General features: G+C 70.3%; 48 protein-coding genes (1 of these 48 running past the window's edge). 22 read left to right on the top strand and 26 right to left on the bottom strand.

Going from position 1 to position 57,002, the window contains the following annotated elements:
• The 4 genes from ACFWP5_RS05305 to ACFWP5_RS05290 form a co-directional block, all read left to right on the top strand.
• Positions 1 to 2,445: the 3' portion of a nitrate- and nitrite sensing domain-containing protein gene (locus tag ACFWP5_RS05305; protein WP_384150488.1), read on the top strand. The gene continues 81 nt to the left of window position 1, outside the view; only the last 2,445 of its 2,526 coding nucleotides appear in the window; the start codon falls outside the window, past its left edge; it ends in the stop codon at positions 2,443 to 2,445.
• Positions 2,442 to 2,879: a roadblock/LC7 domain-containing protein gene (locus ACFWP5_RS05300; RefSeq protein WP_384150486.1), complete on the top strand. Its 438-nt coding sequence runs from the start codon at positions 2,442 to 2,444 to the stop codon at positions 2,877 to 2,879. Before ACFWP5_RS05305 ends, ACFWP5_RS05300 begins: the two co-directional genes overlap by 4 nt.
• Before the next feature lie 22 nt (positions 2,880 to 2,901).
• On the top strand, positions 2,902 to 3,315 hold the full coding sequence (locus ACFWP5_RS05295) for a DUF742 domain-containing protein (protein ID WP_384150484.1): 414 nt from the start codon (positions 2,902 to 2,904) through the stop codon (positions 3,313 to 3,315).
• 182 nt (positions 3,316 to 3,497) lie between these two features.
• The gene (locus tag ACFWP5_RS05290) at positions 3,498 to 4,103 is read left to right on the top strand and encodes an ATP/GTP-binding protein (RefSeq protein ID WP_384150481.1); all 606 of its coding nucleotides are present in this window, start codon (positions 3,498 to 3,500) and stop codon (positions 4,101 to 4,103) included.
• Positions 4,104 to 4,112: 9 nt separating this feature from the next.
• On the opposite strand, the gene ACFWP5_RS05285 is transcribed toward ACFWP5_RS05290, so the two are convergent.
• The gene (locus tag ACFWP5_RS05285; RefSeq protein WP_384150478.1) at positions 4,113 to 4,541 is read right to left on the bottom strand and encodes a PPOX class F420-dependent oxidoreductase; all 429 of its coding nucleotides are present in this window, start codon (positions 4,539 to 4,541) and stop codon (positions 4,113 to 4,115) included.
• A 92-nt stretch (positions 4,542 to 4,633) separates the two neighbouring features.
• Here ACFWP5_RS05285 and ACFWP5_RS05280 point away from each other — a divergent pair, with 92 nt between their 5' ends.
• Together ACFWP5_RS05280 and ACFWP5_RS05275 are read left to right on the top strand one after the other, a co-directional pair.
• Positions 4,634 to 5,047 carry a roadblock/LC7 domain-containing protein gene (locus ACFWP5_RS05280; RefSeq protein ID WP_019062680.1) on the top strand — a complete coding sequence of 138 codons (414 nt, stop codon included), beginning with the start codon at positions 4,634 to 4,636 and terminating at the stop codon, positions 5,045 to 5,047.
• A 126-nt stretch (positions 5,048 to 5,173) separates the two neighbouring features.
• Entirely contained in the window at positions 5,174 to 6,157 is a 984-nt protein-coding gene (locus ACFWP5_RS05275; RefSeq protein ID WP_384150474.1) for a DUF6397 family protein, read from the top strand.
• Positions 6,158 to 6,178: 21 nt separating this feature from the next.
• Here ACFWP5_RS05275 and ACFWP5_RS05270 read toward each other — a convergent pair whose 3' ends face one another.
• Positions 6,179 to 7,042, bottom strand: coding sequence for an acyl-CoA thioesterase (locus ACFWP5_RS05270; protein ID WP_384150471.1), 864 nt, complete (start codon positions 7,040 to 7,042; stop codon positions 6,179 to 6,181).
• A 19-nt stretch (positions 7,043 to 7,061) separates the two neighbouring features.
• The gene (locus tag ACFWP5_RS05265) at positions 7,062 to 9,575 is read right to left on the bottom strand and encodes a DUF3516 domain-containing protein (RefSeq protein WP_384150468.1); all 2,514 of its coding nucleotides are present in this window, start codon (positions 9,573 to 9,575) and stop codon (positions 7,062 to 7,064) included.
• Positions 9,576 to 9,720: 145 nt separating this feature from the next.
• Here ACFWP5_RS05265 and ACFWP5_RS05260 point away from each other — a divergent pair, with 145 nt between their 5' ends.
• Positions 9,721 to 10,515, top strand: coding sequence for a metal-dependent hydrolase (locus ACFWP5_RS05260; protein ID WP_384150465.1), 795 nt, complete (start codon positions 9,721 to 9,723; stop codon positions 10,513 to 10,515).
• A gap of 44 nt (positions 10,516 to 10,559) precedes the next feature.
• On the opposite strand, the gene ACFWP5_RS05255 is transcribed toward ACFWP5_RS05260, so the two are convergent.
• The 4 genes from ACFWP5_RS05255 to ACFWP5_RS05240 form a co-directional block, all read right to left on the bottom strand.
• Complete coding sequence (locus ACFWP5_RS05255) at positions 10,560 to 10,832, bottom strand: type B 50S ribosomal protein L31 (protein ID WP_384150462.1); 273 nt, start codon at positions 10,830 to 10,832, stop codon at positions 10,560 to 10,562.
• 51 nt (positions 10,833 to 10,883) lie between these two features.
• Positions 10,884 to 11,360, bottom strand: coding sequence for a DUF5709 domain-containing protein (locus ACFWP5_RS05250; RefSeq protein WP_384150459.1), 477 nt, complete (start codon positions 11,358 to 11,360; stop codon positions 10,884 to 10,886).
• 438 nt (positions 11,361 to 11,798) lie between these two features.
• Positions 11,799 to 13,580: an ABC transporter ATP-binding protein gene (locus ACFWP5_RS05245; protein WP_384150455.1), complete on the bottom strand. Its 1,782-nt coding sequence runs from the start codon at positions 13,578 to 13,580 to the stop codon at positions 11,799 to 11,801.
• Entirely contained in the window at positions 13,577 to 15,490 is a 1,914-nt protein-coding gene (locus tag ACFWP5_RS05240) for an ABC transporter ATP-binding protein (protein ID WP_384150452.1), read from the bottom strand. The genes ACFWP5_RS05245 and ACFWP5_RS05240 overlap by 4 nt, the downstream gene beginning before the upstream one ends.
• Positions 15,491 to 15,717: 227 nt before the next feature.
• Between ACFWP5_RS05240 and ACFWP5_RS05235 the strand changes: the two genes are divergently transcribed.
• From ACFWP5_RS05235 to ACFWP5_RS05225, 3 genes are all read left to right on the top strand, one after another.
• A complete protein-coding gene (locus ACFWP5_RS05235; RefSeq protein ID WP_384150449.1) occupies positions 15,718 to 16,479 on the top strand; it encodes a L,D-transpeptidase family protein in 762 nt (253 codons plus the stop codon).
• Positions 16,480 to 16,489: 10 nt separating this feature from the next.
• Positions 16,490 to 18,109, top strand: a complete 1,620-nt coding sequence (locus ACFWP5_RS05230; protein ID WP_384150446.1) for a peptide-N4-asparagine amidase — start codon at positions 16,490 to 16,492, stop codon at positions 18,107 to 18,109.
• A gap of 174 nt (positions 18,110 to 18,283) precedes the next feature.
• Positions 18,284 to 19,657, top strand: a complete 1,374-nt coding sequence (locus ACFWP5_RS05225) for a cation:dicarboxylate symporter family transporter (RefSeq protein ID WP_384150443.1) — start codon at positions 18,284 to 18,286, stop codon at positions 19,655 to 19,657.
• A 64-nt stretch (positions 19,658 to 19,721) separates the two neighbouring features.
• Here the strand turns inward: ACFWP5_RS05225 and ACFWP5_RS05220 are convergent, their stop codons facing one another.
• Complete coding sequence (locus tag ACFWP5_RS05220) at positions 19,722 to 20,582, bottom strand: SDR family NAD(P)-dependent oxidoreductase (RefSeq protein WP_384150440.1); 861 nt, start codon at positions 20,580 to 20,582, stop codon at positions 19,722 to 19,724.
• A gap of 59 nt (positions 20,583 to 20,641) precedes the next feature.
• On the opposite strand from ACFWP5_RS05220, the gene ACFWP5_RS05215 reads away from it, so the two are divergent.
• The gene (locus ACFWP5_RS05215) at positions 20,642 to 21,325 is read left to right on the top strand and encodes a TetR family transcriptional regulator (RefSeq protein ID WP_384150437.1); all 684 of its coding nucleotides are present in this window, start codon (positions 20,642 to 20,644) and stop codon (positions 21,323 to 21,325) included.
• 43 nt (positions 21,326 to 21,368) lie between these two features.
• Here ACFWP5_RS05215 and ACFWP5_RS05210 read toward each other — a convergent pair whose 3' ends face one another.
• Positions 21,369 to 22,337, bottom strand: coding sequence for a GlxA family transcriptional regulator (locus tag ACFWP5_RS05210; RefSeq protein WP_384150434.1), 969 nt, complete (start codon positions 22,335 to 22,337; stop codon positions 21,369 to 21,371).
• Positions 22,338 to 22,499: 162 nt separating this feature from the next.
• Between ACFWP5_RS05210 and ACFWP5_RS05205 the strand changes: the two genes are divergently transcribed.
• Positions 22,500 to 23,138, top strand: coding sequence for an HD domain-containing protein (locus ACFWP5_RS05205; protein ID WP_384150431.1), 639 nt, complete (start codon positions 22,500 to 22,502; stop codon positions 23,136 to 23,138).
• Between the two features lie 84 nt (positions 23,139 to 23,222).
• Here ACFWP5_RS05205 and ACFWP5_RS05200 read toward each other — a convergent pair whose 3' ends face one another.
• Positions 23,223 to 23,741 carry a MarR family winged helix-turn-helix transcriptional regulator gene (locus ACFWP5_RS05200; protein ID WP_384150428.1) on the bottom strand — a complete coding sequence of 173 codons (519 nt, stop codon included), beginning with the start codon at positions 23,739 to 23,741 and terminating at the stop codon, positions 23,223 to 23,225.
• Between the two features lie 130 nt (positions 23,742 to 23,871).
• Here ACFWP5_RS05200 and ACFWP5_RS05195 point away from each other — a divergent pair, with 130 nt between their 5' ends.
• Together ACFWP5_RS05195 and mltG are read left to right on the top strand one after the other, a co-directional pair.
• Positions 23,872 to 25,674 (top strand): ABC transporter ATP-binding protein, encoded by a 1,803-nt coding sequence (locus ACFWP5_RS05195; protein ID WP_384150424.1) that lies wholly within the window; start codon positions 23,872 to 23,874, stop codon positions 25,672 to 25,674.
• A 43-nt stretch (positions 25,675 to 25,717) separates the two neighbouring features.
• On the top strand, positions 25,718 to 26,560 hold the full coding sequence (gene mltG / locus ACFWP5_RS05190) for an endolytic transglycosylase MltG (protein ID WP_384150421.1): 843 nt from the start codon (positions 25,718 to 25,720) through the stop codon (positions 26,558 to 26,560).
• Positions 26,561 to 26,575: 15 nt separating this feature from the next.
• Here the strand turns inward: mltG and ACFWP5_RS05185 are convergent, their stop codons facing one another.
• From ACFWP5_RS05185 to ACFWP5_RS05160, 6 genes are all read right to left on the bottom strand, one after another.
• Positions 26,576 to 27,655 carry an NAD(P)-binding domain-containing protein gene (locus tag ACFWP5_RS05185; protein WP_384150418.1) on the bottom strand — a complete coding sequence of 360 codons (1,080 nt, stop codon included), beginning with the start codon at positions 27,653 to 27,655 and terminating at the stop codon, positions 26,576 to 26,578.
• 42 nt (positions 27,656 to 27,697) lie between these two features.
• Positions 27,698 to 28,840 carry an LLM class flavin-dependent oxidoreductase gene (locus tag ACFWP5_RS05180; RefSeq protein ID WP_384150416.1) on the bottom strand — a complete coding sequence of 381 codons (1,143 nt, stop codon included), beginning with the start codon at positions 28,838 to 28,840 and terminating at the stop codon, positions 27,698 to 27,700.
• 1 nt (position 28,841) lies between these two features.
• Complete coding sequence (locus ACFWP5_RS05175) at positions 28,842 to 29,867, bottom strand: ABC transporter substrate-binding protein (RefSeq protein ID WP_384150413.1); 1,026 nt, start codon at positions 29,865 to 29,867, stop codon at positions 28,842 to 28,844.
• A 42-nt stretch (positions 29,868 to 29,909) separates the two neighbouring features.
• Positions 29,910 to 30,677 carry an ABC transporter ATP-binding protein gene (locus tag ACFWP5_RS05170; RefSeq protein WP_384150410.1) on the bottom strand — a complete coding sequence of 256 codons (768 nt, stop codon included), beginning with the start codon at positions 30,675 to 30,677 and terminating at the stop codon, positions 29,910 to 29,912.
• Entirely contained in the window at positions 30,650 to 31,546 is an 897-nt protein-coding gene (locus tag ACFWP5_RS05165) for an ABC transporter permease (RefSeq protein WP_384150407.1), read from the bottom strand. The genes ACFWP5_RS05170 and ACFWP5_RS05165 overlap by 28 nt, the downstream gene beginning before the upstream one ends.
• Positions 31,547 to 31,672: 126 nt before the next feature.
• On the bottom strand, positions 31,673 to 31,756 hold the full coding sequence (locus tag ACFWP5_RS05160; protein ID WP_350495123.1) for a putative leader peptide: 84 nt from the start codon (positions 31,754 to 31,756) through the stop codon (positions 31,673 to 31,675).
• A 123-nt stretch (positions 31,757 to 31,879) separates the two neighbouring features.
• Here ACFWP5_RS05160 and ACFWP5_RS05155 point away from each other — a divergent pair, with 123 nt between their 5' ends.
• On the top strand, positions 31,880 to 32,302 hold the full coding sequence (locus ACFWP5_RS05155; RefSeq protein WP_384150404.1) for a secondary thiamine-phosphate synthase enzyme YjbQ: 423 nt from the start codon (positions 31,880 to 31,882) through the stop codon (positions 32,300 to 32,302).
• A 78-nt stretch (positions 32,303 to 32,380) separates the two neighbouring features.
• On the opposite strand, the gene ACFWP5_RS05150 is transcribed toward ACFWP5_RS05155, so the two are convergent.
• Positions 32,381 to 33,097, bottom strand: a complete 717-nt coding sequence (locus ACFWP5_RS05150; RefSeq protein ID WP_384150401.1) for an alpha/beta fold hydrolase — start codon at positions 33,095 to 33,097, stop codon at positions 32,381 to 32,383.
• A gap of 127 nt (positions 33,098 to 33,224) precedes the next feature.
• Between ACFWP5_RS05150 and ACFWP5_RS05145 the strand changes: the two genes are divergently transcribed.
• Positions 33,225 to 33,836, top strand: a complete 612-nt coding sequence (locus ACFWP5_RS05145; protein ID WP_384150398.1) for a TetR/AcrR family transcriptional regulator — start codon at positions 33,225 to 33,227, stop codon at positions 33,834 to 33,836.
• Positions 33,837 to 33,979: 143 nt separating this feature from the next.
• Here the strand turns inward: ACFWP5_RS05145 and ACFWP5_RS05140 are convergent, their stop codons facing one another.
• Positions 33,980 to 34,246 (bottom strand): hypothetical protein, encoded by a 267-nt coding sequence (locus ACFWP5_RS05140; RefSeq protein ID WP_384150397.1) that lies wholly within the window; start codon positions 34,244 to 34,246, stop codon positions 33,980 to 33,982.
• 344 nt (positions 34,247 to 34,590) lie between these two features.
• On the opposite strand from ACFWP5_RS05140, the gene ACFWP5_RS05135 reads away from it, so the two are divergent.
• The 3 genes from ACFWP5_RS05135 to ACFWP5_RS05125 all read left to right on the top strand — a co-directional run bounded on the left by ACFWP5_RS05135 (position 34,591) and on the right by ACFWP5_RS05125 (position 38,910).
• The gene (locus ACFWP5_RS05135) at positions 34,591 to 36,504 is read left to right on the top strand and encodes an N-acetylmuramoyl-L-alanine amidase (RefSeq protein WP_384150394.1); all 1,914 of its coding nucleotides are present in this window, start codon (positions 34,591 to 34,593) and stop codon (positions 36,502 to 36,504) included.
• Between the two features lie 82 nt (positions 36,505 to 36,586).
• Positions 36,587 to 37,021: an OsmC family protein gene (locus ACFWP5_RS05130; protein ID WP_384150391.1), complete on the top strand. Its 435-nt coding sequence runs from the start codon at positions 36,587 to 36,589 to the stop codon at positions 37,019 to 37,021.
• A 206-nt stretch (positions 37,022 to 37,227) separates the two neighbouring features.
• Positions 37,228 to 38,910 (top strand): hypothetical protein, encoded by a 1,683-nt coding sequence (locus ACFWP5_RS05125; protein WP_384150563.1) that lies wholly within the window; start codon positions 37,228 to 37,230, stop codon positions 38,908 to 38,910.
• Between the two features lie 95 nt (positions 38,911 to 39,005).
• On the opposite strand, the gene ACFWP5_RS05120 is transcribed toward ACFWP5_RS05125, so the two are convergent.
• The 6 genes from ACFWP5_RS05120 to ACFWP5_RS05095 all read right to left on the bottom strand — a co-directional run bounded on the left by ACFWP5_RS05120 (position 39,006) and on the right by ACFWP5_RS05095 (position 49,467).
• Positions 39,006 to 39,647: a cutinase family protein gene (locus ACFWP5_RS05120; protein ID WP_384150388.1), complete on the bottom strand. Its 642-nt coding sequence runs from the start codon at positions 39,645 to 39,647 to the stop codon at positions 39,006 to 39,008.
• A 94-nt stretch (positions 39,648 to 39,741) separates the two neighbouring features.
• Positions 39,742 to 41,016, bottom strand: a complete 1,275-nt coding sequence (locus ACFWP5_RS05115) for a PucR family transcriptional regulator (RefSeq protein ID WP_384150385.1) — start codon at positions 41,014 to 41,016, stop codon at positions 39,742 to 39,744.
• 122 nt (positions 41,017 to 41,138) lie between these two features.
• On the bottom strand, positions 41,139 to 42,086 hold the full coding sequence (locus ACFWP5_RS05110; RefSeq protein WP_384150382.1) for an alpha/beta hydrolase: 948 nt from the start codon (positions 42,084 to 42,086) through the stop codon (positions 41,139 to 41,141).
• 9 nt (positions 42,087 to 42,095) lie between these two features.
• A complete protein-coding gene (locus ACFWP5_RS05105; protein ID WP_384150379.1) occupies positions 42,096 to 46,121 on the bottom strand; it encodes an acyltransferase domain-containing protein in 4,026 nt (1,341 codons plus the stop codon).
• Positions 46,118 to 47,860 (bottom strand): fatty acyl-AMP ligase, encoded by a 1,743-nt coding sequence (locus ACFWP5_RS05100; RefSeq protein WP_384150376.1) that lies wholly within the window; start codon positions 47,858 to 47,860, stop codon positions 46,118 to 46,120. Before ACFWP5_RS05100 ends, ACFWP5_RS05105 begins: the two co-directional genes overlap by 4 nt.
• Before the next feature lie 71 nt (positions 47,861 to 47,931).
• Positions 47,932 to 49,467 carry an acyl-CoA carboxylase subunit beta gene (locus ACFWP5_RS05095; RefSeq protein ID WP_384150373.1) on the bottom strand — a complete coding sequence of 512 codons (1,536 nt, stop codon included), beginning with the start codon at positions 49,465 to 49,467 and terminating at the stop codon, positions 47,932 to 47,934.
• 288 nt (positions 49,468 to 49,755) lie between these two features.
• Between ACFWP5_RS05095 and ACFWP5_RS05090 the strand changes: the two genes are divergently transcribed.
• On the top strand, positions 49,756 to 51,399 hold the full coding sequence (locus ACFWP5_RS05090) for a glycosyl hydrolase family 28 protein (protein WP_384150370.1): 1,644 nt from the start codon (positions 49,756 to 49,758) through the stop codon (positions 51,397 to 51,399).
• A 2-nt stretch (positions 51,400 to 51,401) separates the two neighbouring features.
• Here the strand turns inward: ACFWP5_RS05090 and ACFWP5_RS05085 are convergent, their stop codons facing one another.
• Both ACFWP5_RS05085 and ACFWP5_RS05080 read right to left on the bottom strand, forming a co-directional pair.
• Complete coding sequence (locus ACFWP5_RS05085) at positions 51,402 to 52,991, bottom strand: hypothetical protein (protein ID WP_384150367.1); 1,590 nt, start codon at positions 52,989 to 52,991, stop codon at positions 51,402 to 51,404.
• Between the two features lie 500 nt (positions 52,992 to 53,491).
• Positions 53,492 to 54,931, bottom strand: a complete 1,440-nt coding sequence (locus ACFWP5_RS05080) for a glycoside hydrolase family 125 protein (RefSeq protein ID WP_384150364.1) — start codon at positions 54,929 to 54,931, stop codon at positions 53,492 to 53,494.
• Positions 54,932 to 55,081: 150 nt separating this feature from the next.
• Here ACFWP5_RS05080 and ACFWP5_RS05075 point away from each other — a divergent pair, with 150 nt between their 5' ends.
• On the top strand, positions 55,082 to 56,089 hold the full coding sequence (locus tag ACFWP5_RS05075) for a carbohydrate ABC transporter permease (protein ID WP_384150361.1): 1,008 nt from the start codon (positions 55,082 to 55,084) through the stop codon (positions 56,087 to 56,089).
• Complete coding sequence (locus ACFWP5_RS05070; RefSeq protein WP_384150358.1) at positions 56,073 to 56,981, top strand: carbohydrate ABC transporter permease; 909 nt, start codon at positions 56,073 to 56,075, stop codon at positions 56,979 to 56,981. The genes ACFWP5_RS05075 and ACFWP5_RS05070 overlap by 17 nt, the downstream gene beginning before the upstream one ends.
• Positions 56,982 to 57,002: the final 21 nt, after the last annotated feature.

Here is a 57,002-nt window from a genome sequence, read left to right as displayed (position 1 = left end):
GCCGACGAACTCTTCGACGAGCCCCTGGATGCCCTGTCGGAGGACATACCCCCGCGCGCGGGACGATGGCGGATGCGTCCCCGCACCGTACGAGCCAAGATCGTCTGCCTCCTGATGGTGCCGGTCGTCTCCCTGCTCGCCCTGTGGGCGTACGCCACCGTCAGCACCGCCCAGGACGTCTCCCGGCTACGGCAGTTGCAGCGCGTGGACTCCGCGGTGCGCAGCCCCGTCGCGGCCGCCGTCGCGGCGCTGCAGGCCGAGCGGTCGGCCGCAGTGCGCTACGCGACCGACCCCGACGCAGAGCAGAGCGGGGATCTGAAGAAGCTGGCGGCGAGCACGGACCAGGCGGTCGCCCGGTTGCGGCTCGGCGACGCCAACACCGTCGCCGACAGCGAGGAACTGCCGGCCGGAGTCGCCCGCCGCCTGAAGACCTTCGTCACCGGAGCCGAGCAACTGCGCGCGCTGCGGGCCGACGTGCTCGGCCACCGCGCGGGATGGGACGAGACCTACGGGCAGTACACGAAGACCATCACGTCGGCCTTCGCCGTGGGCGGGGCGCTCACCGGAATCCAGGACGCCGACCTCGGATCCGACGCGCGCGTGCTCCTCGAGTTCTCCCGGGCCGGGGAATCGCTGTCCCAGGAGGACGTGATGCTCGCCGGTGCCCGTATCGACGGCAGGCTCGACGGGGAGCGGCTGAGGCTGTTCACCGGCGCCGTCGACACCCGACGCACTCTCACCGACTCCGCCGTCGAGGATCTGCGCGGCTCCGAACGCGCCGCCTGGCAGCACCTCGCCGACACCAGCGCCTACACCGCGGTCGGCACCGTCGAGGACAAGGTCCTCGCCACCAACTCGGGCACCCGGGCGATCGCAGCGGCTCCGGAGACCACCTGGGACAACGCGCACGCACGCGTGCGGGACGGCATGCGTGCCATCGAGTCGGACGCGGGCAGCGGGGTCGCCGACCGCGCCGATCCCTTCACCCGCGGCCTGCTCACCTCCGCCGGTGCCGCGGTCCTGCTCGGTCTCGCCGCCGTCGTCGCGTCGCTCGTCATCTCGGTGCGCATCGGACGCGGCCTCGTCGTCGAACTCGTGAGTCTGCGCAACGACGCCCTGGGGATCGCCCGCCACAAGCTCCCCGAGGCCATGCGGAGACTGCGCGCGGGGGAGGAGATCGACATCAGGGCGGAGGCCCCGCCCGGGTCGCCCGCGGAGGACGAGATCGGACAGGTCGTCGAGGCCCTGAGCACCGTGCACCGCGCGGCTCTGCGGGCCGCCGTCGAACGCGCCGAACTCGCCAGCGGCATCTCCGGAGTCTTCGTCAACCTCGCCCGCCGCAGCCAGGTCCTGGTGCACCGTCAACTCAGCCTTCTGGACAGCATGGAGCGTCGTTCCGAGGACCCGAACGAACTGAGCGACCTGTTCCGCCTCGACCACCTCACCACCCGTATGCGACGGCACGCCGAGAGCCTGATCATCCTCTCCGGAGCGGCACCCGGCCGGGCCTGGCGCATGCCGGTCTCCCTGACCAACGTCGTCCGCGCGGCCGTCTCCGAGGTCGAGGACTACGCGCGCGTGGAGGTACGACAACTCCCCGAGGCGTCCGTCGCCGGCTCCGCCGTCGCCGACCTCACGCACCTCCTCGCCGAGATCGTGGAGAACGCCGCCCAGTTCTCGCCCCCGCACACACGCGTGCGGGTCACCGGAGAACCCGTCGGCAACGGCTACGCCGTCGAGGTCGAGGACCGGGGCCTCGGCATGGGCAAGGAGTCGCTGGGCGACGCCAACCGCCGCATCGAGCAGTCCGAGGCCCTCGACCTCTTCGACAGCGACCGGCTCGGCCTCTTCGTGGTCAGCAGGCTCGCCGCCCGCCACGGCATCAAGGTCCACCTGCGGACCTCGCCCTACGGCGGAACGACGGCGGTCGTCCTGCTGCCGACGGCGCTGCTCCACGGCGGCGCGGCGGAACGTGCTCCACGCGCGGCGGTCGAGGACGGGGAGCGGGCCGCGGAACGCGAGTACGCGCGTGTGCCCGCCGCGCCCGAGCATCAGGAGTCCGTCCCGGCCTCGGCCGACCGGCCCGCTCTGGCGGCCTCCACGCGGGCCGCGGTGGAGTCGGCGCACGACACCCCGCCCCCCGGAGTCACCACCTTGCGACTGCACCGTCCCCCCGAGGACACCGAAGGGACCGACGAGAGCGACGACCTCCCACGCCGCGTACGCCAGGCGCACCTCGCCCCCCAACTCCGCGAACAGCCCACCGCGGAACGGGAACAGGCGTCGGCCGCCCCACGCGACGAGCACCGCACCCCAGAGGCCGTACGGGACCGGATGTCGGCCTACCGCGAAGGCTGGACACGCGGCGGTGGCAGACAACCGGGCCGGGGTGCCACCCCAGGCCCCGCAACGGGCAGCGACAGCAGCGAAGGAGACCCCGCGTGATCCAGGACCCGAGCATGAGGGCCGCCCAGCGGTCCGGCGAACTCGACTGGCTGCTGGACGACTTGGTGCTGCGCGTGAGCGAAGTACGGCATGTCGTGGTGCTGTCCAACGACGGCCTCGCCGTCGGCGCGTCGACCGACCTCAAGCGCGAGGACGCGGAACACCTCGCCGCGGTCGCCTCCGGATTCCACAGCCTGGCCAAGGGTGCCGGGCGGCACTTCGGAGCCGGCGGAGTACGGCAGACCATGGTGGAGATGGACGACGGTTTCCTGTTCGTGGCCGCGGCCGGAAACGGCTCCTGCCTCGCCGTCCTCACCGCCGTCACGGCCGACATAGGCCTGGTGGCGTACGAGATGGCACGGCTGGTCAAGCGCGTCGGCGAGCACCTCTACACGCCGCCGCGCGTCGGTGCGCGGCCGCCCGCCGTCGGATGAGGCGAGAGGGCGATCCGCTCCGATGACCGAGGACACGACCGGCGCCCAGCGCGAGCCGGGCAGCCAGTGGTACGACCAGGAAGCCGGGCCTCTCGTCCGCCCCTATGCCATGACGGGCGGACGTACCAAACCAGGCCCTACGGGGGTGCGCTTCGACCTGATCGCGCTCGTCACGCTGGACACGGGCGCGCCCGACTTCGACGACGACACCGGGCTCGGACCGGAACACCGGGCGCTCATCGACCTGTGCCGCACGGAAACGCAGTCCGTCGCCGAACTCGCCGCCGGAGCGGACCTCCCCCTGGGAGTGGTCCGGGTGCTCCTCGGCGACCTCCTGGAACTCGGCTGCGTCACCGTCAGCCGTCCGGTGCCGCCCGCGCAGCTGCCCGACGAACGGATTCTGCGCGAGGTGATCGAGGGACTACGGGCACTGTGATGACACTTCAGAACCACTCGAACGCGTACGACGCCGACTTGTGCACCCTTTCGCGCACCGAACGGGTGCGAGGCGGTCACATCGGGCAAATAGCGGTCCAACGGCCCAGAAGCAGCCCGCACTTGCCACGATGCACACCTACGGACGTCGAGCGTTGCCGGCACTCCCGAGAGAAGTGATCGATGGTCTCCGAGCACTCCGACGCCGAGGACGGCGAGACGACCGCCCTGGCGTTGAAGATCCTGGTCGCCGGCGGATTCGGCGTGGGCAAGACCACCATGGTGGGCGCGGTCAGCGAGATCAGGCCGCTGCGCACCGAGGAACTGCTCAGCGAGGCCGGTCAGTTGGTGGACGACACCGACGGCGTGGACCAGAAGGTCACGACGACCGTCGCCATGGACTTCGGCCGCATCACCATCAGGTCCGGCCTCTCCCTCTACCTGTTCGGCACACCGGGCCAGGACCGCTTCTGGTTCTTGTGGGACGAGCTGTCGCAGGGGGCCCTGGGGGCCGTGGTCCTCGCGGACACCCGGCGACTCGAGGACTGCTTCCCCGCGGTCGACTACTTCGAGCACCGCCACATCCCGTTCGTGGTGGCCGTCAACTGCTTCACCGGCTCCCGCAGTTACGGCGCCCGGGACGTCTCCCGCGCGCTGGACCTCGACCAGGGAACACCCGTGGTCCTCTGCGACGCCCGTGACCGCGACTCGGGAAAGGAGGTGCTGATCCGGCTCGTCGAGTACGCCGGGCGGGTGCACACCGCCCGGATGCTCGACTCGGTGGGCTGACACGGAGTTTCACTCCGAAATACCCTTCTGCGCCAGGACCTTCTCGACCGTGACGCGGACGAGGAGTTCGCCCGGCACCCCGTTGCGGGCGCCGAACTCCTCGGCGCGCTCCTCGCCCATGTACCGGGCCCCGATCCGGGCGGCCCAGTACCTGAGTTCGTCCGGTTCTTCCGACACTTCGGCGCGTCCTTGGATCACCACGAAGTCGAACGGTGGTCGATCGTCGTCCACGCATAGGGCGACTCGCCCGTCACGGGCCAGATTGCGCCCTTTTACCGTTTCCTTCGCCGTGTTGAACACCACATCGTCTCCGTCCAGCAGGAACCAGATCGGCGCCACATGTGGGCTCCCATCGGCCCGGACGGTCGACAACTTGCCGGTGCGCGTGCCGTGCGAGACGAACGCCCGCCACTCCTCGTCGGTCATCTTCTGTGCCATGCCCCTATCCTCCTTGCCCGGGCGACGGAGGTGGGGAAGGCTGACGAGAGATCCTCCGGCCAGGGGGAGAGGCGACGCGGGGAGGCCGGAACATGGCGCAGAACCAGGGACTGAGCTGGCTGCTGGACGATCTGACCGAGCGAGTCGAGCACGTACGCCACGCACTGGTCCTGTCCAACGACGGACTGGTGACGGGCGCGAGCACGGGACTGCGCCGCGAGGACGCCGAACACCTCGCCGCCGTCTCGTCAGGACTGCACAGCCTGGCCAAGGGATCGGGACGCCACTTCGGCGCGGGCGGGGTGCGGCAGACGATGATCGAGTTCGACGACGCCGTCCTGTTCGTCACCGCCGCGGGCAGCGGCAGCTGTCTGTGCGTCCTCAGCGGCGCGGACGCGGACATCGGCCAGATCGCCTACGAGATGACACTCCTCGTCAACCGCGTCGGCGAACACCTCGGCGTGGACGCTCGACAGCCCGAGCGGACCCCCGTCACAGACCTCTGACCTGCGAGTTCGGCCACCGCCGCAGAGTTATCCACAGGCCTGCCACGAGATCCGCCGGGCAGGTTACGGTTTGTTCATCGCGAGCGCACACAGCGTGAGCATTGGACTCCGCGGGGGAGATCGACCATGGCAGGAAACACCATCACCAAACCGTCCGACCTCTCGTGCACGCCCAGTCGCGCGGCACGAGAACTGGGGCTCAAGCGAGGTGAGTTCGATCTCGCCGTACATCTCGGACGGATCCGCACCGCGCCCGACGAAGGGGGCGGCGGCCGACGCGTCGCCCGCGCCGAGATCGACCGACTGCGCTCGGCGGACGGGTTCCCCGAAACGCTCCTGGAAAGCGTCAGGACCGTGGGCACCACGGACGGTGCGGCCCTCATGGAGGTCACCTCCGCCAGGTTCACCCGCCTCGCCCGGCTGGGACTGGTGGTGCCGGTGACGTTCTACCTCAACCGCTATCGGGCCGTGGTCTGGCTCTATCTCGCCGAAGAACTACGGCAGTTCGCGGCCGACAAGAACCACACCTCGCTGTTGAACGGCCGTACGCCCGAAGGATTGCGGGACCAACTGCAAGAGGGCCTGGATCTACGGCCCCGCAACTGGCGCGGGCGGCATCTCGGGTTCCTGCTCCGCCAGGCCGGCGACCCGTGGGAGCGCGCCGGCGCCCTGGCCGCGCTGCTGGATCCTGTCCAGGTCGCGGAAATCGTCCAGGACCCGTACGAGCGCGCCCACTTGAACCGGTTCCGGCCGGACCCGCCCGCCCACGGGGCTCCCGGCTCGCCCGCCGCCCGCCTCGCCGAGCGGATCATGAGGGCGCAGGACCCGGACGAGATCAGCTGGCTGCGGGCGGATCTGGCCCAGGTGCTTGAGGAGGCACGCAGCCACCGTCCCGCACCCCGGCCGACCGTTGAGCCGGCCGAACAGGCCGGACCACGGCCGTCCGTCGAACCGGCCGCACTGCGACCGACCGCAAAACCGGCTGGACCACCACCGACCGCCGAACTGCCCGGACCTCCGCCGTCCCTGAGCGAGCATCCGCCCGAGTCGGCGCCGGAACCCGAGAGGTCACGCGGCATGTTGGGCTGGCTGCGCCGCAGAAGCGCGTGAGCCGCAGCGCACATCCGTCGGCTACAGCGCTCTGAACAGCCCCTCCTGGACGACCGAGACGAGCAGGCGTCCCTCCAGGTCGTAGATGCGTCCGCGGGCCAGACCGAGGCCGCCCGTCGCGATCGGGGACTCCTGGTCGTACAGGAACCACTCGTCCGCGCGGAACGGCCGGTGGAACCACATGGCGTGGTCCAGTGACGCCATGTCGAAGTTCCGCGGTCCCCACAGGGGTTCGACGGGGATGCGGACGGCGTCCAGGAGCGTCATGTCGCTGGCGTACGTCAGCGCGCAGGTGTGCACCAGCGGATCGTCGCCGAGCGGCCCGACCGCGCGCATCCACACCGCGCTGCGCGGCTCGGCGTCCTTGATCTCCTCGGCGCTCCAGCGCAGCCCGTCCGCGTACCGGATGTCGAAGGGCTGACGGCGCGCCATCCGCTCCAACTGCTCGGGCAGCACGCCCAGATGGGCCCGGACCTCCTCCGACACCGTCGGCAGGGACTCCGGGTCCGGGACCTCGCGGGCCGGCAGCTGATGCTCGAAGGGACCTTGCTCAGGCTTGTGAAAGGAGGCGGTGAGATTGAAGATCGTGCGGCCCTGCTGCACGCCGGTGACCCGACGGGTGGTGAACGACCGCCCGTCCCGCACCCGCTCGACCTGGTACACGATCGGCACGCCCGGCCGGCCCGGACGCAGGAAGTACGCGTGCAGCGAGTGCACGGGCCGGTCGCCCTCCGTGGTGCGCCCCGCGGCGACCAGCGCCTGGCCCGCGACCTGGCCGCCGAAGACCCGCTGCAGTGACTCGTGCGGGCTGCGGCCACGGAAGATGTTGACCTCGATCTGCTCCAGGTCGAGCAGGTCGACGAGCCGCTCTGCCGGGTTCGTCATGGGTGGGATTCTCCTGTGCTCACAGCTGGCCGACGTCGGTGACACGGACGACCGCACGGCCCTCCGTGTCGGAGGCCGCGAGATCGATCTCCGCGCTGATGCCCCAGTCATGATCGCCGTTCGGGTCGGCGAAAATCTGCCGAACGCGCCACAGGTTGTGCTGGGGCTCCTCCTCGATGAGCAGGAGCTTGGGCCCGCGGGCGTCGGGGCCGGTGCCGAGGTCCTCGTACTCGTCCCAGTACTTGTCCATCGCCTCGCCCCAGGCGTCCGCGTCCCAGCCGTTCTCAGCGTCCAGCTCGCCCAGCTCGTTGACATGGTCGAGGGCGGCGAGTTCGACGCGGCGGAACATCGCGTTGCGCACCAGGACCCGGAAGGCGCGCGCGTTCGCGGTGACCGGCTTGACCTGGTCGGCCTTCTCCTGCGCCTCCTCGGCGGTCATCTCCGCCGGGTTGGCCAGCTGCTCCCACTCGTCCAGCAGGCTGGAGTCGACCTGGCGCACCATCTCGCCGAGCCAGGCGATCAGGTCTTGCAGGTCCTCGGACTTGAGGTCGTCCGGGACGGTGTGGTCGAGGGCCTTGAAGGCGCCGGCGAGGTAGCGCAGCACGATGCCCTCGGTGCGGGCCAGCTCGTAGTGGGAGGTCAACTCCGTGAAGGACATAGCCCGTTCGTACATGTCACGGATCACGGACTTCGGCGACAGCGGGTGGTCGCCGACCCACGGGTGGCTCGTGCGGTACGTGTTGTACGCGTGGAAGAGCAACTCCTCCAGCGGCTTGGGGTAACTGACGTCCTGGAGGCGCTCCATGCGGTCCTCGTACTCGACGCCGTCCGCCTTCATCGCCGCGACGGCCTCGCCGCGCGCCTTGTTCTGCTGGGCGGCGAGGATCTGCCGCGGGTCGTCCAGCGTGGACTCGACGACGGACACCATGTCCAGCGCGTACGACGGCGATTCGGGGTCCAGCAACTCGAACGCGGCGAGCGCGAAGGTCGACAGCGGCTGGTTGAGGGCGAAGTCCTGCTGCAGGTCGACGGTGAGGCGCACGATGCGGCCCTCGGCGTCCGGGGTGTCGAGTTTCTCGACGATGCCGCCGTCCAGGAGCGAGCGGTAGATGGCGATCGCGCGCCGGATGTGCCGCAACTGCTGCTTGCGCGGCTCGTGGTTGTCCTCCAGGAGATGCCGCATCGCGTCGAAGGCGTTGCCGGGGCGGGCGATCACCGACAGCAGCATCGTGTGCGTGACCCGGAAGCGGGACGTCAACGGCTCCGGCTCGGAGGTGATGAGCTTCTCGAAGGTGCCTTCCGACCAGCCGACGAAGCCCTCGGGCGCCTTCTTGCGGACGACCTTCCGGCGCTTCTTCGGGTCGTCGCCCGCCTTGGCGAGCGCCTTCTCGTTCTCGACGACGTGCTCGGGGGCCTGCGCGACCACGAGCCCCGCCGTGTCGAAGCCGGCGCGTCCGGCGCGGCCCGCGATCTGGTGGAACTCACGGGCGCGCAGCGTGCGTACCCGGATGCCGTCGTACTTGGCCAGTGCCGTGAACAGCACTGTGCGGATGGGCACGTTGACGCCCACCCCGAGCGTGTCCGTACCGCAGATCACCTTCAGCAGACCCGCCTGCGCGAGCTTCTCCACCAGACGCCGGTACTTGGGCAGCATGCCGGCGTGGTGCACACCGATGCCGTGCCGTACGTAACGGGACAGGTTGCGGCCGAACTTGGTGGTGAAGCGGAAGTTGCCGATCAGCTCGGCGATCTGGTCCTTCTCCTCGCGCGAGCACATGTTGATGCTCATCAGTGCCTGCGCCCGCTCCACGGCCTGCGCCTGGGTGAAGTGCACGATGTAGACCGGCGCCTGCTTGGTCTCCAGCAGCTCGGTCAGCGTCTCGGTGAGCGGGGTCAGCCTGTACTCGTAGGACAGCGGCACCGGCCGGATCGCAGAGCGGACCACCGAAGTGGGGCGCCCGGTGCGGCGGGTGAGGTCCTTCTCGAACATCGCGACGTCGCCGAGCGTGGCCGACATCAGGATGAACTGCGCCTGCGGCAGCTCCAGGATGGGGATCTGCCAGGCCCAGCCGCGGTCCGCCTCCGCGTAGAAGTGGAACTCGTCCATGACGACCTGGCCGACGTCCGCGTGCTTGCCGTCCCTCAGCGCGATCGACGCGAGGACCTCCGCGGTGCAGCAGATGATCGGGGCGTCGGAGTTGACGGACGCGTCGCCGGTCAGCATGCCGACGTTCTCGGTACCGAACATCTTGCACAGCTCGAAGAACTTCTCCGAGACCAGGGCCTTGATCGGGGCGCTGTAGAAGGTGACCTCGTCCCGAGCCAGCGCGGCGAAGTGCGCACCGGCGGCGATCATGCTCTTGCCGGAGCCCGTGGGCGTCGACACGATCACGTTCGCACCGGAGACCACCTCGATCAGCGCCTCCTCCTGATGGGGGTAGAGCGTGAGACCGCGCTCCTTGGCCCACGACTCGAAGGCTTCGTAGAGGGCGTCGGGATCTGCGGTCGGCGGCAACTGGTCGATGAGGGTCACGACCCCATCTTGCCTGGCGTCCCGGCCGATGGGGGAATCGGCTGCGGGGACGAAGATCGCTACCGCTACGCTGTGTCGCCGACAGAGTGTCAGGGCGCCCGAGCAACTGACCGGCGGCGTAAGAGGAATGGGGCGGGGAACGGCCATGATGGGACCAGCACACTCACTGTCGGGAGCGGCGGCCTGGCTCGGCGTAGGAGCCGCGGCCGCTGCCGCCGGGCACCCGATGCCCTGGCCGGTGATCTTGGTCGGCGCCCTGATCTGTGCCGGCGCCGCGCTCGCCCCGGACCTCGACCACAAGGCGGCCACGATCTCCCGGGCCTTCGGACCCGTCTCCAAGGCCTTGTGCGAGATCGTCGACAAGCTCTCGTACGCCGCGTACAAGGGGACCAGGAAGCAGGGCGACCCGCGCCGCTCCGGCGGGCACCGCACCCTCACTCACACCTGGCTGTGGGCGGTCCTGATCGGGGCGGGCAGTTCGGCCGTGGCGATCATGGGTGGCCGCTGGGGGGTGTTGGCGATCCTCTTCGTGCACATGGTGCTGGCCATCGAGGGTCTGCTGTGGCGGGCGGCCCGCGGTTCCAGCAGCGACATCCTGGTGTGGCTGCTGGCGGCGACCAGCGCGTGGATCCTCGCCGGAGTGCTGGACAAGCCTGGCAACGGCTCGAACTGGCTGTTCACGGACGCGCCCCAGCAGTACCTGTGGCTGGGGCTGCCGGTCGTGCTGGGTGCGCTGGTGCACGACATCGGGGACGCGCTGACCGTCTCCGGCTGCCCGATCCTGTGGCCGATCCCGTTGGGCCGCAAGCGCTGGTACCCGATCGGGCCGCCGAAGGTGATGCGGTTCCGCGCGGGCAGCTGGGTCGAGCTCAAGGTGCTGATGCCGGTGTTCATACTCCTCGGGGGAGTGGGCTGCGCGGCGGCGCTCAACGTGATCTGAGGCCCGGCGTCAGTGCCGGCGCCCGCGCCGACGTGGATGGTGGCTCACGCCCCGCCGGAACCCTGGCCCGCCCCGCCGCTGCCGTAGCGCCGCTCGAACTGGGCGATGCGGCCCTCCGAGTCCACCGTCCGCGCCTTACCGGTGTAGAAGGGGTGGCTCTCCGAGGAGATCTCCACGTCCACGACCGGGTAGGTCTCGCCGTCGTCCCACTCGATGGTCCGGTCGCTGGTCGCGGTGGACCGGGTCAGGAAGGCGTATCCGGCGGCGCGGTCCCGGAAGACCACGGGGTGGTAGTCGGGCTGCTTGTCCTGCTGCATGACTGCTCCTCCTGCGGCGGTGGTGCGGTTGACGGCGAAGGGGCGGCGAGGTCAGCCGTAGAGGGAGTCCTCGCCCTCGTCGACGATGTGCATCGCGGCCTCCTCGGCGGAGGCGGCGGCACCGTCGATGCCCACGTCCGTGGCGATCAGGCCGCTCTCCTCGTCCTCGTGTGCTCCTTCGTCGGGTGCCACGAGCCGGCCCGAGCGGGTGTCACCGACCTCGATGTCCAGGAGTTCGCCGTCGGTGTCCTCGGAGTCGCCGATGCCGTCGCCCTCGGACACGGCGAGATCCGGGATCTCCTCGGCGAGGCGCTGGTCGAGCGTCTCGCCGTGCTCGCGCCCAGCGGCCGTCACGTCGTCGCGTTCCACCGCCCAGGGGCGATCGGGTGGGGACCAGCCGCGGTCGAGGGGGTCCTCGACGCCGTCGGCCACCAGGGTGTCCTCCGCGTCGAGCAGACCCGCGTCGTCCTGCACCTCGGATCCGTCGGGCTGGTAGACGTCGTCTCCCCATCCGTCGGCGCTGTTCACGGGTACCTCCAGGTGGTGGGGACCGGCCCGTTCTCACCGCGGTCGGCGGCGGGTCACCGCTGTGCGGGGCACAGGCGGTGCCCGGCACGAACCACATGGTTCCCGGGCACTTCCCGAACCGGTGCCGCTCCCCAGCCTTCCACCCCTTTTCCCCACCGCGCAACGGCACGGACCCGGGCCGGGGAGGGCAAGGCCCTCGTCCACCCCCAGCCTCCTCCCCTCTCACCAGCCCCGGCAGCCTCACCGACGCGAGCTCGGACGGTCCTTCACACACCGATTCAGGGACGCGTCCGATTCCGGCGCGGCACGGCGCCCCTAGAGGGGCGCGGGGAACTGCGCGACCAGCCCCCACCGACCCGCAGGTTCCCGATCAGCCCGCCGACCCGTAGACCCCCACCGACCCGCAGCTCAGTCACCGCTCGACCGGCGGAGCCCCTGTCACCCATGCCAGGACCGCCAAAGCGCCGCGTACGCGCCCTCAGCCGCCACCAACTCGTCGTGGCTGCCGAGTTCACTGATGCGGCCGTTCTCGACGACGGCGATGATGTCCGCGTCGTGGGCGGTGTGCAGCCGGTGGGCGATCGCGACGACCGTGCGGCCGTCGAGGACGCGGGCCAGGGAGCGTTCGAGGTGGCGGGCCGCACGCGGGTCGAGGAGCGAGGTCGCCTCGTCCAGGACCAGCGTGTGCGGGTCGGCCAGCACCAGCCGGGCCAGTGCGATCTGCTGGGCCTGGGCCGGAGTGAGCGCGAGCCCGCCCGAGCCGACCTCGGTGTCCAGGCCGTCGTCCAGTGCCCGCGCCCACCCGTCCGCGTCGACCGCGCCCAGCGCCGCCCACAGCTCGGCGTCCGCCGCGTCGGTCCGGGCGAGCAGGAGGTTGTCGCGCAGGGAGCCCACGAAGACGTGGTGCTCCTGGTTGACGAGGGCCACATGGGAGCGGACGTGTTCCGCGGACATCCGGGAGAGTTCGGCGCCGCCGAGGGTGATCCGGCCGTCCCGGGGCGCGTAGATGCCGGCGAGCAGTCTGCCCAGGGTGGACTTGCCCGCGCCCGAGGGGCCGACCAGGGCCAGTCGGGTGCCGGGCGCGACCTTCAGGGACACCTCGCGGAGCACGTCGACGCCCTCGCGGTAGCCGAAGTGCACCCGGTCCGCGTGCACGTCCCGGCCCTCGGGGGACAGAGCGGCGTCCCCGGCGTCGGGCTCGATGTCGCGGACGCCGACCAGCCGGGCCAGCGAGACCTGGGCGACCTGGAGCTCGTCGTACCAGCGCAGGATCAGGTTCACCGGGTCGACGAGCATCTGCGCGATCAGGGCGCCCGTCGTCAGTTCGCCCACCCCGATCCAGCCCTGCAGGACGAACACCCCGCCGAGCATCAGGACCGAGCAGAGCACCGTGACGTGCGTGGCGTTGATGACCGGGAAGAGCACCGATCGCAGCCAGAGCGTGTAGTTCTCCCAGGCGGTCCACTCCTTGACGCGGCGCTCGGAGAGGGCGATGCGCCGGTCGCTGAGGCGGTGGGCCTCGACGGTGCGGCCGGCGTCCACGGTCTCGGCGAGGGCCGCGGCCACGGCGGCGTACCCGGCGGCCTCGGAGCGGTAGCCGGCCGGTGCGCGCTTGAAGTACCAGCGGCAGCCGATCACCAGCACCGGCACCGCGATCAGCACGGCCGGCGCCAGCGGCGGCACGGTGACGACGAGACCGCCGAGCAGCAGCACCGCCCACACCACGCCGATCGCCAGTTGTGGCACGGCTTCCCGCATCGCGTTGGCGAGCCGGTCGATGTCGGTGGTGATGCGGGACAGGAGGTCGCCGGTGCCCGCCCGTTCCAGGACGCCCGGGGGCAGTCCGACCGACCGTACGAGGAAGTCCTCGCGCAGGTCGGCCAGCATCCGCTCGCCGAGCATCGCGCCACGCAACCGCACCTGCCGGATGAACAGGGCCTGGACGGCGAGTGCGACCACGAACACCCCGATGGTCAGGCCCAGATGGAGTTCCCGCGCTCCGTCCGACACCCGCTCGACGAGATCGCCGAGCAGATAGGGACCCACCATCGAGGCGATCACGGCGACCGTGTTCACGGCGACGAGAAGGAGGAAGGCACGGCGATGCCGGTGGAACAGTTCGGACACGTACGCGCGTACGGTCGCGGGGGCGCCGACCGGCAGGGTGTTCGCCGTGGTCGGGGCCGCCGGGTTGTAGGCCGGGGGCGCCACGCCGATCATGCGCTCTCCTCGATTTCTTCCAGTGCGCTCCGCAGGGCGGCTTCGTCGTCCAGGGCATCGTCGTCGGCCAAGGCATCCCGGAGGGGAGCCTGGTCGTGTTCCGCGGCGCTCCGGAGTGGGGCATCGCGGGATTCCAACTCGCCCCGCAGTGCGGCCTGTTCATCACGCATCGCGGACTCGTCCTCGGTCTCGCGCGTCACCACGGCCCGGTACCGGGGCTCGCTGCGGAGCAGGTCGCGGTGGGCGCCGACCGCCACCACCTCGCCGTCGTGCACCAGCACGACCCGGTCCGCGTGGTCCAGGAGCAGGGGCGAGGAGGTGAACACCACCGTGGTCCGGCCGGTCCTCAACTCCCGTACACCGTCGGCGATCCGGGCCTCGGTGTGGGAGTCGACGGCGGAGGTCGGCTCGTCCAGGACGAGGACCTCCGGGTCCGTGATCAACGACCGCGCCAGGGCGAGCCGTTGGCGCTGGCCGCCGGAGAGGGAGCGTCCGCGTTCGGTGATGCGGGCGTCCATCGGGTCCTCGGTGTCGAGCGACCCCTGCGTGAGCGCCACCAGCACGTCCCCGCACTGCGCGGCGGCCAGGGCCTCCTCCGCGCCGACCGCACCCGAGGCGGGCACGTCGAGCAGCTCACGCAGCGAACCGGACAACAGCACCGGGTCCTTGTCCTGGACGAGGACGGCGGTGCGCGCCGAGTCGAGGGGGAGTTCGTCGAGCGGTACGCCGTCCAGGAGCACGGAGGTGCCCGCCTCGGCGGGGTGTCCGCCGAGGCGGTCCGCCAGCCGCCCGGCCGCGTCGGGGTCGCCGCACACCACGGCGGTGAGCCGGCCGGAGGGAGCGAGCAGACCGGTGTCCGGGTCGTACAGATCCCCGGCGGGCACCTCGGCCGCGCGCGTCCCCACGGTGTCGGTGACCCGCTCCAGGGACAGCACGCGTGCGGCGCGTTTGGCCGAGGGCCGGGAGAAGGAGTACGCCATGGCGATCTCCTCGAAGTGCCGCAGCGGGTAGGACATGATCATCACCGCGCTGTAGACGGTGACCAGTTCGCCCACGGTGATCCGGCCCTGGCGGGCCAGCTGCACGCCGTGCCAGACGATCGCGATCAGCAGCAGACCCGGCATCAGCACCTGGATCGCGGAGATGACCGCCCACATCCGGGCACTGCGCACGGCCGCGTGGCGGACCTCCTGGGAGGCACGGCGGTAGCGGTCGAGGAACAGTTCCTCGCCGCCGATGCCGCGCAGCACCCGCAGTCCGGCGACGGTGTCGGAGGCGAGTTCGGTGGCGCGGCCCGCCTTCTCTCGCTGCACGTCGGCGCGCCGGGTGGCGCGGGGCAGCAGCGGCAGCACGGAGACCGCCAGCACGGGCACGCCCACGGCGACGACGACACCGAGCGCGGGCTCGTACACGAACAGGCCGACGCACACGATGACGATCGTCAGCGCGGCGGCCAGGAAGCGGGACAGCGCCTCCACGAACCAGCCGATCTTCTCGACGTCACCTGTCGACACGGCCACGACCTCACCGGCCGCGACCCGCCGGGTCAGCGCCGAGCCGAGGTGGGCGGCCTGGCGGGCCAGCAGTTGCTGAACGCGGGCGGCGGCCGTGATCCAGTTGGTGACGGCGGCCCGGTGCAGGAAGGTGTCGCCCACGGCGATGCCCGCCCCGCACAGCGCCATCAGCCCGCCGGTCAGGGCCAGCCGACTCCCGGAGCGGTCGACCGCGGCCTGCACGGCGAACCCCACACAGAACGGCAGCGCGGAGACCGACACGAAGTGCAGCAGCCCCCAGGCCAGGGACTTGAACTGTCCACCGAGCTGATTCCGGCCGAGCCACCACAGGAATCGGGGCCCCGAGCGCGCGTCCGGCACACCCGGGTCGGGATACGGAAGGTCTTGAATCTGCATGACGTCCCAGTGGCTCTTGTTCGGGCGGGAAGGGGGAGGAGGGAACCGCGGAGCGCGGCGACGAACCGCGAGCGGAACGCGGCAACAAACCGTGAAAGGTTCGCGTCGCAGCGTGGTCGGAAGCAAGCGGTTTTCCCCGCCGGGGGTCAGAACCGGCGTTCACCCATCAGGGGCGAGATGTCCGTGACCTCACACAATGGCGCCGAATGCGATGTGACCATGGCCCGATGCAGAGTGGCGGCACACGACGTGCGACGGTCGCGATGGCGGCTCTCGGTTCCCTCCTGATGATGACGACCCTGTCCGCGTGCGGAAGCGCGCACAACGGACACCCCGGCGGGCGGGAAGGGAGACCCGGCGCCCAGGCGACCCACCCGAGACCGGCCAACCCCGCCGCCGTCCCGGACCCGACCCGCATCCCGGACGTCGGCGACCGGCTCCAGCGCGCCATCCCCACCGACACGAGCCAGGTCCTCACGGTCTACGGCGACGGCAAGGACTCCTCGGACTCCACCGCCGTCCTGTTCACCAAGAGCGGCTCCACCTGGGATCGGGCCGCCGGCTGGCCCGCGCACAACGGCAAGCTGGGCTGGACCACCGACCACCACCTCGGCGACAAGCGCAGCCCCGTCGGCGTGTTCACGCTGACCGCCGCGGGCGGTGTGCTCGACGACCCGGGCACGGCACTCCCGTACTCCCAGGACGAGTCCTACGAAGCGCCGCGTGACTGGGACGAATCGCACTGGCACGACTTCGACTACGTCATCGCCATCGACTACAACCGCGTCCCCGGCACCCCGCCCGACGACGCGGAGCAGCCCGAGGGCGAGGACAAGGGTGGCGGGATCTGGCTGCACCTGGACCACGGCAGCGGTACGTCGGCCTGCGTCAGCCTGTCCAAAGAGGCGATGGAGTACCTGCTGCGCACGCTCGACCCGGGCCGGCATCCCGTGGTGCTGATGGGGGACAGGGCGGACCTCAAGGGGTAGAACACCGCCCATGAGAAGCCGGATAGTCATGTCCATGCTCGCCGGAGCGACCCTCCTGGCGAGCACCCTCCTCGGGGCGAGCCCCGCCCGAGCGGCCGACGCGAAGGCCCAAGTCGCCGACGTCCCCGCCGAGTTCGGTACCGACTGGCACGACCCCCTCACCGCCGCCCCGCCCATCGCCAAGCCCGCGACGAAGTCCTGCCAAGTGACCCTCGCCGACACCGAGTTCCGCGACTTCACCCCGTACAAGGGCACGTACACACCACCACAGGGCTGCGGCGACCACTGGAGCAAGGTCGTGCTGCGCCTCGACGGCACGGTCAAGGGACGACAGTACGACCGACTCGGCTATCTGCACGTCGGCGGCGTCGAGATCCTCCGTACATCGACGCCGGAACCCTCGCCCGACGGCATCGCCTGGTCCGTCGAGAAGGACGTCACCCGCTACAGCGCCACCTTCCGCAGCGCGCAGGACGTCGAGATGCTCATCGGCAACGTCGTCGACGACACGTACACCGGTGTCATCGGCGTCAAGGCCACACTGACGTTCTACGAGGGCAGACCCGCGGCGGCGCAGACCCCCGACCGCGTCCTCACCCTCGCCGCCGACTCGACCCTCACCACCCCGCACAACACCGAACGCATCGTCGCCGAGGTGTACGCCACCGGATCCGGCGGCGGCTGCGAGGAGTTCTGGTATCTCGCGGTGCCCGGCTCGGCGCCGTACTCCTGCCAGGCGGACAAGGGCCCCTACCGCGAGGTGCAGATCAAGGTCGACGGCCAACTCGCGGGAATCGCAGCGCCGTTCCCGAACGTGTGGACCGGCGGCTGGTCCGACCCCTTTCTCTGGTACGTCGTTCCGGCCCCGCGTGCCTTCGACGTCAAGCCGATCGAATACGACCTCACACCCTTCGCCGGCCTTCTCAACGACGGTCGCCCGCACCACATCGACGTCTCCGTCGTGGGCGTGCCCGAGGGGCAGAGCGGCTGGAGCGCACCGGTGAACGTGCTCGTCTGGCAGGACGCGCAGCGCGCCCACGTCACCGGAAAACTCACCCTCGACCGGGCGGGCGAGCTCGCCAACTCCTCGACGTACACGCCCGGTTCGGAGGAACGCGTGGACACCGACGCGGGCCATCGGCTGACCACGGCCGGATACGTCGACACCTCGCACGGCCGGGTGCGGACCACCGTCGACCGGACGCTCGCGAACACCTCCGTGCACCGTTGGGTCGACGGCGAGAACATGGACGGGCTCGACGCGACCTGGACGGACGACGAGTCGGTGACCGTCGACGGGCGTGGACCGGCCCGGACGACGGCCACGCATCGGACGTACACGATGAACGGTGCGACGACGATCGGGACGGACGACAGGCTGCGTACCGTTCTCACGCTGGGCGACCGGGCGGCGGTCGTCGATACGCGGGACGGGCGGCGGACCGGGTGGTCGCGGCTCGACGACACCTACACCGGGGACGCGACCTACACGCTCAACGTGCCTCGCGACCAGCGGCACGCGGTCGGGACGTCGGGTGAGCGCTACCGGCTGTACGGGTCGGGCGGCTGCTACGACCGTTCGCTGACGACCGCGCAGGGGGTGCTCACCGAGGACCGCAGCGGCTGCTGAGGCGTTGTGCGTGCGATGCGTCACTCAGGTGCGTGATTTACACGGCCGTCACACGGAGGTTTTCCGGACGATCAACAACGGCTTCAAAGTGTCCACTCGGAAGCCGCTTTCCGTATCGCAGAAGTCGCCCCCAATCGACTTCCGCGAACGACCGTCCCCCCTCAAGGAGTGCCCGTGCCGCCGTCCGTCCCGCCCCTGCCGCGACGCGTCGCACGCATACTGCGTACCTCACTCTTCGCGCAGGTCGCCTGCGCGCTCGTCCTCGGAATCCTCGTCGGAAAGCTGTGGCCGGACGTGGCCACGGACCTTCAGCCCCTCGGTGACGGATTCACCCGGCTCATCAAGACGATCATCTCGCCGCTCGTGTTCTGCGTGGTCGTCGTCGGCATCGCCAAGGCCGGTGACCTCAAGGCCTTCGGCCGCATCGGCCTCAAGGCGCTCATCTGGTTCGAGGTCGCCAGCACCGCGGCACTGATCATCGGGCTGGTCCTCGCCAACGTCGTCCAGCCCGGCTCCGGGATGCACGTCGACCCGGCCACGCTCAACACCTCGGCGGTGGACGCGAAGACGGGCGGCGCCGCACTGCCCTCGACGACCGAGTTCATCGTCAACTCGCTCCCCACGAGCTTCATCGGCGCCTTCGCCGAGAACTCCCTCCTCCAAGTCCTCATCCTGGCCTGCCTGGTGGGCGCCGCGCTGCTCCACCTCGGAAACACGAAGGTGCCGCAGGTCCTGCCCGCGATCGAGCAGGCCCAGGAGATCATCTTCGCGATCGTCGGCTTCGTCATGCGGCTCGCCCCGCTCGCCGTGTTCGGCGCGATGGCCGTCCTGGTCGGCCAGTACGGGCTCGGCGTCATGAAGACCTACGCCAAGCTGATCATCCTCTGCTACGTCGCCGCTGCGCTCTTCCTCGCGCTGCTCTCCATCGCCCTGCGGCTGGTCACCGGGCTCAGCCTCTGGAAGTTCCTCCGCTACATCCGCGAGGAGATGCTCCTCGCGCTCGGCACCGCCTCCACCGAGTCCGTCATGCCGCGCGTGATGCAGAAGCTGCGCAAGGCCGGCGCCCGGGACGACGCGGTCGGCCTAGTGCTGCCCACCGGCTACTCCTTCAACCTCGACGGCGCCTCGCTCTACCTCTCCATCGGCACGCTGTTCATCGCCCAGGCCGTCGGCGTCGACCTCAGCCTCGGCCAGCAGATCACCGTCGTCCTGGTGCTCATGCTCACCAGCAAAGGCATGGCCGGCATTCCCGGTTCGGCCTTCCTCGCCCTGTCCGCGACCGCCTCTTCGCTGGGCGCGATCCCGGCCGGCGCGGTCGCCCTGCTCCTCGGCGTGGACCGAATCATGGACTCGATGCGCGTCGTCACCAACCTCCTCGGCAACTGCGTCGCCGTCTTCGCGGTCTCCCGCTGGGAGGGCGCCCTCGACATCGAGCGGGCCAAGAAGGTCCTCGACGGCGAGATCACGGACGTGGAGAACGATGTGGTGGAGGCAGACGGGGAGATCCCCGCGCAGCTCGTCAAGGAACCGGCCTCCGAGGCCGGTTGAGCCCTGTTGTGACGGGTCGCGGCTCCTGATCCACCGGATCGGTGGGGAGCTGCGGCCCGTTCTCCTATGCGTGGTCTATGAGGTCGGCCGGGTAGGGCTGGTCGAAGTCGGCCGACTGGCTTACCCGCTCCCAAGCCGCCGCCTGTGCGATCTGGTCGCGTGAATAGCTCTGCGCCATCTCGACGGCACCGGCTCCCAGGAGGAGATGGGAGGGGAGGTCCGGCTGCTTGACGATCCGGACCAGGATCTCCCCGGCGCGCTTCGGGTCGCCCGCGGCGACCACGGGACCGTCGAAGAGGCGGATCATCGCGCCGACGGTCTCGTCGTACTCCGGCGTCACATCCGGGATCTGCATCGACGAACCGGCCCAGTCGGTCGCGAAGCCGCCCGGTTCCACGACGAGGTACCTGATGCCGAACGGCGCGGTCTCGGCCGCGAGCACGCGCGTGAAGCCGTCGACCGCGAACTTGGCCGCCTGGTACGACCCGAGCCCGGGATTCCCCCCGACCCGGCCACCGATGGACGAGAACTGTACGACCGTGCCCGAGCCCTGCGCCTTGAGGAACGGGAGCGCCGCCGTCGAGACGTTGTAGACACCCCAGAAGTTCGTGTCGAACTGTCGGCGGAAGTCGTCCTCGGGGGTCGTCTCGACCGGGGAGAGGTTGGCGTACCCGGCGTTGTTGACGACCACGTCGATCCCACCGAAGCGGTCGACCCCCGCCTGTAGAGCGGCTGTTGCTGCCGCGCGGTCGGTGACGTCGAGCGCGACGGGGAGTACGCGGTCGCCGTACTTCTCCACGAGGTCGTCCAGCTGCTCAGGCTTGCGTGCCGTGGCGACGACCCGGTCGCCGGCCTCCAGGGCCGCGACGGTGAGGTTGCGGCCGAAGCCGCGGGACGAACCGGTGATGAACCATGTCTGAGTCATGCGTCTAGCAAAACACTGTTTCGTTATTAGTGCAACCGGGTTGCGCTATGCTCTGGGTCATGAGCACGCCCGGTCCCCAACGCGCCCGTAGTGCGGCGGCCAAACAGCAGCGCGAGCGGGCGATCCTCGACGCCGCCAGATCCCTCGGCGCCGAACGCAGCGTGCGCGAGGTCACCCTCACGGACATCGCCGCCGCCGTCGGCATGCACAAGTCCGCGATGCTGCGGTACTTCGAGACCCGGGAGCAGATCTTCCTGGCGCTGACCGCCGAAGGCTGGGAGGACTGGTCGGCGGCGCTTCGGGTGCGGTTGGATGAGGTCGCCGACGGGGATTCCGACGCGGTCGCCGCCGTCATCGCGCAGACGCTCGTCGAGCGGCCGTTCTTCTGCGATCTGCTGGCTCAGGCGCCGTTGAACCTGGAACGCAACGTCTCGCTCGACTCGGTGTACGAGTTCAAGACGGTCGTACTCGGCGTAGTCGCTTCGGTGGCAGCCGAGTTGTGCCGGATGCTCGCCATCACCGAGCGCTCGGCCATCGATGTGATCGCCACGGCGACGAGCATGGCCGGGGCGCTGTTGCAGATGGCCGCCCCCGGTACCCGCCTCCGAACGCTCTACGAAACCCGCCCCGAGTTGGCGCACGCGCTGGTCGACGTCGAACCCCAACTGACCCGCATCCTGGCCGCGTTGCTGATAGGGCTGCGCGCTACTGCGACGCCAACACCGCCTTCCGCAAAGGTGTGAGTTGAAGCCGAGCCGGCCTGAGTTGAAGCGCGTAGGCCACGGCTCACGGCCTCGGTGACTGGCGCCGCGTACTGGCGAAACGGCTGCGATAGTGCGTCGGCGTCGTGTCCAAGTGGCGGGCGAAGGCGCGGCGGAGGGTCTCGTCGGTGCCGAGCCCGCTGTGGTACGCCGCGGAGGTGACGCTGTGGCCTTCGAGGAGGAGGTGCTGGGCACGGTCGAGGCGGACCCGTTCGACCCAACGGGCGGGCGTGGTACCGAGTTCGGTGCGGAAGAGCCGCGTCAGGTGGCGGGGACTGACGGCCACGGCCGCCGCCATGGCGGGCAGGCTGTGGTCGCCGGCCGGATCGGCCAGCACGGACGCGATCAGCGACCGTAGCGGATCGGTACGAGGTGGTCGGGTCGCGGTGGCGGCGGAGAACTGCGACTGCCCGCCCGGGCGTTGCATGAAGACGACCAGCTCGCGCGCGATGTCCCTGGCCACGTCCGCTCCGTGGTCGTCCTCGACGAGGGCGAGCGCGAGATCGATCCCGGCGCTGATGCCCGCCGAGGTGACGAAGCGTCCGTCGCGGATGTGGATGGCGTCCGGCTCGACGCGCACGAGAGGGTAGCGGCGGGCCAGTGTCTCGGCGTGCCGCCAGTGGGTCGTGGCCGACCGGCCGTCGAGCAGGCCGAGTTGGGCGAGGACGAAGGCACCCGTGCAGACGGACGTGACCCGGGCGACGTGGTCGGTGAGGGTACGCGTCGCGGTCAACAGCCCTTCCTCGGCGTCCTGTTGGGCCAGCCGGTCGCCCCCGGCGACGACGACCGTGTCGACCGGCCCGGCGTCGGTCGCGGGCACGGTACGGGTCAGCGTCAGCCCGTTGGACGCGGTCACGGTGCCGCCGTGGGGCGAGACCAGCACCAGCTCGTAGGGGTGGCCGAGCCGGCCCGACTGGTGCAGCACCTCGGCGGGGCCGCTGACGTCGAGCATGGTCACGCCGTCGAAGACGATGAATCCGACCCGGTGTGTCATGCCGGAAGCCACATCTCAAGCCACGTCTGAAGCCGTGTCCGAATCTGTGGTTTTCGTGGCTGTGAGGACATGGCCCCAGCGTACGCCGCTGACGATCCTGGAGTCATACGACATCGATGAACACGACGTCGAGTCGCACGACATCGAGGAGAGGGCAGAACGATGAGTGAAGTCATCGCAGGTGTGGAGATCCCGGACACCGTCCTGGTGCGGGAGGCGACCGAGCTGGTGCGCGAGGCGGCATCGCCGTTGCTGTTCGACCACTCCCGGCGGGTTTTCCTGTGGGGCGCCCTGCGCGGCCGGGCGCAGGGGCTCGCCTACGACCCCGAACTGCTCTATGTGGCCGCGATGTTCCATGATCTCGGGCTCACCGAGAAGTTCCGCCGCACCGACCAGCGCTTCGAGATCGACGGCGCCGACGAGGCCCGCCGGTTCGTGCACGCGCACGGCATCACCGGTGAGCCGGCCGACCGGGTCTGGGCGAGCATCGCCCTGCACACCACGCAGGAGATCCCGCTGCACATGGCGGCCGAGATCGCCCTGGTCAACCGGGGTGTGGGGCTGGACGTCGTGGGCATCGGCTACGACGCCGTCTCCGACGAGCAGCGCGCGGCCGTCGTGGCGGCACACCCCCGCCCGGACTTCAAGAACGGGATCCTCGCCGCCTTCACCGAGGGCATCAAGGACCGCCCCGAGACCACCTTCGGCAACATCAAGGCGGACGTGCTGGAGCACTTCGTGCCCGGTTTCGTGCGCGGCGACTTCGTCGAGCGCATCAAGGCCTCGAACTGGCCGGAGTGACGCGAACCCGGTCGCCGGCGGGAGCCTCGGCGCGGGTCAGAGGGTCAGAGGGTCAGAGGGTCGGCGGGTCAGCGGGTCAGCCGGTCAGCAGGAACGCCCGCGCCCATGTCCCTCGTGTACTCCATGCCCCTCGTGCGCAGCATGGGCGTCATGCCCCTCGTGCGCCCCAGGCGCCCCATCCACCAACGTGTCCAGCAACGCCCGCAGCACCTCACGCTCCACATCCGTGAGCGGCGCCAGGATCTCGTCCGCCGCCCCTCGCCGCGCGCCCCGCAGCTCGCTCAGCGCCTTACGGCCGTCGTCCGTGATCTCGATCCGGATCACTCGCCGGTTGGACGGATCGGGCGCCCGCCGCACCTTGCCGCTCGCCTCCAGCCCGTCGACCAGCGTCGTCACGGCGCGCGGCACTACTTCGAGGCGCTCGGCGAGGTCGGCCATGCGCGGCGGGGCGTCGAAGTGCGCGAGGGTGCGCAGCAGCCGGGACTGGGCTGGGGTGATGCCGAGGTCGCGCTGCTCCAGATGGCGCTTCTGGATGCGGTGCACCCGGCGCGTGAGCCGCAGCAGCTGCTCCGCGAGCAGGCCGTCGGAATCGGGGGTGGTCATACGGGAACAATATCAGGACCTGGTTCATTGTGAGTATAGGTAACAATGAGCTATGCTCCACCAAGCCTCATCGCTCCACGAGTTCTGAGCGCTTGACCAGTCCTGATCGCCTCACCATCCGTAGGAGACCATGCCCCGCGACGACATCAACTGGACACCGTCCCCCGGCACCTCGACCGACCAGCCTCGGCAGGTGCGCCGCATCCTCAAGCTCTTCAAGCCCTACCGCGCCCGACTCGCGGTCGTCGGGCTCCTGGTCGGCGCCGCGTCCCTGGTCACGGTGGCGACCCCGTTCCTGCTGAAGGCGACGCTCGACACCGCCATCCCGCAGGGCCGCACCGGCCTGCTGAGCCTGCTCGCGCTCGGCATGATCCTGAGCGCCGTCCTGACCAGCATCTTCGGCGTACTGCAGACCCTGATCTCCACGACGGTCGGCCAGCGCGTCATGCACGACCTGCGCACAGCGGTCTACGGCCGGCTGCAGCGCATGTCGCTCGCCTTCTTCACCCGGACCCGCACCGGCGAGGTCCAGTCCCGCATAGCCAACGACATCGGCGGCATGCAGGCCACCGTCACCTCCACGGCCACCTCCCTGGTCTCGAACCTCACCAGCGTGGTCGCCACGATCATCGCGATGATCGCCCTGGACTGGCGGCTGACCGTCGTCTCGCTGCTGCTGCTCCCGGTCTTCGTGTGGATCAGCCGCCGCGTCGGCAATGAGCGCAAGAAGATCGCCACCCAGCGTCAGAGGCAGATGGCCGAGATGGCCGCCACGGTCACCGAGTCGCTGTCCGTCAGCGGCATCCTGCTCGGCCGCACCATGGGCCGCTCCGACTCGCTGACCCAGTCCTTCTCCGACGAGTCCGAGGGCCTGGTCGACCTCGAAGTCAGGTCGAACATGGCCGGGCGCTGGCGCATGGCCGTCATCTCGATCGTCATGGCCGCGATGCCCGCCGTCATCTACTGGACCGCCGGCATGACCCTCCACCTGGGTGGCCCGGACGCCTCGATCGGCACCATCGTCGCCTTCGTCTCGCTCCAGCAGGGCCTGTTCCGCCCGGCCGTCAGCCTGCTGTCGACCGGCGTCCAGATCCAGACCTCGCTGGCGCTCTTCGCGCGCATCTTCGAGTACCTCGACCTGCCGATCGACATCACCGAGCGCGAGAACCCCGTCCACCTCGACACCATCAAGGGCGAAGTCCGTTTCGAGGACGTCGAGTTCCACTACGACGACAAGAGCGGCCCGATCCTCGACGGGATCGACATCACCGTCCCCGCAGGCAACAGCCTCGCGATCGTCGGCCCGACCGGCGCCGGAAAGTCGACCCTCGGCTATCTCGTGCCCCGGCTCTACGACGTGACGGGCGGCCGGGTCACCCTCGACGGGGTCGACGTCCGCGACCTGGACTTCGACACGCTCGCGCGTGCCGTCGGCGTCGTCTCCCAGGAGACGTACCTCTTCCATGCCTCGGTCGCCGAGAACCTCCGCTTCGCCAAGCCGGACGCCACCGACGAGGAGCTGTACACGGCTGCACGCGCGGCCCAGATCCACGAGCACCTGGCGGGCCTGCCCGACGGGTACGACACGGTCGTCGGCGAGCGCGGCCACCGGTTCTCCGGAGGCGAGAAGCAGCGCCTGGCCATCGCCCGCACCATCCTGCGCGACCCGCCGGTCCTCATCCTGGACGAGGCGACCAGCGCGCTGGACAACCGCACCGAAGCCGCCGTCCAGGACGCCATCGACGCCCTGTCGGCCAACCGCACCACGCTCACCATCGCCCACCGGCTGTCCACCATCCGCAGCGCCGACCAGATAGTGGTCCTCGACTCCGGGCACGTCGCGGAGCGGGGCACGCACGAAGAACTGCTCGATCAGGACGGGCGGTACGCGGCCCTCGTACGCCGGGATGCCCAACTGGAACCGACAAGCTGAAGATATGCCGGGTTTGTGACGATATGCGGGTTACCGTGCCCGCATGCAGATGAACACTCCGCCACGGAGCACGATTCGACTGACCCGCAGGGGCCGGGTCGCCCTCATCGCGACGGGGGCCGTCGTGGCCGGCACCGCCGTGGCGGTGCCGCTGCTGAGCCACGAGAGTGAGGGGGGCGCTCGACCCACGTCCCTGGTGATCCCGGAGGGCTGGCGCTCGGGCCAGATCTACGAAGCCGTGGACAAGGTTCTCGCGCTGCCGGTCGGGACCTCCAAGAAGTCGATCGCGAAAGCCGGCCTGAAGCTGCCGAACGACGCGGAGGGCAACCCGGAGGGTTATCTCTTCCCGGCGACGTATCCGCTGAAGGAGAAGGCGACGCCCGCGTCGCTGCTGTCGTTCATGGTCAACACCGCGAACCAGAAGTTCAACGGCGCCCCGGTCGCCGCCGGCGCGCAGCGCAACGCGATGAACGTCTATCAGGCGGTGACCATCGCGAGCATCGTGCAGGCCGAGGCGGCGTCCAAGGCCGACATGGGGAAGGTGGCCCGGGTCATCTTCAACCGGCTGGAGCGCGGTATGCCGCTGCAGATGGACTCCACCATCAACTACGCGCTGAACCGTGCCACGTTGAAGACCACCAGCAGCGACACCCGGCTCGACAGTCCCTACAACTCCTACCAGCGCATGGGCCTGCCGCCCACCCCGATCGACAACCCGGGCGAGGACGCGATGCGCGCCGCGATCAACCCGCCCCCGGGCGACTGGCTGTACTTCGTCACGGTCAAGCCCGGCGACACCCGCTTCGCGGCAACCTACGAGGAACACCAGCGCAACGTCGCCGAGTTCAACGCGGCCCAGAAGAACAGCGCCCAGCCCACCAAGTGACCCGCCGGGACGACATCAGGCGGCGGCGACCGGCTCCCCGGCCAACAGCCGCCTGATGTCCCGCACAGCCGCCCGCCCCGCGCGATTCGCGCCGATCGTGCTCGCCGACGGGCCGTAGCCGACGAGATGGACACGCGGATCTGCGACCGCCCGCGTCCCCTCGACACGGATACCGCCACCCGGCTCGCGCAGCTTCAACGGCGCCAGATGGTCGATCGCGGCCCGGAACCCGGTCGCCCACAGAATGACATCGGCGTCCACATGCCGGCCGTCGTCCCAGTCCACCCCGTCGGGTGTGATCCGGTCGAACATCGGCTGCCGGTCCAGCACCCCGTCCGCGATCGCCTGCCGGATCGCGTCGTTCAGCGGCAGCCCGGTCACCGAGACGACACTCTTCGGCGGCAGGCCCTGCCGCACCCGCTCCTCCACCAGCGCCACGGCCGCCCGGCCCACGTCCTCGCTGAAGGGCCCCTCACGGAACACCGGCGGACGCCGGGTCACCCATGTCGTGGCGGCCGCGTACGGGGCGAGCTCCATCAGATGCTGGGTGCCGGACGCGCCCCCGCCCACCACGACCACCCGCAGCCCGGCGAACTCCTCGGGCCCCGGGTACTGCGCGGTGTGCAACTGCCGCCCCCGGAACGTCTCTTGACCCGGATAGCGCGGCCAGAACGGCCGGTCCCAGGTGCCGGTCGCGTTGATCACCGCCCGTGTCGACCACGTACCGTCCGACGTCTCGACGAGCAGCCGCCCGTCCACGCCCTCCCGCACGGCCTTCACGTCCACCGGCCGCCGCACCCGCAGATCGAAGTCGCGCTCGTAGGCGGCGAAGTACTCTGCGATCACCTCGGCGGACGGCCGGGCCGGATCGGCGTCCGTGAGTTCCATACCCGGCAGCGCGTGCATCCCGTGCACCTTGCCGTACGTCAACGACGGCCACCGGAACTGCCAGGCGCCACCCGGCGCGGGCGCGTGATCCAGCACCACGAAGTCGCGCTCCGGCTCGAAACCGGTGCGCCGCAGGTGATAGGCGCCGGCCAGTCCTGCCTGCCCGGCGCCTATGACGACCACGTCGACCTCACGCGTGTTGTTCACGTTCGTACGAACAGCGCCGGGGCCGTGGATCTTCCCGGCCGCTCAGCGCCCGCCGCTCACGAGCAACGGCAAGCCGACCTTCGTCCTCCCCTCGACCAGTCCACGCGCCGCCAGCTCGGAAATCACGCCCTCGCCGAACCAGTACGCCTCCTCCAGATGCGGATACCCGGAGAGCACGAAGTGCTCGACGCCCAGCGAGTGGTACTCCTCGATGAGATCGGCGACCTCGGCATGGCTGCCGACGAGCGCGGTGCCCGCGCCGCCCCGGACGAGACCGACGCCCGCCCACAGGTTCGGGTGGATCTCCAACTCGGCGCGCGAACCGCCGTGCAGCGCCAGCATCCGCCGCTGGCCCACCGACTCGCTGCGCCCGAGGGCCGCCTGCGCGGCCGCGATCGTGTCCGCGTCGAGGTCGTCGAGCAGCCGGTTCGCGGTCGCCCACGCCTCGGCCGACGAGTCCCGCGAGATGGTGTGCAGCCGCACCCCGAACCGCACGTCCCGCCCCTCCCGCTCGGCCAGTCCGCGAATCCAGTCGATCTTCTCCTTGACCTGCGCCGGCGGTTCTCCCCAGGTGAGATACACGTCCGCATGCCGGGCGGCGACCGGCCCGGCCGCCGCCGACGACCCACCGAAGAACACCTGCGGCACCGGATCGGGCGGCAGCGCGGTCAGCCCGCCCTCTACCTGGTAGTGGACACCGTCGAAGTCGTACGGCTCTCCCCGCCACACCCCTCGTACGACCGACAGGAACTCGTCCGTACGGGCATACCGCTGGTCGTGGCCGAGATGGTCGCCGAACCGCCGCTGCTCGGCCGAGTCGCCACCGGTGACGACATTGAGCAACAGCCGCCCCCGCGTGACCCGTTGATAGGTCGCCGCCATCTGCGCGGCCAGCGTCGGCGAGATCACCCCCGGGCGGAACGCCACCAGGAACTTCAGCCGTTCGGTGTGCTGCGCGAGCGCGACCGTCGTCAGCCAGGCGTCCTCGCACCATGTGCCGGTCGGCGTCAGGACCGCCTCGAAGCCCAACTGCTCGGCGGCCTTGGCGATTTGGGCGAGGTACTCGATGTCCGGCGGACGCACCCCGCGGACCGCGCCCGCGCGGTTGGGCCCGTAGGCGTGCCGGTCGACGAGCGTGCGACCGTCGCCGCCGGTCGGCAGGAACCAGTGCAGACGCACGCTCATGTCACGAACCTCCCGTGGTACGCGGAGTGGAGGTGGAGGCCGGCAAATTGCCGTTGTAGCGCGTGTCCACGAAGTCGGCGAAGTCCACCTTCCGCGGGATCAGCTTGAGTTGGGTGAAGGCGTCGGCGATCTGCTGCTCGGAGGCGATGAGCGGTTTGTCGACCGCGACCGAGACGCGGGTGGAGTTGGTCCGCTTCACGGACGCCAGCGCCACCTCGTACGGCAGCCCGGTGTCCTTCGCCCACACCTTCGCCCAGTCCTCCTGATGCGCGAACACCCATGTCTGGGCGCGGCGCAGCCGGTCCAGGTAGTCCTTGATGGCGGCGGACTTCTTCTTGTCCGCCAGCGCGCCGGGCGCCGCCACCTGGAAGGTGAGCCCGTTGGTCACGCCCTGGCCGGTGGTGAGGACGCGGCCCTTCTTGGTCTGGAGGATCTGCGAGGTGTACGGGTCCCACACCGCCCACGCGTCGACCTTGCCGGAGGTGAACGCGGCCAGGGCGTCGGCCGGTTGGAGGTACTTCACCTTGACGTCGCCGATGGTGAGCCCGGCCGCCTTGAGGGAGGCGACCAGCTGGAAGTGCGCGGACGAACCCTGCGCCACGGCGATGGACTTGCCCTTGAGCTGCTGCGGTTCGCTGAGCTTCGAGTCCTTCGGCACGAGGATGGCGTCGCCCTCGGACGTGCCGTGCCAGGCGGCCACCACCTTGATCTTCGAGTCGGCGCCCGCCGCGAACACCGGCGGGGTGTTGCCGACACCGCCGATGTCGACGGCCTTGGCGTTGACGGCTTCCAGGAGGGGCGGGCCGGAGGTGAACGTGGACCACTTGATCTTGTAGTCCAGGTGCTTGAGTTCACCGGCGGCTCGCAGCACCGCCTCCGAACCGCCTTTCTGGTCACCGACGTTGAGCGTGAGGGAGCCCTTGCCGTCGGTGCCCGTCGAGGTCTCGGCGGCCGAGTTCCCGCCGCAGGCGGTGAGCAGGAGGGCGAGGGGGAGCAGCAGGGCGGCGGGGACGAGGCTTCGTCGCATGGGGGTTCCGTTCTCGGTAACTGGTGTGGTGCGTGGGGGAGTTCAGGCGGCTTCGGCGGCGGTGTCGACGCCGAGGCGTTCCAGGAGTCCGGCACGCAGTTCGGCGAACCGGGGGTCGGTGATGTCGCGCGGCCGGTCCAGGTCGATGCGCTGCTCGTGCGCGATGACACCCTCGTCCATCACCAGGACCCGGTCCGCGAGCAGCACGGCCTCCTCGACGTCATGCGTCACCAACAGGACGGCACAGCCCCGCCGTTGCCACAGCTCACCCACCAACCGCTGGGCCTTGATCCGGGTGAGCGCGTCGAGCGCGCCGAACGGCTCGTCGAGCAGCAGCAGATCCGGCTCGCGCACCAGCGCACGGGCCAGCGAGGCCCGCTGCGCCTCACCGCCGGACAGCGTCTTGGGCCACGCGTCGGAGTGATCCCCGAGCCCGACCTCCGCCAACGCCTTCTCCGCTACGGCCCGTTCGGGCTTCCCGGGCAGCCCGAGCAGGACGTTGCGCCACACCTTCTTCCACGGCATCAGGCGAGGCGCCTGGAACGCGACGGCCTTGCGGCGCGGCACGAGGACGGTGCCCTCGATGTCCCGGTCGAGCCCGGCGAGGATGCGCAGCAACGTGGACTTGCCGCAGCCGCTGCGGCCGAGCAGCGCCACGAACTCGCCCTGCCGCACGTCGAGTTGAAGCTTGTCGATGACGGCACGGCCGTCGAAGGAACGGGTCAGCCCCTCGACACGTACCGCCTGCGTGGTCACCGGCGATGGGGTCGCCGGTTCGGTAGTCACCGGCCCGTGAACGTCGGTCGCCATTGCAGCAGCAGCCTTTCGAGAGTGCGGACGAGGAAGTCGGCCAGCAGGCCGAGGAAGGCGTAGACGATCAGACAGACCACGATCACGTCGGTCTGCAGGAAGTCCCGTGCCTGCACCATGAGGAAGCCGATGCCGGCGTCCGCGTTGATCTGCTCGGCGAAGACGAGGGCCAGCCAGGCGATGCCGAGGGAGTAGCGCAGCCCGGTCATCGCGTTGGGCAGCGCACCCGGCAGCACCACATGCCGGACGAGCCCCCAGCGGGACAGCCCGAGCGACTCCCCGGCCTCGATCAACTGGCTGTCCACGCCCCGGATTCCGGCGTAGACGTTGAGATAGAGCGGGAAGGTCACGCCGAGCGTGATGATGGCGACCTTCGGGGCCTCGCCGATGCCGAACCAGATGATGAACAGCGGGATCAGTCCGACGAAGGGCACGGTCCGCAGCATCTGCACGGGGGCGTCGACCAGGTCCTCGCCGATCCTGAACAGACCGGAGACGAGGGCGAGTCCGGTGCCGATGACGGTGCCGAGGAGCAGCCCGATGGCGACCCGCTGGAGCGAGGTGGCCATGGCCGAGGTCAGTGAACCGCTGTCGATCAGATCCCAGCCGACCTGGGCGATGCGTCCGGGGGAGGCGAGTACGTCGGAGGTCAACACCCCTGTGCTGCTGAGGAGTTGCCACAGTGCGAGCAGTACGAGCGGGCCGGTGGTGCGGCGCAGCCAGCGGGGGACGCGGGTGCGGCGAGAGGAGGTGGGGACGAGGGGGACGAGATCGAGGGAGGAGTGATCGTCCGTGTCGGTCTTCTTGGCGTCGGATATCAGAGAGATATCCGGCTCGGAAGAGTCGGGCGGGGCGTGGCTGATGCTCATGGGTGCTCCACGGGTGGGGGAGAGCGTCCGGTGAGGAGGGGGGTACGCCTCAACGCCGCCGTGCCACGACGGTGTGCACGGGCACGGCGGAGTGCGGGAGAAGGAGGGGTGAGGCGGAAGAAGGCGTCAGCAGCCGCGGCGACACGCGGCGGAGGCCACCCGCAGCAGGTCGATGTGACCGCGCGTGGTGAGCAGAACTGAACGCAACATGCGGCCGAAAATAGGTCAGATGGCGTGGCACGGTCAACGGTGTCTCGCGGACTGGACCCCTCGTATCACGGGCTGGGCGACCGATCGGGCGTGGAGCCCGACGGATGGGTCAGGATGGGAGGCATGTCAGCTGCCTTCACCACCCGTGTCCTGAACGTCGCCACCGGTTCCAGGGAGCGGGTCATGGACCTGACCCGCGACTGCGAGGCCTTCCTGCGGGAGGCGGCGGCCGGCCGTGACGGCCTCCTTAACATCTTCGTCCCCCACGCCACCGCGGGCGTCGCGATCCTGGAGACGGGCGCCGGCAGTGACGACGACCTCCTCGCCGCCCTGCACACCCTCCTCCCGGCCGACGACCGCTGGCAGCACCGCCACGGCAGCCCCGGGCACGGCCGTGACCATGTCCTCCCGGCCTTCGTACCGCCGCATGCGACGTTGCCGGTGGTGGGCGGGCGGCTGGAGTTGGGGACGTGGCAGTCGGTGTGTCTCGTCGACACGAACAGGGATAACCCGAACAGGCACGTTCGGTTGTCGTTCCTCGGTTGAGGGCCGGGGTGTGACGACCTGTCCGGTGGACGTTCCGCCGCGGGGATGGCGCGCCCCCGCGGGCCTGTAAGCCCTCGTTCAGTGGGCGGCGTTGGTGGCGAGGATGGCCTTGGCGATCTCCTCGGGGTGGGTGAGCAGGCCCTCGTGGGTCCCGGGCACGGCGATGGGCGTCAGGCCGGCGCGCCGGGCGAAGACTTCGCCCGGGTGCGGCGGTGCGTGGTCCTCGTCGCCGAGCAGGTAGTGCAGCGGGATGCCGAGGGTTGTCACGGCAGGCCCTTCGGCCGGGTCGAGGAAGTAGTCCCCGGGCATGGGCGTCAGGAGGTCGGCGACCAGCCGCTGAACCTCGGGTGCGGCATCCTGCATGAAGATGTGCTGGACGAACTCAAGGGTGGGTGCGATGGACCGGGTCGGCGAGGAGTCGATCAGGCCGCGGAGCATGGCTTCGGCTTCGGCCGGATTGTCGTCGACGAGGGACCGTCCCGTCACCGGGATCTGGGCGCCGTAGTACACGATGCCGGCAAGCCTGTCCCCGAGCTGACCGGCCGCGCCGTTGACCGGGTATCCGCCCCAGCTGTGTGCGACCAGGACCACGTCCCGCAGATCGCGGTCGACAACGAATCGGACGATGTGATCGACCGCGGCGCTCAGGCGGCGATCACGCGGATCGTCGCCGTCGCCCAGACCCGGCAGGGTCAGGGTGGCTGCCTGGTGGCCGGCGGCCCGCAGACGTTGTGCGACGGGTGCCCATGACCAGCCACCGTGCCACGCCCCCGGGATCATCACATACGTAGTCATGCGTCATTCCTTGGTATTTGGGTATTTCGGACGCCAAGTCCGACGAGTTTCGCAACGCCAGCACCGAGCACGACCTCCCAGGGCAGGTCGTCACCGAGATCACAACTGCCCCGCCTAGACTGGGAAGATGATCGACGACCGGGGCGCTGAAGATCGGGCGGGCGCCATCGAGGTGGGTGTATTGGCCGCGGCCGAACGGCTGTTGGCCGAGGGCGCCTCGTTCTCCGTCCTGTCGATGCAGCGCATCGCGGATGAAGCCGGCGTCGCCAGGTCCACGCTGTACCTGTACTTCAAGGAAAAGAGCGCGCTGCTGATTCGTCTGGCCAGTGGTCTCAAGAGCGGCTCGTACCAGCTGATGAGCAGCTGGTCGCCGGACGAACCGGACGCGCTCAACCTTCTGGGCGACACCCTCGGAGAGGTGATCGGCTACTACCGGCAGCGGCGCCATGTCCTGCGCGCCATGCTGGAACTGGCGGGCCGTGACTCAACAGTGGGCCGGCTCTGGGCCGACGAGCTAGATCCCTTCCAGGAGCTGTGCCAGCGCTGGATCAGGCAGGCGCAAGCGAAGGGGCAGACAGCCGCCGGCGTCGACCCGGCCACCGCCAGCCAGGTCATCGTGCACGGTGGCTTCCGGGTGATCGCGCATCAGGCTCTGACGGGCGATCCCGATCGCGACGCGACAGTGGCTCGCGAGCTGGCCGCCAACCAGTGGTACGGAGCCTTCCGCCGTCCAGGCTGAACCCGCGAGAAGCCGCAACACCCCGTCAGGCGGAGCGACGACGCGGCACGCACCGCGAGCCGGCGCTTCGGCTGTCATGGCCTTGGCGGCAAGCGTGTGTCAGGGCCGCAGGGCCGCAGGGCCTCAGCGGCAGGGGCGGGAACTCATGCTCCTGCCAGAGCCGGCGCGAGTTCTCCTCGGGGTAACTTCAGCGCGGAGTGCAGCCGTTGGCTCTGCTGGATCGGGATCTGGTCGTCCGCGTCGCCGTGCCCGGTGGTGTAGCCAGGGCCGGAGTTGGAGGTGGAGTCGGAGTCGGTGGCATGGGCGATCGCGGGGTTGGCGACCACGCCGAGACCGGTCGCCGCCACGGCCGGTGTGGTGACGAGGCCTCTCATGCGGTGTCGTAGACGCGATGTCGGAGCAACGAGCATGGGTGGACTCCTTTGTCCTCTGTCTTGTCCTCAGTCACGGAACTTCTTGCATCGAGGTCGTCGCTGTGGAAGAGGTCGCCACGGTGGAAGTGGAGAGCTCTTCTCCGTAGGTGTTGACGTTTTTTTACGATGGCGACAAGAGCGCGATGCGAGATGGTGCCGCCGGAACCGGGCCGCACCGGATGACGTCGAGGCCAGTGACACCGCTGATGCAGACGCCGACTCGCTTGTCGGTTGCGGGAGTTGTGAAGTCCGGTGGGTGATGCTGGAGGCTTCCGCACAGTGGTTCGGGCAGGCGTCGCCCCGCACGTCTGCCTCAGGGCACTCCATGCAAGGGAAGATCGTTGCAGCAATCCTCGCGTAGAAGATCACCCCGGAAGGTGCTGGCCGGAATCCTGGCCGGCGGCGCCGTGGCCGCAGGCTGTTTCGCCGTTCTGCCGTCGACGGCGCAGGCCGCCCAGACCCCGGGCGCCGACCGGCAGTCCTCCTTCACCGACGCGGCCGAGGAGTTCGGCGTACCGCTGCCCGTGCTCCTGGCCGTGTCGTACCAGGAGTCGCAGTGGGACGACCACGACGGGCACTACAACACCTCGGGCGGATACGGCCCGATGAATCTGACGGACGTCACCGCCGCCATGGTGTCCGGGGGTGCGGCGGGCGCCGCAGGCCGGGGCGACCTCGCCGAGCTGACGTCGGACCCGGCCCTGCACACCCTCGACGCGGCGGCCGACCTCACCGGCACTCCGGCGACGAAGCTGCGCACCGACGACCGTGAGAACATCCGGGCCGGTGCCGCCCTACTCGCCTCGTACCAGCGGGAGTTGACGGGTAAGGGCTCCGCCGATCCGGCCGACTGGTACGGCGCGGTGGCCAAGTACAGCCAGTCGTCGGACAAGAAGGCCGCGCAGCTCTTCGCCGACCGCGTCTTCAAGACCGTGTCCTCGGGCGCCTCGCGGACCACCGTCGACGGACAGCACGTCAGCCTCGCGGCGCAGCGAGCGGTCCACCCCGAGACGCGGCAGTTGTCCGAGCTGAAGCTGAAGGCCGCCGCGACGGCCACCGACACGGAGTGCTCCGCCACGGTGGACTGCACCTTCCTCGCCGCGGCCGCCTCCAACGGGCAGGTGGCGGGCCGGCCGGGCGACGGCGTGCAGATCAAGTACATCGTCCTGCACGACACCGAGTCGTCCTACGACGCCGCGATCAAGACCTTCCAGACGGCGGGTTCCGGCGACTCGGCGCACTACGTCATGCGGGCCTCGGACGCGGCCGTCACGCAGATGACCCACACCAAGGACATCGCGTTCCACGCCGGCAACTACTGGTTCAACATGCACTCGATCGGCATCGAGCACGAGGGCTACGCCGCGCACGGTGCCACCTGGTACTCGCAGGCGCAGTACCGGGCGACGGCCGATCTGGTGAAGTACCTCGCCGCGAAGTACGACATCCCGCTCGACCGCGAGCACATCATCGGCCACGACAACGTGCCCGGCCCGCAGGACAGTTACGTGCGGGGCATGCACTGGGACCCCGGCCCCTACTGGGACTGGACGGCATTCATGAACATGGTCGCCCCGTCGAGGGCGGCCCTCGCGCAGAGCGCCGCCCGGCACGCCCCGAGGGTGGGTTCGGCGGTCACCATCAGCCCGAAGTTCGCGGCCAACCAGCAGACCGTCCAGGTCTGCCCGGCCGACGACCCCACAGGCGCCACCACCGCGTGCACCGACAGCACCGCGCCCTCCAACTTCCTTCCCGTGCGCACCGCTCCGAGTGCGGACGCGCCCCTGTTCGCCGACCCGGCCATCCACCCCGGCGCGAGCGCGGGCACCGACTCGATCCACGACTGGGGCAGCACCGTCCAGGCAGGCCAGCAGTTCGTGGTCGCCGGCGTCGACGGCGACTGGACCGCCATCTGGTTCAGCGGCGCGAAGGTGTGGTTCCACAACCCCGGTGGCGTCAACACCTGTGCCGCGCCCGGCGCCAGGGTCCTCCACTCCGGAGACCAGGCCGCGACCCTCTACGGCTCCGGCTACCCGCAGGCGTCGGAGTACCCGTCGGGCCTGTCCCCGTCCACGCAGAAGCCCCTGACCGTCTACGGCTTCCCGGCGGGCCAGGCCTACGTGGCCACCCAACCCCCGGTCAGCGCCGACGACTTCTTCGTCTCGGGCGACACCTACGTCACCGGCGCGGCCAAGTACTACACCATCCAGTACAACCACCGAGTCGTCCTGGTCGACGCCTCACAGGTCTCCTGAACCGTCCGGTGCGGGCGGCACACCTACGTCCTGCCCGCACCGGTGGAGGCTTTTCGCCAGGGCGCTCTGCAAGGATCTCCCCATGAGCGACAACCCCCTGCGCCAAGTCACCGTCGACCGCACCGCCCCCGGCCGCTTCACCGCGACCAACGCCCGCGGCGGCACGATCGACTTCGGTACCGCCGTCGGTGGTGCCACCGATTTCACCCCGGTCGAGCTGCTGCTCGCCGCGATCGGGGGCTGCACCGCCGCCGACGTCGACGTGGCCACCACCCGGCACGCGGAGCCGGACGGGTTCACCGTCACGGTGACCGGCAACAAGGTCAGCGACGACCTCGGCAACCGGATGACCGACCTGGCGGTCACCTTCGCCGTGACCTTCCCGGAGGGGGAGGCCGGGGACCGGGCCCGCGCGATCCTGCCCCGGGCGGTCACCGTCTCCCACGACCGGCTGTGCACGGTCAGCCGTACCGTCGAGACCGGCACGCCCGTCACCGTGACGATCAAGGACGTCTGACCCTCTCGTCCCCTGTGGAGTTCTCTGTCGGGTTCTCTGCGAGCAGGTGACAAGGGTGCCGTCGCGAGCTGCGTTCTTGTGAGCACCGCCTGATCCCGGGGGTCCGACCGTCCTACGGTCCGGCCATGAAGACGAGTCGCAGCAGAGGAAGTTCGTGGCGCGGTGCCACGAGCCGAGGACGTACGTGGCGCGGTGCCGCGCTGGCGGTGCTGTTGACCGCCGGCGCGCTCACCGCCGCCGCTCCGCAGGCCCAGGGAGACGGTGCGCGCACCGAGATCCCGGTGGCGTCGACGCATCCCGCCGACGGTGTGGCCGAGTCGGTGGTGCGGGTGAAAGTGCCGTTGCCGCAGTCGTTCGGCGCCCGTCCGACGGCGTGCGACTGGCTGTCGTATCTGCGCTACCGTGCCGCCGACGGGCCGAGCGCGTCGGCCGACGCCGACCGGATCCTCGTGGCGCAGCCGGGCATCCTGGAGGGGGCCGGAGCGTTCGACAGCGTCGCCCGCGACACGGTCGCCCAAGCAGCCGCGCAGGGACGGCACATCGAGTTCTGGGCCCTGGACCGGCGCTCCAACTGCCTTGAGGATCCGACCGGTATCGCCTCCGGCGACCAGCACACAGCCGTCGACTACTACTACCGGGGCAAGGCCGTCGGCGGCCGGACCTTCGCCGGGTTCGTCGGCAACGACCAGCTCGGCTGGATGGCCAGGCTCGGCATCGAACAGACCGTGCGCGACGAATACGACCTGCTCGTGGCCGAGTTGCCCGACCAGGGGCTGCGCAAGCGCAAGGTGCTGTGCGGCGGGCACTCGCTCGGCGGTGTCATCACCGGGTACTTCGCGGCGGCCGACTTCGACGGCAACCCCGCGACCACGGCGGACGCCGGGCAGAACCAGTGCGCCGGGTACTTCGCCCTCGACACGACGATCTCCACCTCACTGGCGGACCTGAGCGGCAGCATCCCGGACGACACCAACCTGCCTGATATCGGGCTCGGTTACGGCGTCGTACAGGCCGGGCTCGACAGCGGGATCCTGTCCCGCTCACTGTCCGCGCCCGTGCTGCTCAACCCCGAGACGATGACCCTGCTCGCCATCGCGGGCCTGGGCGCCGTACAGGACCCGAGCGGCGAGGCGGACCTGCCGTCCTACCTCCCCTCCAACGTCAACATCGAGGCCACGAACCGCTTCCTGTTCTCCAAGGACGCCGCCACGTTTCTCACCGGCTCGCCCGCCGTGAAGGACTTCCGGCTCACCAACGACGCGGTGCTCGGGTCCTTGATGGACGACAACTCCGTGCCGCTGGCCTTCCTGCAGAGCAGCGTCGGCTTCTTCGACGGCGGGCCGATCGTCGACAAGAACTTCCCTGCCGCCAACGGGAGTTCGGACCAGTCGCAGTTGTTCGGCGTCGAGTACAAGGCGATTCCCGCACAGCCGCACGGGCCGCTCTACACCTGGCGCGATTACGACCGTGTCGGCGCCGCCGACGACCCCGGCTACCGGTCGGCCGACGGCACTCCGTTCACCGACGCCGGCAAGGAGGTCACCGACATCCACGAGCTGGCCCGCAGCATGGGGGAGCAGCCGTTGGACTTCACCGAGCAGTACTTCCCGACCAAGCTGGTCACCGACATCGAGCTGGCCACCTCACCGCAGGTGCGGCAACTCCTCGTGCACCCGGGCGGGTTGACCGCCAACCCGACGCTCACCGTCCTCGCGGGCGACGGACTGCTGGCCGGTCACATCCCGGCCGGCCTGCACCCCGTGATCGCCCCCGGCTACCAGCACCTCGACGTACTGACCGCGGCACCCGTCCAGAACGACGGCCACCCCGAGGTCGTCTCCAGCAGCCTCGCGGCGTTCGCCGCGTCACCCAAGCAGTCGCCCAAGTAGCCGTCCTCGTACGGCCGTTCGCGCACCGACAGGGCCCGGGAGGATCAACTCCCGGGCCCTGCCGTGTTGCTCGGGCTCTGCCGTGACGCTACGGCTCAGATCTTGCCCGCGGCGAACGTGGCCGCCGCGTCGGCGTCGGAGGTGTAGCCGAGGTGTGCCCCTACGTCGGTCCCGCCGTTCTGACAGATGGGGTCACCGTTGGCGCAGAAGTCGATGGTGCGGCTCTGGTACGTGCCGGTGACGCTCTTGCCGAGGGCCCGGATCGGGTTGCCGAACAGCAGCACGGCGGCGACTCTCGGCGCGAGCGCGGCGGGGATGGTCGCCACGATCGGGCTGCCGACCACCGCGCCGGCGCTGCTGATTCCTATGGAGTTGTCGACGACGTTCGCGCCCTGCGAATAGCCGACGAGAATGAAACGCTGATTGGGGCAGGCGGCAGCTTGCGCGTTGACGTGGTTCACCACATCGGCGTTTCCCGTCGCGGCGGACGTGAGGGAAAGGTCGGCGGGATAGTTCACCGCATAGCTGGAGAGACTCTTGCCCGTGATTTTCTTCTGGAGCGCGGAGAACACCGGGTCGCCGACGATCAGGCCGAGTGTGCCCGGCTCGAAGGTGCCGCGAGCCGCCACGACGTCGAGGTCAGAGCAGGTGGCGGCCGATGCGGTGGGTGCGGAGAGGGTGGTGAGCCCGGCCCCGCCGACCAGTGAGAGCGCGGCGAGGCACAATCGAATACGCATGGGGATCCTTTGAGGGTGGGGCGCGTGAAGCGCCTGTGGAAAGGACTGTCCCGAAGGTATTCGCGTTCCCGTTCCCGGTGTTATGGACGGGAATTCAGAAACTCTCTCTGTTTTTGTCGGCTCGTGAGTCGCGGTCACCTCGTGAGTCGCGGTCACCCTCCCGCAATGCCGCCGAACGCAGCGCGAGGATCAGGTCCAGCCGGGTGCCGGGGTCGTGCAGGGACGCGCCGAAGAGTTTCTCCAGCTGACGCAGGCGGTAGCGGACCGTCTGGGGGTGGATGTGGAGGCGGGCGGCGACATCGGGGACGTTGCTGCCGCTGAGCAGCCAGGCGAGCAACGTCTCGGCCAGTCGCGGGCGTTGGCCCTCGGAGGCGGCGTCGAGCGGCGCCAGGGCCCGTAACTCCAGCTGGGCGAGCAGCGGTTCGTCGCTGTGCAGCAGCAGCGTCGACAGATGGTCGGCGCACAGCACCACGCCCTGCCGGGGCAGCACCCCGCGCCCCATCAGCCCCAACGCCCGCGTGGCCCAGTGCAAGGACCGCGCGGCCTCGACGACCGGCACCGTAGGACCGATCGCCGCCGGACGGCCGCCCAGGCCGAGGACGAACGACCGCCCGCCGAACCGGCCGTAGCCCTCCGGATCCGGCACCAGCACGCGCGGCGGCCGTGACTCCATGTCCGCCAGCGCGCCCGGCATCGCCGGCGGCCGGTCCTCCGCACGCGGGTCCGCGGGGCCCGCCAGCGCGATGACGGCGACCTGCGAGGGCACCCGCCACCGCGCCCCGTGCGCCAGGTCCTGCAACGCCTCCGGGGCCACCGGCCCCTCGCCCAGCAGCAGATCGAGAAGCCGCCCGCGCCGCCGCTCCACCTCGTCCGTGCTGCGCGACTGCGCCTCCGCGTACCCGGCGGCGGCAGCCTCCGCGACCTCGTGCACGGTCCGGAACGCCAGCTCTCCCAGCGCGGACACCACCGCCGAATCCAGGCCGAGTTCCTCCGCCGTACGGCCCATCAGCCGCCAGGCGTGCAGCCCGCCGACGCGGATCGCCGACTGCAGCGCGTCCAGGCTGCGGCCCTCCAGGGCCTCGCCGCGCCCGAGTTCCTCGTAGTACGCCGCCGCCATCGCGGCGTTCTGGCCGTGCGGGTCCGCGATGTGGTCGACGAACAGCGTGAGCGCCTGCACCACCCCGGACCTGAGGTTCTCGCGGTAGGTCCCGTCGGCCGGCCGCGCGTAGTCGGGGACCTGTCTGCGGACCACGTCCTCGACCTCGTCGCAGACGGCGGCGAGTTGGGCACGCAACAGCTCGGCCAGGTCGGGTGGAACCAGCGCGGTTCCGGGCTCGGTGGGTACTCCGCGCGGGGTGGGGACGGCCACGACGGACACTCCTTTCCCCCGGAGGCGGCTCGCCCACGGACTGTTGCCCGTGAGGCGAGGGGGACGTCCCGTGTTGGACGGTCGTCCCCTGCGCTCCGTTCCGTGCCCCGGCTGCACCGACATCACTCCGGCAGCCCCAGCGCACCGGCGAGCATCGGCCACGAGGTGGTGAACTCCCCTTTCCAGTAGGCCCAGCTGTGACCTCCTCCCGAGTAGAAGTGCGTGGTGACCGGAACGCCGAGCAGCGCGAGAACGCCGGTGAAACTGTGCGCGGAGGGCCACAGCAGACTCTCCAACGCCTCGGGCAGCCAGTCGCCCGAACCCCCGGCCACACCACTGCCGTTGGACACGTACAAGGGTGTCCCGCGCAGTCCGCCGGCCCGGGCGCGCGGGTTGAAGGCCTGCCAAGTCAGCGCGTCCAGAAGGGGGTTGCCCCAGAGGGAGCGGGGCGCCAGACTCTCGCGGGCGACGATGGCGTCCACCAGCGAGGGCACCCCGGGGGCCGTGGTGTCGAGGATGCCGCTGTAGGACGCGGCGGCGGTGAACGCGCCCGGGTGACGGGCCGCGTGCGCCATCGCGCCATAGCCGCCCGTGGACACCCCGGCGACGGCACGCACACCGGACGCCCGGTAGTCGCGGGCCAACAGCGCCGGAACCTCCTGGAGTTGGAAGGTCTCGTAGTCGGGACCGCCGCGCCAGGTGCTGGGGATGCCGGTGGGACCCGCGTCCGGCATCGCCACGATCAGGTCCCTGCCCTCGGTGAACGCCTCGATGTCCGTCTCCCGGGTCCACGACGTGTAGTCGTCGTGCGCCCCGTGCAGCAGATACAGCACGGGATACGTCCGTCCGGGCTGCGCGTCGAAGTCCGACGGCAGGATCACCCGCACCGGCGCGCTGCGGCCGAGCGCCGGCGACGACACGGACACGTCGAACGTGCGCGCCGAGATCTGCGTCGCGGCCCGGGCCCGTCCTACGGCGGTCGTGGCACCGAACAGAACGGCCAGTCCCGTGGCTGCAGTTGCCCTCGTGACGGCGCGTCGGGATATCCCGTGGGGGTGGTGGTGCGGCATGGCGGCTCCTCAGGCTGGTTCGGCGGGTCCCTCCGGCGAGGCGAGCACCCGCCGCAGATGGGCGGCGATCTCGTCGACGTACGGCGGGTCGAGCAGCGACAGGTGATGCCCCGTCACCGGGACGACCGCCAGACGCGGGCACACCTCGTCCCAGCCGAGCGCGTCGTCGTCCCGTTCGTACGCCGGGTCACGCACGGTGTGCGGGGCCGGTTCGGTGGCCCGGTACAGCAGCACCCGCCCCTCGTACCGGCCCGGCTGGTGCGCCTCGCCGATCCGCAGGTCCAGGTAGGAGGCACGCTGGTGCTCCAGCGCGGCGGGCGGCACCTTCACGGCTCCGCGCAGGGTGCGCAGCACGAGGTCGATGCGCTCGTGGTCGTCGTCCATCGCCACGAGTTCGTCGTAGGGCAGGGGGAGTTGGACCCCGTAGGTGTCGGCGATGTGCTGGGCGAAGCCCGTGAGGTGCGCGCGGACGCGGTCGGCGGGTGCGCGGTCGGGCTGGGGGAGGGGGCGTACGGAGTCGATGAGTACGACGAGCTCGACGTCCCGCCCGGCGGCGGCGAGTCGGCGTGCCGTCTCCTGCGCCACGAAACCGCCGAAGGACCAACCACCCAGCAGATACGGTCCGTTGGGGTGGACGGCGGTGATCGCCTCGGCGTAGCGGCGGGCCTTCTCCGACACGGTGCGGGCGTCCTCGATCCGGTCCAGACCGTGCACCGGCCGGTCGTCGTCGCTCAGGTGTCGGGCGAGTGCGCGGTAGACGTCGGTGGTTCCGCCGGCGGCGTGGAAGAGGAAGAACGGGGCACGCGTGCCGCCTCTGTGGAGCACGCGGACGGGATTCGGGTCGTCGTTCAACTGCCTTATCCGGTCGACCACTTCGGCGACCGTGGTGGCGTCGAACAGGTCGCGCAGGTGGAGTTCGACACCGAAGTCGCGTTCCAGGGCGGTGCGGATGCGGACGGCCATGAGGGAGTCGAGGCCGAGGTCGGTCAGTGGTGTGGTGGGGGTGATGCGGGCCGTGGGGTGGCCGGTGACGGTGGCGATGTGGTGGCTGAGGCGGGCGACCATCGAGTCTTCCGGGGCCGGGGTCGGGGCAGGCTCGGCCCAGCGGTGTGCGGTGGGCGCCGCAACGGGAGTTCGGCCGTCGGTCCACCAGTACCGGACGTGCCGCCAGCGCGGTGCCGGGAGGTCGATGACGCGGCCGTCCGGCAGCGGGAGGTCCAGTCCCGCCGCGTACAAGGCGCCCAACTCCGAGAGGAACGCGGCGGATCCGTCCGCGTCGCGGCGCAGCGTGCCGACGGTGAGGGCGCCGGGCACGTTGTCGGTGATGGACCGGACGAGGACCGGATGCGGCGAGATCTCCACGAAGGCGGTGTGCCCGTCCGCCGCAGCGGCGGCGAGCGCACGGTCCAGCCGTACCGGCCGACGCAGGTTGGCGGCCCAGTGACCGGCGTCGAACTCGCAGGCGCCGCGCGGGTCGTCGAGGACGGTGGAGTAGACGGGGATGCGTGGTGGCCGACCCGTGACGTCCGCGAGGGCCTCGGTCAGTTCCGGCAACAGCGGGTCCACCTGCGGTGAGTGTCCGGCGCCGACGACCCGCATGGCCCGGGCGGCACGCCCTCGCTCCTCCAGCCGGCGTACCAGCCGGGCGACCGCCATCTCGTCACCGGTGACGACCTTCTGCCGGGGTGAGGAGTGCACGGCGACCTGAACACCTGGGAAATCCCGCTCCAGGGAAGGCAGTTCACCATCATCCACGTCGACGACGGCCATCGCGCCGCCCTGCAGTCCACCGAGCAGCCGAGCCCGTACGGCGACGACCCGGGCCGCGTCCGCCACGTCCAGCGCGCCCGCGCAGACGGCGGCGGCCACCTCTCCCAGGGAGTGACCGATCACGGCGACCGGTTCGACGCCGTAGGACCGCCACAGCTCGGCGAGCGCCAACTGGACGCCGAAAAGGACGGGTTGAGCGACATCCAGCCGGTCGAGATCCCCGGCGGAGGCCAGGTGCTCATGGAGGGAGAAGCCGAACACGTCGGAGAGCTGTGCGTCGAGCTTCTCCACCGCGGCGGCGAAAGCCGGTTCCTCCAGGAGCAGTTGGCGCCCCATGCCGGCCCACTGGCTGCCGTACCCGGAGAACACCCATACCGGACCCCGCCCTACGAGATCACGGTCCCCGGTCATCACCCGCGCGTCCCGGCTGCCGCCCTGCGCCAACGCGCCCAGCGCATCGGCCAGTTCGCCCCCGTCGTGCGCGACGACCGCAGCGCGTACGGGTCCACGCCCGACCCGTCCCGCGAGCGTGCGCGCCACATCGGCGGGGCGGGCGGCGCTCCCTTCGGGCGTACGGAGCCACGCGGTGAGACGGGACGCGGTGTCGCGGACCCGCTCGGTGTCGACGTCGGAGAGGAGGTGGAGGCGGGCGGCGGGCGCTTCTACTGAGGGGACGGCGGGATCAGTGCCCCGGAGGACGGCGAGCTCGTCGACCGGGAGGACCGCTGGCCGCCATTCCTCCAGTACGGCATGGGCGTTGGTGCCGCCGAACCCGAAGCCCGAAATGCCGGCGGTGGCCGTGCCGCTGTAGCGGGGCCATGGTTCGGGCTCGGTGACGACGCGCAGCCGTGCGTCGTCGAGGGTGGTGCCGTGCAGCGACGGTGGGACGAGGTCGTGGTGGAGGGCGAGGACCGTCTTCACCAGGCCGGTGATGCCGGCCGCGGATTCCAGGTGACCGAGGTTCCCCTTCACCGAGCCGAGCAGCAACGGCTGTTCGGGGTCACGGCCCGCGCCCAGCACCGCGCCGAGCGCGCCCGCTTCGATCGGGTCGCCGAGCGGAGTGCCGGTGCCGTGTGCCTCTACGTGGTCGACGTGGGCCGGGGCGAGTCCGGCCCGTGCGTACGCGGTGCTCAACAGGGCTTGCTGGGCAGCGGGGTTGGGGGCGAGCAGGCCGTTGGAGCGGCCGTCGGAGTTGACGGCGGTGGCGCGGATGACCGCGAGGACACGGTCGCCGTCCCGTTCCGCGTCGGACAGCCGCTTCAGCAGTACCGCCGCGCAGCCCTCACCGCGTCCGATGCCGTCGGCTGCCGTAGAAAAGGGCTTGCAGCGGCCGTCCGGGGCGAGGGCGCCCGCTCGTTGGAAGGCGACGCCGACGACGGGGGAGAGGAGGACGTTGACTCCGGCGGCGATCGCGGTGTCGGTCTCGCCGGTGCGGAGGCTGACGCAGGCCTGGTGCACGGCGACGAGGGAGGACGAACAGGCCGTGTCCACGGCCATGTTGGGCCCGCGGGTGTCCAGCACGTACGCCAGTCGGCCCGCCGTGACGCTGAGCGCCGCGCCCGCCGGGGCCCACGGGTCGACGGCGTTCGCGTCGGCGCCGGTGAGCTGTCCGTACTCCGGGGCCGAGACGCCGACGTAGATGCCGGTGGCCGTACCCGCCAGGGCGGTGGCGGGGACGGCGGCGTGGTCGAGGGTCTCGCGGACGACCTCCAGGAGGATGCGCTGCTGGGGGTCCATCACCGCGGCCTCGCGCGGGGTGATCCGGAAGAAGTCGGCGTCGAACCCGGCGATGTTGTCCAAGTAGCCGCCGTACAACGGTGTTTCGGGGGGTGGGAACGCCGTGAAGTCGGCCCATCTGTCCTCGGGGACACGGCCGATCGCGTCGACGCCGTCGATCAGCAGGTGCCAGTAGTCGGCCGGTCCGCGCACCCCGCCCGGCAGTCGGCAGCCGACCCCGATGACCGCCACGGGCTCGCCCGGGGCCAAGGCAACAGGGGCCTCCTGCGCGGCAATTCGCGTGGCCGTACCGCACACCCGCTCCACCAGCGCGTCCACGGTCGGCGCCTCCCACAGCAGGGTCGCCGGCAACTCGTGGCCCGTCAGCGAGGACAACTCGCCCGCCAGTACGACCGCGTCCCGTGAGGACATGCCGAGGTCGGCCAGGGGGCGGTCCAACGGCGCGTCGTCGACAGGGGTGTTGTTCCACTCGGCGACCCGGTCCGCGATCCGGCGGCGCAGCAGCGTTCTCGTGTCGGCGGCCGTCATACCGCGGTCTCCGCCGCGTAGGCGCCCTCCAGATAGCGGGTGCGGGTCAGGGCCCGGGACACCTTGCCGCTGGAGGTGCGGGGCACGGTGCCCGGTGCGACGAGGACGACGTCGGCGAGCCGCAACCCGTGCCGGGCGGAGACGGCCGCGCGTACGGCACGCGTCAGGGCCGGTACGTCGATGTCGGCGAGACTGGTCGTACGCGCGTGCTCGACGACGACCACCACCCGCTCGCCCGCGCCGCCCGGCACCCCGAACGCGGCGAGCCGGTCGCGTCGTACGGCGTGATGCGCGTCCTGGGCGGTGGCCTCCACGTCCTGCGGGTAGTGGTTGCGGCCGTCGACGACGATGAGGTCCTTGAGGCGGCCGGTGACGATCAACTGCCCCTCCAGCACGGTCCCGAGGTCACCGGTGCGCAGCCAACCGCCCGGCGCGTCCTCGCCGAGCGTGGCGCCGAAGACGCGTTTGCTCTGCGCCGAGTTGTTCCAGTAGCCGCGCCCCACATTGGGACCCTGCACCCAGATCTCCCCGACCTCCCCCTCGGCCAGCACGGCATGGGCGACCGGATCGACGATCCGCACCCGCTGCCCAACCGGCGTTCCGCAACCCGCCAGCAGCACGGCTCGCGGGTCCTCGGGCCGCGCGGGCAGGGCCTTCCCGGCGGCGAGGGCATCACGGTCGAGGGCGAAGCGGCCGAGCGGGCGGCCGGGCCGGGCGGCGCTGACGAAGACGGTGGCCTCGGCGAGCCCGTACGACGGACAGTGGACCTCCGCCGCGAGCCCCTGGGCGGCGAACGCGGCGTGGAAACGGTCGGCGGTGCCGGGCCGGACGGGTTCGCTGCCGTTGATCAGCGCGGCGATCCCGTCCAGCCGCAGCCCCTCCTTCTGCGCCCCGGTGACGGCGGAGGCGCAGTAGTCGTAGGCGAAGTTGGGCGCGGCACTGAGCGCCTGCGGATGCGTGGCCAACAGCCTTAGCCAGCGCGCCGGTTCGTGCAGGAACGCGGACGGGTCCATGAGCACCGACAGCAGGCCCCGGACGACCGGGGCCGCGACGCTCAGTACCAGCCCCATGTCGTGGTAGAGCGGCAGCCAGCCCACGCAGGTCATCGGGTGCGCGTCGGCGCCGTAAGCGGCAAGCGCCTGGCGGGCGTTGGCGACGACGTTCGCGTGGGTGATCTCCACGCCGGCCGGAGCGCGGGTGGAGCCGGAGGTGTACTGCAGATAGGCGGTCGCGCCCGAATCCGGCTCGGGTGCCTGCCAGTTGAAGGCGGCGGAGTCCGGGACCCGGTCCGCCGCGAGGACCGGAACGTGGGCACGCTCGCAGAAGTCCGTCACCTCCGCCAGGACGCGGCCGGTGGTCACCACGACCGACGGGCGCGCGTCGCCCAACACCCCGACCAGCCGGTCGCCCTGCCCCGGCAGACCGGGCGGATACAGCGGTACGGCGACCAACCCGGCCGTCAGCGCCGCCAGGAAACCGGTGATGTAGTCCGTCCCCTGCGGGCACAACAGGGCGACCCGCGAACCGGGTTCGGCGTGCTCGGTGAGCCGGGCGGCCAGTGCGCGTACGCGCAGATCCAGCCGCTGCCAGGTCAGAGTGCGGTGTACGCCACGGGAGTTGGGGGCTGGATGGTCGACGAACGTGAACGCCCGGCAGTCCGGGGTCGTTTCGGCCCAGTGCCGCACGTACTCGGGCAGAGTCCGGTACGCGGGCGCGAGCGGGGGGCGGCGGCTGTCCATCGGGCGTGGCTCCTCACATCGCGGTACATCGCGGTGTCGGCTGACGAGGGTGAACGAGGTGAACAGGGCGGTCAGAGCGGGATGTTGCCGTGCCTGCGCTCCGGCATCGGGGCGCGCTTGCCGCGCAGTGCGCGCAGGGCGCGGCTGACGTGGGCGCGGGTGTCGCGCGGGGCGATCACGTCGTCGACGTACCCGCGCTCGGCGGCCGGGTACGGCGTCCCGTGCGTGGACTCGTACGCGGCGACCAGGTCGGCCCGCAGCGCCTCGGGGTCGGCGGCGGCGGCGAGTTCGCGCCGGTGCAGCACGCCCACGGCGCCCTCCGCGCCCATGACGGCGATACGCGCGGTGGGCCAGGCGAGGTTGAGGTCGGCGCCGAGGTGCTTGGAGCCCATCACGGCGTACCCGCCGCCGTACGCCTTGCGCACCACCACGGTGACCTTCGGGACAGTCGCCTCGGCGTACGCGTAGAGGAGTTTGGCGCCGCGCCGGATGATGCCGCCCCGCTCCTGGCGGACGCCGGAGAGGTACCCCGGGACATCGGCGAAGGTCAGCAGCGGGATGCCGAACGCGTCGCAGAACCGTACGAACCGCGCGGCCTTCTCGGAGGCGTCGATGTCGAGGACACCGGCCGAGTGCAGCGGCTGGTTGGCGACGACCCCGACACTGGCGCCCTCTACGCGGGCCAGGGCGCAGATGATGTTCGGCGCGAACAGCTCCTGCACATGCAGGAGTTCACCGTCGTCGACGACCGCGTGCAGGATGTCCCGCATGTCGTAGGCCTGGCCGAGCCGGTCGGGCACGACCTCGTCCAGCGGGGCCCCGGCGGCGACGGAACCGGGCGCGTACTCCGGTGGCCGCTCCAGGTTGTTGGCGGGAAGGTACGACAGCAGATCGCGTACGGTGTCGAGCGCGTCCCCCTCGTCGGCGGCCAGGAAGTGGGCGTTGCCGTTCACGGAGTTGCTGGTGCGGGCACCGCCCAGCTTCTCGGCGGTGGTGCGTTCGCCGGTGACCGCCTCGATGACGTCGGGGCCGGTGACGAACATGTGCGAGGCGCCGTCGACCATCACGGTGAAGTCGGTGATCGCGGGGGAGTACGCGGCGCCGCCCGCACACGGGCCCAGGACGACGGAGATCTGCGGGATCACCCCGGACGCCTTCACGTTGCGGCGCACCAACTCGGCGTAGAGAGCAAGGGAGTTGACGCCCTCCTGGATGCGGGCGCCGCCGGAGTCGTTGAGGCCGACGACCGGGCAGCCGGTCTTCAGGGCGAGCTCCATGAGGGCCACGGTCTTCTCGCCGAAGGCCTCGCCCATGCTGCCGCCGAAGACCGTGGAGTCCTGCGCGAACACACAGACCGGCCGCCCGTCGACCGTGCCGTACCCGGTCACGACCCCGTCGCCGTAAGGCCGTTGGGCACCGTCCCCGATCGCTCGGGCCCGTACGAAGCCACCGGTCTCCGCGAACGAGCCCGCGTCCAGCAGCCGTTCGATCCGCTCCCGCGCACCGAGAGCGCCGTGTCTTCTCGGCGCGGCCGTTACCCCTGCCTGTGCCCGACGGTGTTCCAGGTCGGCGATGCGTCCGGCGGTGCGGTCCGCCGTGTCTGTCACTGCCGTCAGGGATGTTGTCGCCTCTAGCGTCACAGCCACCTCCGAAGTGGTTCTCGAATATGGCAGCGATTCGGGAGCGGACCGAGGGATCGCCGTTCTGTTTGCGGGAGTTGAGTCCCGGGCGACGGAGGTTCGTCCTGAGGTGACAAGGGAGTGACGTTGTCGGGCACAGCGGATATGCGGCTGCGGTCCAGACCATTAGTGTGGGCATGTCACTGGCAACGTTTCCATTCCCTCTTACGTGCCCCCACCGATGTGACTACAGGAGGACCCCGGATGAGATCGTCGATGAGTTGGCCCTTGAACGCGGCGGCCGACGGAACCGAGAACCGCGTACTGCGCCCCCTGGCCCTCGTGTTGACCGCGCTCCTGCTCGGCGTCGCGGCACTCCTCGGCGTCCCGCAGCCCGCACAGGCCGCGGCGGGCACAGTGTCGGCGTACCCGGTCCCCTCCGTCTACCCGGCGTCCACCGACTACAAGTTGACCGTCAACGGAACGTCCGTGCCCGTCACCAAGTACACGGGCTACGACATCGCCCAACTCGCCCTCGGCACAGGCACCGCCACCATCTCCGTGACCAAGCTCAACAACACGGACATCGGCGCGTACAGCATCAGTCCGCAGAAGCTGGGCATCACGGGAACCGTCAACGGCCCGACCCTCACCTTCACCGTCCAGAACGACGAGTACCTGATCGTCAAGCTCGACGGCCGCCCCAACCTGGTCATCGCCGCCGACCCGGCCGAGACCAACCGCCCGGCGACGAGCGGCACCGGCATCTTCAACGTGCAGAGCGCGCCCTACTCGGCCCAGCCGAACACCGGCGCCTACACCACAACCGCCTTCCAGAACGCCCTCAACGACGCCGCCGCGTACGGCTCGGCGAACGGCACCCAGGGCATCGTGTACGTCCCGGCCGGCGTCTACACGCTGGGCAACCTCTACCTGCGCAGCGACCTCGCGTTCTACCTCGCCCCGGGCGCGGTGCTCCGCTACACCGGCGAGGCCGGCCACTATGTGGTGAACGGACACAAGACCTCGCAGGGCCGCGACCTCACGTGGTTCATCTCCACTCGGTACTCCTCGACGAACATCAAGATCTACGGCCGCGGCATCATCGACGGCAACGGCCAGGCCGCGCTCGCGCCCTCCAACCTCGGCGTGAACCTCCTCGCCCCGATCTACACGAGCGGCTTCACGGTCGACGGCATCACCTTCCGGGAGTCCAGCAGTTGGGCGGTCATCCCGCTGCGTTCCTCGGACATGACCTTCCGCAACATCAAGATGTTCAACAGGTTCGACATGGGCGAGAACGACGGCATCGACGTCATGGAGTCCACGAACGTCACCGTCGACCACGCGATCGGCATCGGCCTCGACGACCCGTTCAGCACCAAGACCTGGCCCGCCGGCGCCGACATCTACAACTCGGTCCCCGGCACCCCCCGCCCGCTGGACAACGTCACCTTCAACGACCTTGTCTCCTGGACCTATTGCTACGGCGTCAAGGTCGGCCAGGGCGTCTACGAGTCGCAGAACAAGGTCACCTTCCAGCACGTCGTCGTCTACGACGCGGCCGTGGGCATCGGCGTCCACCACAAGTACGGCACGGCGAGCGCGACGAACCTCAAGTTCGATGACATCGACATCGAGCGGCTCAGCTTCAGCAACGACGGCAACCGGACCTGGCTCGCCATGATGACCGGCAGCACGGCCGGCATCGGCCCGGTCACCGGCGTCACGATCTCCAACGTCCGGGTCCGCAACGCCGGCACGACCGCCGCGCGCGTCAACGGCCTTCCCGGCGCGCCCATTTCGGGCGTCGCCCTGAGCCACATCGTGATGCCCGGCAGCACGACCGGCGCGACCACCCTGAGCCAGGTCAACCTCACCAACCTCTCGGACTACGGCAGCCTGACCATCACTCCCTGAGGTCAGACCGGCAGGGGCGTCGCTCCCCAGGGTTCGGCCCAGTCGTAGACGAGGGTCTCCGGGCCGGACCGCCAGCGACGGGGTGCGGTGGTGGACAGCCAGTCGAGCGGCTCGACACCACCGGGTGTCCCGCCGTCCAGCGCGAGCCCGACGGCCGCCGCGAGGTCGGCGTCCGTACGGTCCGTGCGGGCGGCGGGATCCACCGACACGAACAGCGCCGTACCGGAGCGCGCCACCAGGTCCAGGAACTGCCGGTTGAGGTTCCAGTCGGTCTGCGGTGTGCAGGGCACGCAGTCCGCGTCCACGGTGAAGAACCTGTTGTGCTGGGCCAGTCGGAAGGCGAGCGTGTTCACGCCCATCCGCCGGGTCCGCTCCCAACTACGCCCCGAGGTGTCGTCACCGCACCGCTGCACCCGCACCAGCCCCGCGGCCAGATGCCCGACCGTGTTGCAGCCGATCACCACCGCGCCCCCGGCGGCCTCGGCGATCGTGCGGTACAGGCGGACCAGGATCTCGGCACTGGTACGGGACCGGTCGGCCAACGACCAGCCCGGCGAGGCGAGTTCGGCGGGGGAGTCGGAGGCGAAGCGGCCGAAGATGTCGTACGTCGAGAAGTCGTGCTTGATGAGTTGGTACCCCCAGCGCCGGAACCGGGTCACGTCCTCGGCGACCGTTTCGAGCGCCACGTCCAGCGAGGGATCGAGGGGGAAACCGGAATCCCTGAGCATGCCGGGCCGGACGGCGGTGGTCTCGGTCCTCGACAGCAGCGGACGGAACCACAGGCCGGGGCGGGCGCCGGTCTCCGTGATCCGGGCGGCCAGTTCCGCCATGTCGTCGAACACGCCCGGCAGTCCGGTGTCCCAGGGGCCGCCGGGCGCGGAGCCGCCGCCCTCGGTCCAGCCGTCGTCGATCACGCAGTACGGGCGCACGGGATGCCCGTCGGCGTACTCCACGACCGTCCGCGCGTCCCGCAGCACCGCGTCGGGGCCGAAGTCGCGGCCGTAGGCGTAGTACCAGTTGTTGCAGCCCACGACGGGACCGGTGGCGGGGAGCGGGTCCGGGCTCATGGCGGCGCAGAGCGCCTCGTGCGCGGTGAACGGGGTCGGGCTCGCGGCGGTCACCACCGTGGCCACGTCCAGCTCGCGCTCGCCGAGCAGCACGGGCAGACCGCCGCTCCGGACGTCCGCCCAGAGGGCGATACCGCCCTCGTCGACCGTCCAGGAGCAGAGGGCACCGGCTCGGGTCCGCACTCCCCACCCGGTAGTTGGGCCCCCGAACGCCCCACCGGTGATCAGCACATACCAGGGCAGCGCGCGATCCGGTTGCAGCGTCCGCCACTGAAGGTCGCCGTAGCCACGCTCCCAGGCGTCCCCGAGAATCCGCGCGTCCTCGGGCGCGTCGAGCCGCCAGCGCAACACGATCCGCGACAGGCCCTCGGCACCCGCGCGGGCGCGCACCCGTAGACCATCGGCCGTGCGCTCGGCGCTGACCTGGGCGCCGCGCACCGTCCAGACGCCCTCGGTGACCCCGACCGCCGCATACGGCCGGGTGTCGTCGGCCATGACATGGACGGAGTCGGGCAGACACGGCACGGCGGGCTCCTCGGGGGCGGGACGACGGCGGGTCGGACGCGGGGGTCGTATCGGGAACGGGCCGTGGGGCAACGGGAGTTCGCTGTGCCGCAGGTGTTGGTTCGGTTGGGTGCGGCGGTGTCGATGCCGGCGGCGGGGTCTCGGTGGTCGGTGTGCGGTCGAGGTGGGAACGGGAGGCGTGGGCGCGGGAGTCTGTTGTGCCGTAGGTGTTGGTTCGATGGGGCGCGGTGGCGCCGACGCCGGTGGCCTTCTCGGTGGGCGGCGCGACGGTGGGTCCGGAACGGTCCTTGCCGCAGGGGGAGTTCGCCGCCCGGGACGTGCTCTTTGCACGGGCGCAGCGTCCGACGGTCGGTCTCGGCGGCCGGTGCAGGGCCGCGGCCGGAACAGGCCTTGCGGCAAAGGGAGTTCGCCGCCCAGGGTGCGCTTCTTCGTGCGGGCGCGACAACCGGCCCCGACGGCAACGCCGACGCCCGACCACCGGCCCCGGAGGCGCCGCAGCGTCACGCCGGCCCGCCGCCCGCCCCCGACCCGCCGGGCAACGCCCGCGGATGCACCGGAAACAGATGCCGGACCCCCTCCCCGCACACCTCCAGGGCAAGCTCGCAGAACATCGCGTTCGCCCAGCCGAACCAGTCCCGGGTGAACCGGCCCGGTGCGTCGACGTGGAAACTCTCGTGCATCAGGCCGGTACCGGCGGTGGTGGCAGCCAGGGTGTCCAGGGCCCGAGCCGCCTCGTCCGTGCTGCCGGTCAGTCCTGCGGTGGCGATCGCCAGCGGCCAGATATGGCGGTCCGGCGTGTGCGTGCTGCCGATCCCGGACGCGTAACTCCCGCTGAAATAGGAAGGGTTCGCCTCGGAGAGCGCGAAGCGTCGGGTGGCCCGGTACAGCGGGTCCTCGGGCGCGCACCAGCCGCTCAGCGGGAGGCTCAGCAGACTCGGGAGGTTGGCGTCGTCGCAGAGCAGCGCCGCGCCGAGGCCGTCGACCTCGTAGGCGAGCACGGAGACGCCGTCGACCTCGGCCACCGCGTGCGTCAGGATTCCGGCGTCGATCTCGTCGGCCAACCGCCAGCACTCATGGGCGAGTTCGGTGTCGTCGAGGACCGCCGCCGCCAGTTCGGCCAGCCCGTGCAGGCTCGCCGAGGCCAGCGCGTTGGCCGGGACCAGATAGCCATGGGCGCACGCGTCGTCACTCGGCCGGAAGCCCGACCACGTCATCCCGGTCCGACCGACCGCCGCACCACGGCCGTTGAGGGGCAGACTGTCTCCGGCGAAGGGGCCGGACGGCCGGACGAACCGGTAGGGCGACCGCGCGTGGGACTGCTCCGCCCGCCACAGCCGTACGATCAGCCAGGCGGCGCGGTGGAACGCCTCGTCGAGATGGTCCTCGCGGCCGGTCGCCCGACGTAGCGCGTACGCGAGCTGCAACGGTGCGCAGAGGGAGTCGAGTTCGTACTTGCGCTCCCACACCCAGTCGCCCGGCGTCGGTCTATCGCAGGGTTCGCCGTGCGCGCCGGTGGGGCCGTCGTTGAAGGCGTTGGCGTACGGGTCGAGCAGAACGCAGCGGATCTGGCGGCGCGAGACCCCGACCAGGACGTCGCCTACCTCCGGGTCCGTGGCCACGGCGAGGTAGGGACGGACCTGCGCCGTGCTGTCCCGCAGCCACATCGCCGGGATGTCGCCGGTTTTCACGAAGACTTCTGACGATGCGTCCGATTCCCCGGTCGACAAACCACCCGGCAAGGCGTCCGACAGACCGCCCGACAACCCGCCCGACGAAGCCCCCCAACTCATCGACGTAGCCCACGTGTTGGTCAGGCACCGCTCGACGATGTCCCCCGCCCGACCACCCCGCAACTCGCCGGCCAGCCGCCGCCCAAGCGTGCTCAGCGACTCCGGAACTGCCCACACTGTTCCGGATGTTGATCCGGGAAACGTTACCATCGCGCCTCTTGACTCCCTCATGTGGCGTGCGCCACCGTGTGATCGCCAGGGAATGGAAACGTTACCTTGAGCGGGCCGACGACCACCAGACGGTCGGGTCCGCGCGATCCGAGTGATCGTCAACTCCTCGGAGGAAGAAGGTGAGCGCGTGTGACAGCCGCTCCGCACCAAGAGACGCGAACCGCCGTACCGCCCGTGGACAGGCCTCCCGGCCGGGGGAGTCCGGGCCGCCTCGGACGCCCCTGGCGACGACCACCCAAGAGGTCCTCGGACACCCTGGCCGCGTACGTGTTCCTGGCACCGGCGCTCATCGGCTTCACGGCGTTCGTCGTCTACCCGCTGTTCCGGTCCGCCTACTTCGCGCTGACCACCTACAACGGCCTCACGGACCCGAAGTTCGTCGGCCTCGACAACTTCCGCCGGATGTTCACCACCGACCCGTCCTTCTGGCCGTCGGTGCGCGCCACCCTGCTGCTCGTCGTGCTGTACGTGCCGCTGTCGCTGGCCATCGGACTGGCCCTGGCGGTGTTCTGCAACCAGCGGATGCGGGGCGTCGGCCTGCTGCGCACCCTGTGCTATCTGCCGGTCGTGCTGCCCGTGGTGGCCACGATCACGCTCTGGAAGTTCGTGTTCAACCCCCAAGTCGGCCTGGCCAACCAGGTGTTGAACTGGCTCCATCTGCCCACCAGCGAGTGGCTGTCCGGCGACAACTCCGCGATGCCGTCGATCGTGATCGTCATGCTGTGGAGCGTCGGCTCCACGATGATCATCTTCCTCGCCGCGCTCCAGGCGGTTCCCACCGAGCTGTACGAGGCGGCCAGGCTCGACGGAGCCGGTCCCCGCACGGTCTTCTTCCGGATCACCCTGCCGCTGATCAGCCCGATCATGGTCCTGCAGGTGGTCCTGCAGATGGTGACGGCCCTCCAGGCGTTCAACCAGCCGAAGATCCTCTCGCCGGACAACCAGGGCGGTCCCGGGTTCAGCACCAGGACGCTGATGCTGTCGATCTACGACAACGGCTTCCCCAAGCTCGGGCAGGTCTCCCAGTTCGGCTACGCCTCCGCCCAGGTGTGGGTGCTCTTCCTCGTCATCGTCGTCGTGATCGCCGCCACCGCCCGCTTCTCGTCGATTTGGACCTACAGTGACCACGTCTCCTGACGTCACCAGGGCGCCGACGACGGCGCCGCCGACAGCCCCGCCGGCGAAACCGCGCAGGGCCGTACGCAAAGCATCCTGGTACGCCGTCGCGCTGCTGATCAGCTCGGTGATGATCCTGCCCATCCTGTGGATGCTCACCGTCGCGCTGAAGGGCCCCTCGGCGGTTTTCGAGGTCCCGCCGAAGCTGCTGCCCCACGAGTTCCACTTCAAGAACTTCATCGACGGGCCGAAGGTCATCCACTTCCCGCGCCTGCTGCTCAACTCCGTTGTCATCACCGGTCTTTCGGTGATCGGCGGTGTGATGACCTCGATGATGGCGGGCTACGCCCTGGCCCGGCTGCGCTTCCCCGGCCGGAAGGTCTGGTTCTACGTCTTCGTCGGCAGCATGCTGCTGCCCCCGGTGATCGGCATCATCCCGCTGTTCCAGCTGTTCAAGGACATCGGCTGGTACGACACCTGGCTGCCGCTGATCGTCCCGGCCTTCCTCGGCGGCAATCCGCTCTTCATCTTCCTCGCCCGCCAGTACTTCCTGTCGATCCCGCACTCCATCGACGAGGCGGCCAAGGTCGACGGCGCGGGACACGTCCGGATCTTCTTCAGCGTGATGCTGCCGATCACCAAGCCGGCCTGGATAACGATGTCGATCCTGGCCTTCCAGATGTCCTGGAACGACTACCTCAACCCGCTCATCTACCTGTACTCGTCCCAGAAGTGGCCGCTGAGCGTGGGCATGGCCTCCTTCGTCACCCAGTTCGCAGGACAGACCCCGGACTGGAACCTCTTCATGGCCACCAACCTGCTCTACATGCTCCCGCCGCTCATCGTGTTCTTCGTCGCCCAGCGCTACTTCATCCAAGGTCTGAGCGCCCTGGGCACCGTCAACCAGCGCTGATCCGCATCCCGTCCCGACCCA

Origin of the sequence: Streptomyces sp. NPDC058469, from assembly GCF_042721125.1 — a bacterium.
Taxonomy (GTDB): domain Bacteria; phylum Actinomycetota; class Actinomycetes; order Streptomycetales; family Streptomycetaceae; genus Streptomyces.
The sequence above is the reverse complement of the archived record's forward strand: the minus strand, read 5'-3'. Positions and strand labels throughout refer to the sequence as shown.

Coding starts and splice junctions, on each gene's coding strand:
- ACFWP5_RS05280 (WP_019062680.1), top strand. CDS start 4,634: ATGGCGCAGAACCAGGGACTGAGCTGGCTGCTGGACGATCTGACCGAG.
- ACFWP5_RS05230 (WP_384150446.1), top strand. CDS start 16,490: ATGAGAAGCCGGATAGTCATGTCCATGCTCGCCGGAGCGACCCTCCTG.
- ACFWP5_RS05105 (WP_384150379.1), bottom strand. CDS start 46,121: ATGACGGCCGCCGACACGAGAACGCTGCTGCGCCGCCGGATCGCGGAC.
- ACFWP5_RS05220 (WP_384150440.1), bottom strand. CDS start 20,582: ATGACTCAGACATGGTTCATCACCGGTTCGTCCCGCGGCTTCGGCCGC.
- ACFWP5_RS05295 (WP_384150484.1), top strand. CDS start 2,902: ATGACCGAGGACACGACCGGCGCCCAGCGCGAGCCGGGCAGCCAGTGG.
- ACFWP5_RS05175 (WP_384150413.1), bottom strand. CDS start 29,867: ATGCGACGAAGCCTCGTCCCCGCCGCCCTGCTGCTCCCCCTCGCCCTC.
- ACFWP5_RS05270 (WP_384150471.1), bottom strand. CDS start 7,042: ATGACGAACCCGGCAGAGCGGCTCGTCGACCTGCTCGACCTGGAGCAG.
- ACFWP5_RS05205 (WP_384150431.1), top strand. CDS start 22,500: ATGAGTGAAGTCATCGCAGGTGTGGAGATCCCGGACACCGTCCTGGTG.
- ACFWP5_RS05180 (WP_384150416.1), bottom strand. CDS start 28,840: ATGAGCGTGCGTCTGCACTGGTTCCTGCCGACCGGCGGCGACGGTCGC.
- ACFWP5_RS05140 (WP_384150397.1), bottom strand. CDS start 34,246: ATGCTCGTTGCTCCGACATCGCGTCTACGACACCGCATGAGAGGCCTC.
- ACFWP5_RS05130 (WP_384150391.1), top strand. CDS start 36,587: ATGAGCGACAACCCCCTGCGCCAAGTCACCGTCGACCGCACCGCCCCC.
- ACFWP5_RS05170 (WP_384150410.1), bottom strand. CDS start 30,677: ATGGCGACCGACGTTCACGGGCCGGTGACTACCGAACCGGCGACCCCA.
- ACFWP5_RS05290 (WP_384150481.1), top strand. CDS start 3,498: ATGGTCTCCGAGCACTCCGACGCCGAGGACGGCGAGACGACCGCCCTG.
- ACFWP5_RS05275 (WP_384150474.1), top strand. CDS start 5,174: ATGGCAGGAAACACCATCACCAAACCGTCCGACCTCTCGTGCACGCCC.
- ACFWP5_RS05080 (WP_384150364.1), bottom strand. CDS start 54,931: ATGGTAACGTTTCCCGGATCAACATCCGGAACAGTGTGGGCAGTTCCG.
- ACFWP5_RS05155 (WP_384150404.1), top strand. CDS start 31,880: ATGTCAGCTGCCTTCACCACCCGTGTCCTGAACGTCGCCACCGGTTCC.
- ACFWP5_RS05110 (WP_384150382.1), bottom strand. CDS start 42,086: ATGCCGCACCACCACCCCCACGGGATATCCCGACGCGCCGTCACGAGG.
- ACFWP5_RS05255 (WP_384150462.1), bottom strand. CDS start 10,832: ATGCAGCAGGACAAGCAGCCCGACTACCACCCCGTGGTCTTCCGGGAC.
- ACFWP5_RS05165 (WP_384150407.1), bottom strand. CDS start 31,546: ATGAGCATCAGCCACGCCCCGCCCGACTCTTCCGAGCCGGATATCTCT.
- ACFWP5_RS05150 (WP_384150401.1), bottom strand. CDS start 33,097: ATGACTACGTATGTGATGATCCCGGGGGCGTGGCACGGTGGCTGGTCA.
- ACFWP5_RS05090 (WP_384150370.1), top strand. CDS start 49,756: ATGAGTTGGCCCTTGAACGCGGCGGCCGACGGAACCGAGAACCGCGTA.
- ACFWP5_RS05200 (WP_384150428.1), bottom strand. CDS start 23,741: ATGACCACCCCCGATTCCGACGGCCTGCTCGCGGAGCAGCTGCTGCGG.
- ACFWP5_RS05100 (WP_384150376.1), bottom strand. CDS start 47,860: ATGGACAGCCGCCGCCCCCCGCTCGCGCCCGCGTACCGGACTCTGCCC.
- ACFWP5_RS05160 (WP_350495123.1), bottom strand. CDS start 31,756: ATGTTGCGTTCAGTTCTGCTCACCACGCGCGGTCACATCGACCTGCTG.
- ACFWP5_RS05240 (WP_384150452.1), bottom strand. CDS start 15,490: ATGCAGATTCAAGACCTTCCGTATCCCGACCCGGGTGTGCCGGACGCG.
- ACFWP5_RS05260 (WP_384150465.1), top strand. CDS start 9,721: ATGATGGGACCAGCACACTCACTGTCGGGAGCGGCGGCCTGGCTCGGC.
- ACFWP5_RS05195 (WP_384150424.1), top strand. CDS start 23,872: ATGCCCCGCGACGACATCAACTGGACACCGTCCCCCGGCACCTCGACC.
- ACFWP5_RS05285 (WP_384150478.1), bottom strand. CDS start 4,541: ATGGCACAGAAGATGACCGACGAGGAGTGGCGGGCGTTCGTCTCGCAC.
- ACFWP5_RS05215 (WP_384150437.1), top strand. CDS start 20,642: ATGAGCACGCCCGGTCCCCAACGCGCCCGTAGTGCGGCGGCCAAACAG.
- ACFWP5_RS05245 (WP_384150455.1), bottom strand. CDS start 13,580: ATGATCGGCGTGGCGCCCCCGGCCTACAACCCGGCGGCCCCGACCACG.
- ACFWP5_RS05145 (WP_384150398.1), top strand. CDS start 33,225: ATGATCGACGACCGGGGCGCTGAAGATCGGGCGGGCGCCATCGAGGTG.
- mltG (WP_384150421.1), top strand. CDS start 25,718: ATGCAGATGAACACTCCGCCACGGAGCACGATTCGACTGACCCGCAGG.
- ACFWP5_RS05120 (WP_384150388.1), bottom strand. CDS start 39,647: ATGCGTATTCGATTGTGCCTCGCCGCGCTCTCACTGGTCGGCGGGGCC.
- ACFWP5_RS05210 (WP_384150434.1), bottom strand. CDS start 22,337: ATGACACACCGGGTCGGATTCATCGTCTTCGACGGCGTGACCATGCTC.
- ACFWP5_RS05235 (WP_384150449.1), top strand. CDS start 15,718: ATGCAGAGTGGCGGCACACGACGTGCGACGGTCGCGATGGCGGCTCTC.